The sequence below is a fragment of the Cytobacillus mangrovibacter genome (genome assembly GCF_042865275.1).
GTDB lineage: Bacteria > Bacillota > Bacilli > Bacillales > Cytobacillaceae > Cytobacillus > Cytobacillus mangrovibacter.
In genome coordinates, this window is the sequence record NZ_JBIACJ010000004.1 from 173,015 (window position 1) to 230,685 (window position 57,671).

At 39.7% G+C, this 57,671-nt stretch carries 54 protein-coding genes, 1 tRNA gene, 1 other RNA gene, 1 pseudogene and 1 riboswitch (2 of these 58 running past the window's edge); of the genes and pseudogenes, 46 read left to right on the top strand and 11 right to left on the bottom strand.

Translation table 11 applies throughout. From position 1 onward, the window contains the following. The 3 genes from uvrA to ACFYKT_RS09380 form a co-directional block, all read left to right on the top strand. A protein-coding gene (uvrA, locus tag ACFYKT_RS09370) for an excinuclease ABC subunit UvrA (protein ID WP_389218716.1) crosses the window boundary here: on the top strand, positions 1-1,406 show its 3' portion. 1,474 nt of this gene lie to the left of the window's left edge; the window shows 1,406 of its 2,880 coding nt (coding positions 1,475-2,880); its start codon lies beyond the left edge, outside the window; the stop codon is at positions 1,404-1,406. Positions 1,407-1,543: 137 nt separating this feature from the next. Next, a complete protein-coding gene (locus tag ACFYKT_RS09375; RefSeq protein WP_389218719.1) occupies positions 1,544-2,659 on the top strand; it encodes a DUF4097 family beta strand repeat-containing protein in 1,116 nt (371 codons plus the stop codon). 32 nt (positions 2,660-2,691) lie between these two features. After that, a complete protein-coding gene (locus ACFYKT_RS09380) occupies positions 2,692-3,048 on the top strand; it encodes a phage holin family protein (RefSeq protein WP_389218721.1) in 357 nt (118 codons plus the stop codon). 62 nt (positions 3,049-3,110) lie between these two features. Here ACFYKT_RS09380 and ACFYKT_RS09385 read toward each other — a convergent pair whose 3' ends face one another. Continuing rightward, on the bottom strand, positions 3,111-3,821 hold the full coding sequence (locus ACFYKT_RS09385) for an N-acetylmuramoyl-L-alanine amidase (RefSeq protein WP_389218724.1): 711 nt from the start codon (positions 3,819-3,821) through the stop codon (positions 3,111-3,113). 308 nt (positions 3,822-4,129) lie between these two features. Here ACFYKT_RS09385 and hprK point away from each other — a divergent pair, with 308 nt between their 5' ends. The 20 genes from hprK (at position 4,130) to ACFYKT_RS09485 (ending at position 21,844) form a co-directional block, all read left to right on the top strand. Further along, positions 4,130-5,053, top strand: coding sequence for an HPr(Ser) kinase/phosphatase (gene hprK, locus ACFYKT_RS09390; RefSeq protein ID WP_389218727.1), 924 nt, complete (start codon positions 4,130-4,132; stop codon positions 5,051-5,053). A 135-nt stretch (positions 5,054-5,188) separates the two neighbouring features. Beyond that, positions 5,189-6,007 carry a prolipoprotein diacylglyceryl transferase gene (gene lgt, locus ACFYKT_RS09395; protein ID WP_389218731.1) on the top strand — a complete coding sequence of 273 codons (819 nt, stop codon included), beginning with the start codon at positions 5,189-5,191 and terminating at the stop codon, positions 6,005-6,007. 48 nt (positions 6,008-6,055) lie between these two features. Then, positions 6,056-7,009 (top strand): nucleoside recognition domain-containing protein, encoded by a 954-nt coding sequence (locus ACFYKT_RS09400; protein ID WP_389218734.1) that lies wholly within the window; start codon positions 6,056-6,058, stop codon positions 7,007-7,009. Further along, positions 6,993-7,646 carry a pyrophosphatase PpaX gene (ppaX, locus tag ACFYKT_RS09405; RefSeq protein ID WP_389218737.1) on the top strand — a complete coding sequence of 218 codons (654 nt, stop codon included), beginning with the start codon at positions 6,993-6,995 and terminating at the stop codon, positions 7,644-7,646. The genes ACFYKT_RS09400 and ppaX overlap by 17 nt, the downstream gene beginning before the upstream one ends. Then, positions 7,643-8,179 (top strand): acyltransferase, encoded by a 537-nt coding sequence (locus ACFYKT_RS09410; RefSeq protein ID WP_389218740.1) that lies wholly within the window; start codon positions 7,643-7,645, stop codon positions 8,177-8,179. Before ppaX ends, ACFYKT_RS09410 begins: the two co-directional genes overlap by 4 nt. Before the next feature lie 318 nt (positions 8,180-8,497). Then, the gene (locus ACFYKT_RS09415) at positions 8,498-9,685 is read left to right on the top strand and encodes an ATP phosphoribosyltransferase regulatory subunit (protein WP_389218742.1); all 1,188 of its coding nucleotides are present in this window, start codon (positions 8,498-8,500) and stop codon (positions 9,683-9,685) included. After that, the gene (gene hisG / locus ACFYKT_RS09420) at positions 9,682-10,323 is read left to right on the top strand and encodes an ATP phosphoribosyltransferase (protein WP_389218745.1); all 642 of its coding nucleotides are present in this window, start codon (positions 9,682-9,684) and stop codon (positions 10,321-10,323) included. The genes ACFYKT_RS09415 and hisG overlap by 4 nt, the downstream gene beginning before the upstream one ends. Before the next feature lie 6 nt (positions 10,324-10,329). Next, the gene (hisD, locus tag ACFYKT_RS09425) at positions 10,330-11,604 is read left to right on the top strand and encodes a histidinol dehydrogenase (RefSeq protein ID WP_389218748.1); all 1,275 of its coding nucleotides are present in this window, start codon (positions 10,330-10,332) and stop codon (positions 11,602-11,604) included. A gap of 14 nt (positions 11,605-11,618) precedes the next feature. After that, entirely contained in the window at positions 11,619-12,206 is a 588-nt protein-coding gene (gene hisB, locus ACFYKT_RS09430) for an imidazoleglycerol-phosphate dehydratase HisB (RefSeq protein ID WP_389218750.1), read from the top strand. Next, positions 12,207-12,845 carry an imidazole glycerol phosphate synthase subunit HisH gene (gene hisH / locus ACFYKT_RS09435; protein ID WP_389218753.1) on the top strand — a complete coding sequence of 213 codons (639 nt, stop codon included), beginning with the start codon at positions 12,207-12,209 and terminating at the stop codon, positions 12,843-12,845. It begins immediately after the preceding gene. Continuing rightward, positions 12,842-13,579: a 1-(5-phosphoribosyl)-5-[(5-phosphoribosylamino)methylideneamino]imidazole-4-carboxamide isomerase gene (gene hisA / locus ACFYKT_RS09440; RefSeq protein ID WP_389218755.1), complete on the top strand. Its 738-nt coding sequence runs from the start codon at positions 12,842-12,844 to the stop codon at positions 13,577-13,579. Before hisH ends, hisA begins: the two co-directional genes overlap by 4 nt. Then, a complete protein-coding gene (hisF, locus tag ACFYKT_RS09445; RefSeq protein WP_389218758.1) occupies positions 13,573-14,331 on the top strand; it encodes an imidazole glycerol phosphate synthase subunit HisF in 759 nt (252 codons plus the stop codon). The genes hisA and hisF overlap by 7 nt, the downstream gene beginning before the upstream one ends. Beyond that, positions 14,328-14,933 (top strand): bifunctional phosphoribosyl-AMP cyclohydrolase/phosphoribosyl-ATP diphosphatase HisIE, encoded by a 606-nt coding sequence (gene hisIE, locus ACFYKT_RS09450; RefSeq protein WP_389218761.1) that lies wholly within the window; start codon positions 14,328-14,330, stop codon positions 14,931-14,933. Before hisF ends, hisIE begins: the two co-directional genes overlap by 4 nt. Before the next feature lie 261 nt (positions 14,934-15,194). Then, entirely contained in the window at positions 15,195-16,685 is a 1,491-nt protein-coding gene (locus tag ACFYKT_RS09455) for a tetratricopeptide repeat protein (RefSeq protein WP_389218764.1), read from the top strand. 91 nt (positions 16,686-16,776) lie between these two features. Next, positions 16,777-17,727: a thioredoxin-disulfide reductase gene (trxB, locus tag ACFYKT_RS09460; RefSeq protein WP_389218767.1), complete on the top strand. Its 951-nt coding sequence runs from the start codon at positions 16,777-16,779 to the stop codon at positions 17,725-17,727. A 360-nt stretch (positions 17,728-18,087) separates the two neighbouring features. Beyond that, on the top strand, positions 18,088-18,546 hold the full coding sequence (locus ACFYKT_RS09465) for an 8-oxo-dGTP diphosphatase (protein WP_389218770.1): 459 nt from the start codon (positions 18,088-18,090) through the stop codon (positions 18,544-18,546). A gap of 24 nt (positions 18,547-18,570) precedes the next feature. Beyond that, positions 18,571-19,464 (top strand): RNase adapter RapZ, encoded by an 894-nt coding sequence (rapZ, locus tag ACFYKT_RS09470; protein ID WP_389218773.1) that lies wholly within the window; start codon positions 18,571-18,573, stop codon positions 19,462-19,464. Continuing rightward, entirely contained in the window at positions 19,461-20,441 is a 981-nt protein-coding gene (locus ACFYKT_RS09475) for a gluconeogenesis factor YvcK family protein (RefSeq protein ID WP_389218776.1), read from the top strand. Before rapZ ends, ACFYKT_RS09475 begins: the two co-directional genes overlap by 4 nt. 173 nt (positions 20,442-20,614) lie before the next feature. Next, entirely contained in the window at positions 20,615-21,556 is a 942-nt protein-coding gene (whiA, locus tag ACFYKT_RS09480; protein WP_389218779.1) for a DNA-binding protein WhiA, read from the top strand. A 33-nt stretch (positions 21,557-21,589) separates the two neighbouring features. Beyond that, positions 21,590-21,844, top strand: a complete 255-nt coding sequence (locus ACFYKT_RS09485) for an HPr family phosphocarrier protein (RefSeq protein WP_389218782.1) — start codon at positions 21,590-21,592, stop codon at positions 21,842-21,844. A 140-nt stretch (positions 21,845-21,984) separates the two neighbouring features. On the opposite strand, the gene clpP is transcribed toward ACFYKT_RS09485, so the two are convergent. Further along, complete coding sequence (gene clpP, locus ACFYKT_RS09490) at positions 21,985-22,590, bottom strand: ATP-dependent Clp endopeptidase proteolytic subunit ClpP (protein ID WP_389218785.1); 606 nt, start codon at positions 22,588-22,590, stop codon at positions 21,985-21,987. Between the two features lie 314 nt (positions 22,591-22,904). Here clpP and ACFYKT_RS09495 point away from each other — a divergent pair. The 15 genes from ACFYKT_RS09495 to ssrA all read left to right on the top strand — a co-directional run bounded on the left by ACFYKT_RS09495 (position 22,905) and on the right by ssrA (position 38,172). Next, a tRNA-Arg gene (locus tag ACFYKT_RS09495) sits at positions 22,905-22,976 on the top strand. Between the two features lie 217 nt (positions 22,977-23,193). Next, the gene (locus ACFYKT_RS09500; protein ID WP_389218787.1) at positions 23,194-23,436 is read left to right on the top strand and encodes a hypothetical protein; all 243 of its coding nucleotides are present in this window, start codon (positions 23,194-23,196) and stop codon (positions 23,434-23,436) included. Positions 23,437-23,601: 165 nt separating this feature from the next. After that, positions 23,602-24,933, top strand: coding sequence for an RNA polymerase factor sigma-54 (gene rpoN / locus ACFYKT_RS09505; RefSeq protein ID WP_389218790.1), 1,332 nt, complete (start codon positions 23,602-23,604; stop codon positions 24,931-24,933). A gap of 13 nt (positions 24,934-24,946) precedes the next feature. Continuing rightward, positions 24,947-25,222, top strand: a complete 276-nt coding sequence (locus ACFYKT_RS09510; protein ID WP_389218792.1) for a glutaredoxin family protein — start codon at positions 24,947-24,949, stop codon at positions 25,220-25,222. A 227-nt stretch (positions 25,223-25,449) separates the two neighbouring features. After that, entirely contained in the window at positions 25,450-26,472 is a 1,023-nt protein-coding gene (locus ACFYKT_RS09515; protein ID WP_389218795.1) for a sugar-binding transcriptional regulator, read from the top strand. 42 nt (positions 26,473-26,514) lie between these two features. Continuing rightward, positions 26,515-27,522 carry a type I glyceraldehyde-3-phosphate dehydrogenase gene (gene gap, locus ACFYKT_RS09520; protein ID WP_389218798.1) on the top strand — a complete coding sequence of 336 codons (1,008 nt, stop codon included), beginning with the start codon at positions 26,515-26,517 and terminating at the stop codon, positions 27,520-27,522. Between the two features lie 208 nt (positions 27,523-27,730). Next, the gene (locus ACFYKT_RS09525) at positions 27,731-28,915 is read left to right on the top strand and encodes a phosphoglycerate kinase (RefSeq protein ID WP_389218801.1); all 1,185 of its coding nucleotides are present in this window, start codon (positions 27,731-27,733) and stop codon (positions 28,913-28,915) included. 172 nt (positions 28,916-29,087) lie between these two features. After that, positions 29,088-29,837 (top strand): triose-phosphate isomerase, encoded by a 750-nt coding sequence (gene tpiA, locus ACFYKT_RS09530; RefSeq protein ID WP_389218803.1) that lies wholly within the window; start codon positions 29,088-29,090, stop codon positions 29,835-29,837. Continuing rightward, positions 29,830-31,362 carry a 2,3-bisphosphoglycerate-independent phosphoglycerate mutase gene (gpmI, locus tag ACFYKT_RS09535; RefSeq protein ID WP_389218806.1) on the top strand — a complete coding sequence of 511 codons (1,533 nt, stop codon included), beginning with the start codon at positions 29,830-29,832 and terminating at the stop codon, positions 31,360-31,362. The genes tpiA and gpmI overlap by 8 nt, the downstream gene beginning before the upstream one ends. Before the next feature lie 23 nt (positions 31,363-31,385). After that, complete coding sequence (gene eno / locus ACFYKT_RS09540; RefSeq protein ID WP_389218809.1) at positions 31,386-32,681, top strand: phosphopyruvate hydratase; 1,296 nt, start codon at positions 31,386-31,388, stop codon at positions 32,679-32,681. 126 nt (positions 32,682-32,807) lie between these two features. After that, positions 32,808-33,041, top strand: a complete 234-nt coding sequence (gene secG, locus ACFYKT_RS09545; RefSeq protein WP_053477634.1) for a preprotein translocase subunit SecG — start codon at positions 32,808-32,810, stop codon at positions 33,039-33,041. Positions 33,042-33,410: 369 nt separating this feature from the next. Next, positions 33,411-34,157, top strand: a complete 747-nt coding sequence (locus ACFYKT_RS09550) for an alpha/beta hydrolase (RefSeq protein WP_389218813.1) — start codon at positions 33,411-33,413, stop codon at positions 34,155-34,157. A gap of 32 nt (positions 34,158-34,189) precedes the next feature. Next, positions 34,190-36,523, top strand: coding sequence for a ribonuclease R (gene rnr, locus ACFYKT_RS09555; protein WP_389218815.1), 2,334 nt, complete (start codon positions 34,190-34,192; stop codon positions 36,521-36,523). Positions 36,524-37,088: 565 nt separating this feature from the next. Beyond that, the gene (smpB, locus tag ACFYKT_RS09560; protein ID WP_389218817.1) at positions 37,089-37,556 is read left to right on the top strand and encodes an SsrA-binding protein SmpB; all 468 of its coding nucleotides are present in this window, start codon (positions 37,089-37,091) and stop codon (positions 37,554-37,556) included. A 279-nt stretch (positions 37,557-37,835) separates the two neighbouring features. Next, positions 37,836-38,172, top strand: a transfer-messenger RNA (tmRNA) gene (gene ssrA, locus ACFYKT_RS09565). A 327-nt stretch (positions 38,173-38,499) separates the two neighbouring features. Here the strand turns inward: ssrA and ACFYKT_RS09570 are convergent. The 4 genes and pseudogenes from ACFYKT_RS09570 to ACFYKT_RS09585 all read right to left on the bottom strand — a co-directional run bounded on the left by ACFYKT_RS09570 (position 38,500) and on the right by ACFYKT_RS09585 (position 43,140). Beyond that, positions 38,500-38,907, bottom strand: coding sequence for an LAGLIDADG family homing endonuclease (locus ACFYKT_RS09570; protein ID WP_389218820.1), 408 nt, complete (start codon positions 38,905-38,907; stop codon positions 38,500-38,502). Positions 38,908-39,385: 478 nt separating this feature from the next. Continuing rightward, entirely contained in the window at positions 39,386-40,558 is a 1,173-nt protein-coding gene (locus ACFYKT_RS09575) for a Ger(x)C family spore germination protein (protein ID WP_389218823.1), read from the bottom strand. Further along, positions 40,555-41,643 (bottom strand): spore germination protein, encoded by a 1,089-nt coding sequence (locus tag ACFYKT_RS09580; RefSeq protein ID WP_389218826.1) that lies wholly within the window; start codon positions 41,641-41,643, stop codon positions 40,555-40,557. Before ACFYKT_RS09580 ends, ACFYKT_RS09575 begins: the two co-directional genes overlap by 4 nt. A 19-nt stretch (positions 41,644-41,662) precedes the next feature. Then, positions 41,663-43,140 (bottom strand): annotated as a pseudogene (locus ACFYKT_RS09585) (spore germination protein). 517 nt (positions 43,141-43,657) lie between these two features. Between ACFYKT_RS09585 and efeO the strand changes: the two are divergent. Genes efeO through ACFYKT_RS09600 form a run of 3 tightly spaced genes read left to right on the top strand, consistent with a single transcriptional unit; the run spans position 43,658 to position 47,483 of the window. Beyond that, on the top strand, positions 43,658-44,527 hold the full coding sequence (gene efeO / locus ACFYKT_RS09590) for an iron uptake system protein EfeO (RefSeq protein ID WP_389218829.1): 870 nt from the start codon (positions 43,658-43,660) through the stop codon (positions 44,525-44,527). A 6-nt stretch (positions 44,528-44,533) separates the two neighbouring features. Beyond that, positions 44,534-45,793, top strand: a complete 1,260-nt coding sequence (efeB, locus tag ACFYKT_RS09595) for an iron uptake transporter deferrochelatase/peroxidase subunit (RefSeq protein WP_389218832.1) — start codon at positions 44,534-44,536, stop codon at positions 45,791-45,793. Next, positions 45,768-47,483: an FTR1 family iron permease gene (locus tag ACFYKT_RS09600; protein ID WP_389218835.1), complete on the top strand. Its 1,716-nt coding sequence runs from the start codon at positions 45,768-45,770 to the stop codon at positions 47,481-47,483. The genes efeB and ACFYKT_RS09600 overlap by 26 nt, the downstream gene beginning before the upstream one ends. 131 nt (positions 47,484-47,614) lie before the next feature. Here the strand turns inward: ACFYKT_RS09600 and ACFYKT_RS09605 are convergent, their stop codons facing one another. After that, the gene (locus ACFYKT_RS09605; protein WP_389218838.1) at positions 47,615-48,484 is read right to left on the bottom strand and encodes a cation diffusion facilitator family transporter; all 870 of its coding nucleotides are present in this window, start codon (positions 48,482-48,484) and stop codon (positions 47,615-47,617) included. Positions 48,485-48,970: 486 nt separating this feature from the next. Between ACFYKT_RS09605 and ACFYKT_RS09610 the strand changes: the two genes are divergently transcribed. Then, entirely contained in the window at positions 48,971-49,165 is a 195-nt protein-coding gene (locus tag ACFYKT_RS09610; protein ID WP_389218840.1) for a hypothetical protein, read from the top strand. A 121-nt stretch (positions 49,166-49,286) separates the two neighbouring features. Beyond that, positions 49,287-50,720: a MocR-like pyridoxine biosynthesis transcription factor PdxR gene (gene pdxR / locus ACFYKT_RS09615; protein WP_389218843.1), complete on the top strand. Its 1,434-nt coding sequence runs from the start codon at positions 49,287-49,289 to the stop codon at positions 50,718-50,720. Between the two features lie 336 nt (positions 50,721-51,056). Here pdxR and ACFYKT_RS09620 read toward each other — a convergent pair whose 3' ends face one another. The 4 genes from ACFYKT_RS09620 to ACFYKT_RS09635 are packed head-to-tail and all read right to left on the bottom strand — an operon-like array spanning position 51,057 to position 54,447. Next, entirely contained in the window at positions 51,057-51,752 is a 696-nt protein-coding gene (locus tag ACFYKT_RS09620; protein ID WP_389218846.1) for an ABC transporter ATP-binding protein, read from the bottom strand. Beyond that, complete coding sequence (locus tag ACFYKT_RS09625) at positions 51,749-52,561, bottom strand: ABC transporter permease (RefSeq protein WP_389218849.1); 813 nt, start codon at positions 52,559-52,561, stop codon at positions 51,749-51,751. The genes ACFYKT_RS09620 and ACFYKT_RS09625 overlap by 4 nt, the downstream gene beginning before the upstream one ends. A gap of 33 nt (positions 52,562-52,594) precedes the next feature. Beyond that, complete coding sequence (locus ACFYKT_RS09630; RefSeq protein WP_389219185.1) at positions 52,595-53,173, bottom strand: nitrous oxide reductase accessory protein NosL; 579 nt, start codon at positions 53,171-53,173, stop codon at positions 52,595-52,597. Continuing rightward, positions 53,164-54,447 (bottom strand): right-handed parallel beta-helix repeat-containing protein, encoded by a 1,284-nt coding sequence (locus ACFYKT_RS09635; RefSeq protein WP_389218851.1) that lies wholly within the window; start codon positions 54,445-54,447, stop codon positions 53,164-53,166. The genes ACFYKT_RS09630 and ACFYKT_RS09635 overlap by 10 nt, the downstream gene beginning before the upstream one ends. A 183-nt stretch (positions 54,448-54,630) precedes the next feature. Next, a riboswitch (FMN riboswitch) is annotated at positions 54,631-54,777 on the top strand. Between the two features lie 128 nt (positions 54,778-54,905). On the opposite strand from ACFYKT_RS09635, the gene ribD reads away from it, so the two are divergent. The 3 genes from ribD to ACFYKT_RS09650 all read left to right on the top strand — a co-directional run. Then, complete coding sequence (gene ribD / locus ACFYKT_RS09640) at positions 54,906-56,006, top strand: bifunctional diaminohydroxyphosphoribosylaminopyrimidine deaminase/5-amino-6-(5-phosphoribosylamino)uracil reductase RibD (protein ID WP_389219186.1); 1,101 nt, start codon at positions 54,906-54,908, stop codon at positions 56,004-56,006. Continuing rightward, complete coding sequence (ribE, locus tag ACFYKT_RS09645) at positions 56,006-56,656, top strand: riboflavin synthase (protein WP_389218854.1); 651 nt, start codon at positions 56,006-56,008, stop codon at positions 56,654-56,656. The genes ribD and ribE overlap by 1 nt, the downstream gene beginning before the upstream one ends. A 293-nt stretch (positions 56,657-56,949) precedes the next feature. Then, positions 56,950-57,671 carry the 5' portion of a bifunctional 3,4-dihydroxy-2-butanone-4-phosphate synthase/GTP cyclohydrolase II gene (locus tag ACFYKT_RS09650; protein ID WP_389218856.1) on the top strand. The gene runs 472 nt beyond the window's last position, so the window shows 722 of its 1,194 coding nt (coding positions 1-722); its start codon is at positions 56,950-56,952; the stop codon falls past the right edge of the window.

The window sequence follows — 57,671 nt, forward strand, 5'->3', positions numbered from 1 at the left end:
CTCAGCGGATTCGATTGGCTACCCAGATTGGTTCCAGGTTAACAGGTGTCCTCTATATTTTAGACGAGCCTTCTATTGGATTGCATCAGCGTGATAATGACCGATTAATTGGCACGCTTAAAAATATGCGTGATATTGGAAATACGTTAATTGTCGTTGAGCATGATGAAGATACCATGCTTGCGGCCGATTATTTAATTGATATTGGTCCAGGAGCCGGAGTTCATGGTGGAGAAATTATTTCGGCAGGCACACCAGAAGAAGTAATGGCTGATGAGAATTCCTTAACTGGTCAGTATCTTGCAGGGAAGAAATACATCCCACTACCAGTTGAACGACGCAAACATGATGGGCGATTTATCGAAATTAAGGGGGCAAAGGAAAATAATTTAAAAAATGTGAATGTCAAATTTCCGCTTGGTACTTTTATTTCAGTTACAGGGGTATCGGGCTCAGGGAAAAGCACACTCATTAATGAAATTCTACATAAAGCATTAGCGCAAAAACTTTATCGAGCAAAGAGCAAGCCTGGTGAGCATAAGGAGATTAAGGGCATTGAACATCTGGAGAAGGTTATTGATATCGATCAGTCACCAATTGGAAGGACGCCTCGTTCCAACCCGGCAACCTACACAGGGGTATTCGATGATATTCGCGATGTTTTTTCAACTACAAATGAAGCTAAGGTCCGTGGATATAAAAAGGGGCGTTTCAGCTTTAATGTTAAAGGTGGACGATGTGAAGCATGCCGCGGGGATGGAATTATCAAAATAGAAATGCACTTCTTGCCAGATGTGTATGTGCCATGTGAGGTTTGTCATGGAAAGCGCTACAACAGGGAAACGCTTGAAGTGAAGTACAAGGGGAAAAATATTTCAGATATTCTTGATATGACGGTCGAAGATGCGGTTACATTCTTTGAAAATATTCCAAAGATTAGCCGGAAACTTCAAACCATTTATGATGTGGGCCTTGGCTATATTAAATTAGGTCAACCGGCTACTACCTTATCTGGTGGGGAGGCTCAGCGTGTGAAGCTCGCTTCCGAGCTGCATCGTCGCTCAACAGGCCGTTCCATGTATATTCTTGATGAGCCAACAACTGGACTGCATGTAGATGATATTTCAAGATTGCTCGTCGTTCTTCAGCGTCTCGTTGAAAATGGGGATACTGTTCTTGTTATTGAACATAATCTTGATGTGATCAAGGCAGCCGATTATCTTGTTGACCTTGGCCCAGAAGGTGGAGGGAAAGGTGGAACCATTATTGCAACAGGTACACCAGAGAAAATTGCTGAAACACCTGGATCCTACACCGGAAAATATTTAAAGCCAATTTTAGAACGCGATCGCTTACGAATGAAGAAGCAAATTGAAGAAAAAGAAGCAAGTGTAACAAATGCTTAAGTAAATGACAGAAGCAGTGCTATAAAGGTGCTGTTTCTTTTTTACAATTGTCTGACCATTAAAAAATTTATTTGAATTGTTGAAACCTTATCATTTCTTTTTTCGTATATAAAAGAAAATGGCTGGAGGGGATTTAGATGCAAGAAGAGCGCAAACGCATACTTAAGATGGTTGAAGAGGGGAAGTTGACTGTAGACGAAGCTTTACTATTGATGGAGGGACTTGATCAATCAAACAAGGCTGCCGAGAAAAAGAAGGAAGAGCTTGTACAAGAACTATCCACAACGGTGAAATTTGAAGAAGCCAAAATAGAAGACCCATTCAATTATAAATTCCAGTCTGCAAAGGATAAAATTATTGACTTTGTCGATCAAGCATATAAAAAAATAAAAGATTTTGATCTCGACTTCAATTTTGGAAAATCCATTGAAATTTCACATATCTTCCAACAAGCAGATGTGAGCCTGAAAGATGTAGATATCGATTTAGCCAATGGGGCAGTCAAGCTTCTTCCATGGGAACAAAAGGATGTTCGTATTGAGTGCCATGCAAAAGTTTACCGTGTGGAAACACAGGATGAGGCACGCAGGAAATTCCTAAATGAAGTCACTTTTGGTATTGATGGCCAGAAGCTGCGGTTTGCAACACAGCAAAAGTGGATGAAGGTTGAAGCAACGATTTACATTCCGCAAACTGATTATGAAAATATAAAAATCCGTATGTTTAACGGCTCAATAGAAAGCAGCAACTTAACAGTTGAGAATTATAAAGCCAAAACAGCAAATGGAAAAATTACGATTCAAGATATGAAAGGCAAATATGCCGAAGCAGAAACAGCAAACGGACAAATTCTGGTTCAAAAGAGCAGCGTTAAAGAGCTCGATGCTGAGACATTGAATGGGGCAATATTAATTGATGGTGATTATCAGAAGGTAGATCTGCAATCATTTAATGGAGATGTCTTCTGTTCATTAACAGGAGATACATGTGATTTTGTTGAGGCAAAAGCAGCAACAGGCGGGATTGAATTACAAATCCCTCATCAAGTTCTTGTAGATGGTGAATTGAAAACCAATCTTGGCGGGTTCAATGTGAATTTAGAAGGGATTCAGGTCGTAGAAGAAAAAAGCGATGTGATTCAAAAAGTGATGCGCTTTAAGTCCGTTAATAATTCAGATGATGCCTTGAAAATTATCGCAGAAACAAAGACAGGATCTATTCAAGTTAAGAAGGCGAAAGTAGCTGCTTTCTAAGGCTTACATGAGAAATTGAGGTGTCTGCTTTCATGAGATGGCTTGTAGGTATATTAATAAATGCAATTTTGTTCGTTGCCATTGCGGGCTTTTTTGAGGAATCCTTTTTCGTATCGAGCTTTGGAGCAGCTATTGGAGCGAGCTTTATCCTATCGATATTAAACGTACTTGTTCGCCCAATTTTGATCATTCTGACGCTGCCGGTTACATTGGTGACACTTGGATTATTTTTGTTTGTCATTAATGCCATCACATTACAAATTACAGATAGAATTATGGGTGATTCCTTTGAAATAGCAAGCTTTGGAACGGCGCTGCTTGTAGCGATCATCATGTCCATTGCAAACCTGATCATTCAAAAGGTCGTTCTTGAGCCAGCAAAGGATTAAAAGTTTCATCAAAATAGAGTCAAAGTAAAGAAGCCAGCACATCATTCGTGCTGGCTTCTTTATTATTCAACATAGATAAACGGGGAGTAACCCAGTTTCTTTAAGGCATCTACAAGTTCTTCTGCATTCTTCCTATCCTTGAAGGCACCAACTTGGACTTTGTACGTTCCTGTTTGTGCTGGAGGAGTTGGTGGATTAGGAGGAGTGGCTCCAGCATTTTCCTTTGCCTTTAGGTTGAAATGATCAGCTACCGCTTTAACGATAGCTTCTGCACAAGTTTTGCGGAATGTATCTGACCTTAATAGGTTAGCTTCGGCATGATTGGTCATGAACCCACATTCTGCTAAAACAGCTGGCATATCTGTTTCCCTTAATACATGAAAGTTTGCCTCTTTCACTCCACGGTCCTTTAGACCGGTAGAAATGATCAAGTTTCGATGAATCTTTTGTGCAAGCTCTGTTGTTTTCTTTGGTCTAATCGGATGGACATAGGTTTCAATCCCGCTGGCACTATTCCAGGTTGAACCATAGGCATTTGCGTGAATAGATACATAACAATCAACTTTTAGTTGATTAGCTTTATCTGTCCGTTCTTTTAACGGTACATCACGATCATCTGAGTGTGCGAAATAAACGGCCACATTTTGATAGTTTTCTAGAAGACTCTTCGCATGATTAGCAACAACCCGGTTGAATTCATATTCTCTCATCCCATCTGGGCTCCGCTTTCCGGCAGTTGAATATCCGTGCCCAGCATCCAGTATGATTTTCATCCTGTCACTCCTTTTTATAAAAAAGTTTAATATCCGGTTTTTTAGTTTTATTAATATATTCACGAATTCAAAAACTAACTACACCTATCTTTGTGGACTTCCCTATTAAATAATCAATCATCTTTATCATATGAATAAGACACTGGAAAGGACATGGGTAACAGAGAAAATTGACTTTCCAATTAGGTGGACCTTTCATCAAGCAGTGAAATTTGGTTCTGCGGTAAAAAGTGCTAAAATATAGTGAAACTGCCATAATAGAGTGGAAGCATCTGTTTGTAAATTTCCTGACAAAGGAGGAAATGTAATTGCCAAAGGTATGCACGAAGGATATTGTAGAAAAATTTGGACTAGAACTAATAAGTGGTGAAGAGGGAATAAATCGCCCAATTATAACAAGTGACTTATCAAGACCTGGTATCGAATTGGCAGGGTACTTTAACTATTATCCTGCTGAAAGAATTCAATTGCTCGGTAAAACGGAGCTTACATTTACAGAGAGATTAAATGATAGGGATAGACAAGATCGCTTTGAACGCTTATGTACAGATATCACACCTGCCATCATTATTTCGAGAGGAATGGAGGTACCTCAAGAATTGGTGGAGGCTGCAGAAAGAGAATCAGTCCCTCTATTAAGAACGAAGCAAAAGACAACTCGTTTTTCCAGCTTACTAACAAACTATCTCGAGAGTAAGCTTGCCCCGACAACAGCCGTTCATGGTGTGCTTGTTGATGTGTATGGGGTTGGTGTGCTCATAACTGGTAAAAGCGGGGTTGGTAAAAGTGAAACAGCGCTGGAGCTTGTCAAACGGGGACATCGTTTAGTTGCAGATGATTGTGTAGAAATTAGGCAGGAGGATGAAAACACGCTTGTCGGAACATCCCCAGAACTAATTGAGCATCTGCTTGAGATTCGAGGACTCGGAATTATTAATGTGATGACATTGTTTGGGGCTGGAGCTGTTCGAAGCTTTAAACGAATATCGATCATTATGGATTTAGAGCTATGGGATCAAAACAAACAATATGACAGATTGGGACTTGATGAAGAAAAGATGAAGATCATTGAAATGGATGTTCCAAAGATAACGATCCCTGTTCGTCCAGGCCGAAACCTAGCCGTTATCATCGAAGTGGCTGCAATGAACTTCCGCCTTAAAAGAATGGGTGTAAACGCAGCTGAGCAATTTTCCAACCGTCTTGCCGATGTCATTGAAGATAGCGATTAACTATGTCATGGATCGTTCGTGCCTTTATATGCAATAGAGCGATCAGTATCTTTACATAATTTTATGAAAAGGGTTATTTTAATCCTAATTTTTACGATAAAATAGAAAAATGAAAGATTAAAAGGAGCAGTGATTATGGAATCGACTATTCAACCGCTTAACCCGATCGTCTTTTCCCTCGGGCCAATCTCAGTCCGCTGGTATGGCCTGATCATCGGGATTGGCATCGCCTTAGCCTTAATGATCGTCATGCGAGAAGGGGAAAAAAGAGGCATTAAAAAGGATTTATTCGCTGATTTAATGCTTTGGGCCATTCCCATTGCCATTCTGTCTGCGAGGATTTATTATGTTATTTTCCAATGGGACTTCTATTCCCAGAACCCTGGAGAGATTATTAAAATATGGGAAGGCGGAATCGCCATCCATGGAGCATTGATTGGTTCTGTCATTACCGCCGTTGTCTTCGCGAAAAAGAGAGGCGTTTCTTTCTGGAAGATTGCTGATATTACGGCTCCGGGACTTATTCTAGGTCAAGCAATTGGCCGTTGGGGTAATTTTATGAACCAAGAAGCACATGGAGGAGAAGTGACCCGAGCATTCTTAGAAAACCTTCATCTTCCGGAATTTATTATTAATCAGATGTACATCAATGGCACTTATTACCATCCTACTTTCTTATATGAGTCCATTTGGAATATTATTGGATTCGTTATTCTTATTTTACTAAGAAAAGTTAATTTGCGACGCGGGGAATCTTTCCTTACGTATGTTATCTGGTATTCGGTCGGCCGCTTCTTTGTAGAAGGGATGCGGACAGATAGTCTGATGCTCACGGAGCAGCTAAGAATGGCACAGACTATTTCAATTGCACTAGTCATCGGAGCTGTCATTCTAATCATCTTGAGAAGGATGAAGGGATATGCAGATGCGCGTTATTTAGATGAGAGTGTTTAAACTTTAGAGATAAATGAGAAAATTTAGTTTGTAAAAAGGGGTAGAGACATGTTGGTCGAATCGTCCAAAAGGGGAATAAAGGTTGGCTTAAAGACGACATGGACATTAGGGAAAATTATCTTTCCAGTCACATTAATTGTCGCCCTACTCCAACATACACCCGTGCTTCCATGGGTAATTAAGCTAATCACCCCGCTAATGAATGTCATCGGCTTGTCAGGGGATGCGGCCATTCCGCTTGTATTAGGGAATTTCTTGAATCTATATGCAGCAATAGGGGCGATTCTAACCCTTGATTTGACGGTTAAAGAAGTATTTATCATTGCCGTCATGCTTTCGTTTTCACATAATCTGTTTATTGAATCAAGCGTTGCGATAAAAGTGGGGGTTAGACTCTGGATTGTTGTTGCGGTTCGGCTTGGTTTGGCACTTCTTTCTGCCATTATTATTAATCTTCTCTGGCACGGTGGATCAGAGATGGCTAAATACGGGATGATTCCAGCGAAAGCTGAAGAGATTAATGGCTGGGGCAGTGTTTTGCTAGATGCGCTCCAAAAAGCAGGGCTTGGCATTTTTCAGCTAGCAATCATAGTAATCCCCCTCATGATTGTCATTCAAATCTTAAAGGATTTGAAATGGCTTGATGTTTTTTCAAAATGGATGGCCCCAGTTACAAGGCTTTTGGGAATGAAAGAAAATACTTCAACCACACTTGCTGCTGGCTTATTATTTGGCCTAGCTTATGGTGCTGGGGTCATGATTCAAGCAGTGAAAGAGGATGGCGTGAGCAAAAAGGATGTTACCATTGCCTTTATTTTCTTAGTTGCCTGCCATGCAGTTATTGAAGATACACTGATTTTTGTTCCATTAGGTATTCCGGTTCTGCCGCTCCTTCTTCTCCGCTTGGGAGTAGCTATTTTATTAACACTGATTGTCGCATTTATTTGGAACCGGACTGATATGGAGAAAAGAAAGGAAGCATCATATGAACAAACAAGTTAATACTGTTCTATTTGATTTAGATGGAACGTTAATTGATACAAATGAATTGATTATATCGTCGTTTCTGCATACGCTAGGAAACTATTATCCAGATCGTTTTAAGCGCGAAGACGTGATTCCCTTTCTTGGTCCAACGCTAAAGGAGACGTTTGAGTCGATTGATGCGGAGAAAGTAGATGAAATGATTGCTGTGTATCGAAAGTTTAATCTTAGCCAGCATGATTTGCTCGTAAAAGAATTTGATGGTGTTTTTCAAACGGTTCAACAATTAAAAGAAGCCGGTTTCAAAATAGGTATTGTCACAACAAAAGTATTAATGGTTGTTGAAAAAGGATTGAAGCTGACAAAGCTTGATTCATTATTTGATGTGATTGTGGCATTAGATCATGTCGAAAAGCCAAAGCCTGATCCAGAGCCGATATTAAAGGCGATGGAGCTTCTAGGCTCCAAGCCGGAAGAGACGATCATGGTTGGTGATAACTCTCATGATATTCTCGGCGGGAAAAATGCTGGCACGAAAACAGCTGGCGTTGCATGGAGTGTAAAGGGGAAAGAATTCTTGCTCGGATTTAATCCGGATTATATCCTTGATAATATGACTGATTTACTTGATATTCTTGAGGTAGAGAAAAAATGAGGCGAACGGAGCGATTTCCGGTAGAGGGTGCGAATTCCCTTTGGCATGTCTATAAAACTGTTCCTTTTTGGAAAGTGGTTAAGAACTTTGCTGTTATTCAGCTCGCGCGCTATACCCCATTTTTGGGAATGAAGAACTGGCTGTACCGCACATTCTTACGTATGAAAGTGGGCGATCAGACTTCATTTGCGCTAATGGTCATGCTTGATGTCATGTTCCCAGAAAAAATTAGTGTTGGCCGTAATACGGTGATTGGCTATAACACAACTATTTTGGCGCATGAATACTTAATTAAAGAATATCGGCTGGGGAATGTAGAAATTGGCAGCGAAGTGATGATCGGTGCCAATTCTACGATCCTGCCAGGCATAACAATTGGCGATGGTGCCATCGTTTCAGCGGGGACTCTTGTGCATAAAGATGTACCAGCCGGCGCTTTTGTCGGAGGCAATCCGATGCGCGTTATTTATACAAAAGAAGTCATGGCGGAGCGTTGGGCAAACGACCCCATCTACGGCAAGAAAAAAGAATAAAATGTATCGAACTCTGCTAGTCATGTGCTAGCAGAGTTTTTATTTTGTCCTGAATGTAGCTTAATTTGAAGTTACTGGGCAGGAAATAGGATTTATTGAGCAACTATTCCAGGTTATCGAGCAACTTCTCAATTATATCAAGTAACTATTTCGCTTTATCTAGCAATTCATCAAATCTCAGAGACTTTTCCAAAATAAATCATAAAAACTTTCAGAATTATTTGTTGACGGGATATGTAAGGAGCGTTAAAATACATATATCTTTAATTTACTACCATATTAGCGAACTAAAGTGAAAAGCTATTGAGGTGAATGGATTTGAGCCGCTTATTTATGTTTGAAAAGCCCTTAGGGATGAGAGATACATTACCAGATTTGTATGAAAGAAAATATGCGTCCAGGTCATTAATTCAAGAGGAAATGAAGCGCTGGGGCTATCAGTTTATTGAAACACCGACTCTTGAATACTATGAAACGGTTGGGGCAGCATCAGCGATCCTTGACCAGCAGCTATTCAAGCTCCTTGATCAGCAAGGACACACACTCGTGCTGCGGCCGGATATGACAGCGCCGATTGCACGGGCTGCTGCTTCAAAACTATTAAAAAATGAACTTCCGATTCGACTTGCTTATTCGGCCAATGTCTTCCGGGCACAGCAGAGGGAAGCAGGCCGGCCAGCAGAATTTGAGCAAATTGGAATTGAATATATTGGCGATGACACGATTAGTGCAGATGGAGAATGTATTGCTTTAATGATTCAGTCCTTGCAAGCGGCTGGGTTAGAAAATTTTCGCCTCTCGATCGGTCATATCGGATTTGTTCATACCTTTTTCCTGCAAATTTTAGGAACAGAGGAACGAGTCGAAGCATTAACTAGATTCTTATATGAAAAAAATGATGTTGGCTACCGGGAGCATGTAAATGAGCTACCTTTATCATCAATTGATAAACAGCGATTGCTTGCATTTTTAATGCTTAGAGGAAGAAATGAAGTAATTGAAAAGGCATTCGGCTTACTGGAAAACGATCTAGGAAAAGAAGCGGTCATCGAGCTTCAACAGCTTTGGGAAATGATCAATGATTACGAGCTGGAGGACAAAGTCAGCTTCGATCTCACACTTGTCAGTCATATGAGTTACTATACTGGCATATTGTTTGAAGCGTATGCCGATCATGTTGGCTATCCGATTGGCAATGGCGGACGTTATGATCGTTTGCTGCAAAAATTCGGGAAGCAGGCAGGTGCAACCGGTTTTGCGATTCGACTGGATCGTCTGCTAGAAGCACTAGGTGGAAATGCGGACAAACTTGAGCGTTCCTCCTGTGTTTTATTTAGCCCAGAACGGCGAAAGGAAGCCTTTCAATATGCGCAAGAACAAAGGAAATTAGGTCAAAAAATCGTTTTGCAGGATATTAGCGGGGTTAAGGATATTGACACATGCACAAGCAAATACGATGACATTACCTTTTTAGTCGGCAAAGCGGGGAAGGAGGCTTTCAGATGAGAGATGTACTAACGATTGCAATGCCAAAGGGCAGAATTTTCGATGATGCCGTTGATTTACTTAGGCAGGCAGGCTTTCGATTACCGCCAGAGTTCGATGATTCAAGGAAATTAATTATTGATGTGCCTGAAGAAAGTTTTCGATTTATTTTAGCCAAGCCAATGGATGTCCCTACATATGTTGAACATGGGGTAGCAGACCTTGGGATTGCGGGGAAAGATGTGCTGCTTGAAGAGGAAAGGGATGTTTACGAGCTTCTTGATTTAAAAATTAGTGCATGTTATCTGGCGGTTGCGGGCCTTCCAGATGCAAAAATAAATGAGCTAGCGCCAAAGGTTGCCACTAAATATCCGCATGTGGCGGCCGCTTATTTTAGAGAACAGGGGGAGCAGGTGGAGATTATTAAGCTGAATGGTTCAATTGAGCTTGCCCCACTTATTGGTCTTGCCGATCGAATTGTTGATATTGTTTCCACAGGACGAACGCTTAAAGAAAATGGCTTAATCGAGTATGAACGAATGGTAGAGATTACTTCCAGACTAATTGTTAATCCAGTGAGCTTTCGTCTTAAGGATACGCGTATTAATGAACTAGTTGAGCGATTAAGCGAAATAAAAAGCTATGCCCTTCAGGAGTGATTAGAAATGAGGATTGTAAAAATCAGTGAACAGCCATCGATTAAACGGTCGGTTGATCAAGGAACAGAAGATCAGCGGGCTGCTGTCAAAGCCATTATTGAGAAGGTGCGACAGGATGGAGACCAAGCTTTAAGAGCGTTCACAGAACTATTCGACGGTATCTCTTTGGAAAATTTCGCAGTTTCAGAGATAGAAACAAGAGAAGCTTATGAGTCAATCGATGAGGAAACGTTGGCACTCATAAGGGAGGCTGCAGCAAATATCCGTTCTTTTCATGAAAAACAATTACGTCCTTCCTGGATGACAACGGATGAAAATGGCACGATTCTCGGTCAAAAGGTAACACCACTTGATTCGGTAGGACTATACGTGCCTGGTGGGACAGCTGCCTATCCATCGTCAGTCTTGATGAATGTCATTCCTGCGAAGGTAGCAGGTGTTGAACGAATTGTAATCACCTCTCCGCCAGATAAAAAAACAGGAAAGCTTCCGCCAGCTGTTCTTGTAGCTGCCAAGGAAGCTGGTGCCGAAGAACTTTATAAAATTGGCGGTGCGCAGGCAATTGCTGCCCTTTCCTATGGAACAGAGACAATCGCTCCTGTTGATAAAATTACAGGGCCAGGGAATATGTATGTTGCCTTAGCAAAAAGAGAGGTTTTTGGCGATGTTGATATTGATATGATTGCCGGTCCAAGTGAAATTGCGATTCTAGCCGATGATTCTGCTAAACCAAATGAAGTAGCTGCTGACTTATTATCACAGGCTGAACATGATATTTTATCCTGCAGTGTTCTTGTCACACCTTCGGAAAGCTTAGCTGAGTCTGTGGCAATTGAGATTGAAAAGCAATTGAGTACACTGCCGCGTGAGGCGATTGCAAGACAAGCGATTCATAATTATGGGGCGATTTATGTCACTGATTCGATAGAGGAAGCTGTCCAAACAATCAATCGTCTTGCTCCCGAGCATTTAGAAATTTTAACGAAAAATCCAATGGAGCTTCTCGGTCAAATCAGGCATGCGGGAGCCATCTTTATTGGGCGCTTTAGTCCTGAACCTGTTGGTGATTATTTTGCCGGACCGAATCATGTGCTGCCAACGAACGGAACGGCACGATTCTCGAGTCCGTTAAATGTAGAAGATTTCCAAAAAAAGTCGAGCATTGTTTTTTACAGTGAGAAGGCTTTAAAGGACAATGGCGAAAAAATTGCGGCATTTGCGCGCCTTGAAGGGCTTGAAGCGCATGCGCGTGCGATTGAAACAAGATTAAAGCAACAGTAATGGGGGACCTGAGAATGGCGAGAGTTTCTGAGATTACTAGAAAAACGAATGAGACGAATATCCAGCTATCATTAAATCTTGATGGGGAAGGGCAAAGCAGGCTAGACACGGGCGTTCCTTTCTTAACACATATGCTCGATTTGTTTGCGAAGCATGGGCAGTTTGATCTGACTGTTCAAGCGAATGGGGATATTGAGGTTGACGATCATCATACAACAGAAGACATCGGCATTTGCCTTGGTCATGTGCTGAAGGAAGCACTTGGTGATAAAAAGGGCATTAAGCGTTATGGCAATGCCTTTGTTCCAATGGATGAGGCGCTTGCACAGGTGGTGGTTGATTTAAGCAATCGTCCGCACTTGGAGTTCCGTGCTGAGCTGCTAAGTGAAAAGGTAGGAACATTTGATACAGAGCTCGTCCATGAGTTTCTCTGGAAGCTTGCACTTGAAGCGAGGATGAACCTGCACGTAATCGTTCATTATGGAAAAAACACGCACCATATCATTGAGGCGATTTTTAAAGCACTTGCTCGTGCTTTGGATGAAGCGACAACGATTGATCCGCGAATTAAAGGAGTTCCGTCAACGAAAGGGATGTTATAAATGATCGGTATCATTGATTATGGGATGGGCAATCTGTTCAGTGTGAGTAAAGCACTCGAAAGGCTTGATGTTCCATATTTTATTTCCGAAAAAGCCGATGAACTGATGAAGGCGGATGGGTTAATTTTACCAGGAGTCGGTTCATTTAAAGAGGCAATGGAGCGGTTAAACAGAACTGGTCTTTCAAACATGATGAAGGAATATGTGCAACAAGGGAAACCGCTGCTTGGCATTTGTTTAGGCATGCAGCTTCTATTTAAAGGCAGTGATGAGAACGGGCAGACGAAAGGGTTGCAGCTGCTTCCAGGCTATGTGAAGAAATTTCCGGGAGTAACCGCAGCTGGGGAGCGATATAAGGTGCCGCATATGGGATGGAATCGACTGGAATGGGTGCAGTCTTCGCCGATTTCCTCTACTGTGGGTGAGGATTATGCTTATTTTGTTCACTCCTATTATGTTGACTTAATTGATAAGGATGTTTTACTGGCTAAGTGTATGTATGATGTGGAAGTGCCTGCTATAGTTGGCAAGGAAAATTTATTCGGCATGCAATTTCATCCGGAGAAAAGCAGCAAGCTTGGGATGGAGCTATTACAAAAATTTACGGAACTTGCACGGGAAAGGGTGACCACAGCATGAGCTTTACGATTTATCCAGCCATTGATATGAGAGGCGGCAAATGTGTCCGCTTGCTTCAGGGGGACTATGACCAGGAAACGGTGTACGGTGATTCACCTTTTGAGATGGCAACGCAATTTGCGAGTGAGGGTGCGAGCTGGATTCACATGGTTGATCTTGATGGGGCAAAGGATGGAAAACGAGTGAATGATTCTTTTGTGCTTCAAGCTGCCAATGTGTTGAAGGCAAACATTCAAATCGGCGGCGGCATTCGAACGGAGGCGGATATTGCTCATTATTTAGATAATGGCATTGCTCGTGTCATTCTTGGAAGTGTTGCTGTTTCTAATCATGAATTTGCGATTGAAATGATTCGAAAATATGGGGAGCAAATTGCGATTGGGCTGGACGCGAAAAACGGCTATGTGGCGACTGAAGGCTGGCTGAATACATCTCAGGTAAAGGCTGTTGAGCTTGGCAAGCGTTTTGCTGATGCAGGTGCAGAGACTTTTATTTTCACTGATATTGCCACAGATGGTATGCTTTCTGGACCGAATGTCGAAGCGGTAAGGCAGCTGGCACAGGTAACAGGAAAGAATGTGATTGCCTCCGGTGGAGTAAGTGAACTTTCTGATTTGACTCGTTTGCGGGCATACGTGAATGAAGGTGTAGCAGGAGCTATCGTAGGAAAAGCCATTTATGAAGGGCGTTTTTCCGTTTCCGAAGCAGTAAGCGAGGTGACGGTTTCATGCTAACGAAGCGAATTATTCCATGCCTTGATGTAAAAGAAGGACGGGTTGTGAAAGGCATCCAATTTGTGCAGCTGCGGGATGCTGGCGACCCGGTTGAGCTTGCTCGCTTTTATGATCAGCAAGGTGCGGATGAGCTTGTTTTTCTAGACATATCCGCTTCGGTTGAAGGCAGAAAAACAATGATTGAAGTCGTTAAAGCTGTCGCATCAGAACTGGCCATTCCTTTTACGGTTGGCGGTGGAATCAACTCCTTGGAGGATATGAAGGTGATTTTAAGAGCAGGTGCTGATAAGGTATCTTTAAATACGGCCGCTGTGAAAAATCCTCAGTTAATAACAGAGGGATCGAATTTTTTCGGGTCGCAATGTGTGGTTGTGGCAATTGATGCAAAATACGATGAGGCGCTTGGAACGTGGCGAGTGTATACGCATGGCGGGCGAACGGCTACTGATTTTGAGGTCATTGCTTGGGCACAGCAGGTAGCTGCACTTGGTGCGGGTGAGATTCTTCTTACGAGCATGGATTCTGATGGCGAGAAAAATGGATTTGATACTAAGTTAACGCGAGCAGTGAGTGAGGCTGTCACGATTCCAGTCATTGCATCTGGAGGAGCAGGTCGTGCCGAGCATTTTGCTGAAGCTTTTCAAGAGGGGAAAGCTGATGCTGCTCTTGCTGCATCTATTTTTCATTATAAAGAAACATCTGTTGCTGAAGTGAAGACATTTTTAAAGGGAAAAGGGGTGCTTGTGCGATGAATGTCCGTTTTGATGAAAAGGGTCTTGTCCCAGCGATTGTTCAGGATGCTGTGACGAAAGAAGTGCTGACGCTTGCTTATATGAATCAGGAATCGCTAGAAAAGTCGCTGAGCACTGGTGAAACATGGTTTTTCAGCCGCTCGCGACAAGAGCTCTGGCATAAAGGTGCAACAAGCGGGAACACGCAGAAAATTGTTGGAATGAAGGTGGATTGTGATCAGGACGCGATCGTTGTGCTTGTTGAACCAGCTGGCCCGGCTTGTCACAAAGGTGAGACAAGCTGCTTTGCTGAAAAGCTGAGCGGAAAGTCAGATATTCTGTTCAAGCTGGAACAAGTTATTGCGGATCGAGAGCTGAAGCGCCCGGAAGGAGCATACACAACCTATTTATTTGAAAAAGGGCTCGATAAAATATTGAAAAAAATCGGTGAAGAATCAGCAGAAGTCATTATTGCTGCTAAAAACCGCGATAGTGAAGAACTCAAATGGGAAGCGGCTGACTTAATCTACCATCTGCTAGTTTTATTAAAAGAACAAAACCTTCCGTTTAGCGAAATTCTGAATGTACTAGAACAAAGACATGAACCGAAACCGGCCGAGTAATGGCCGGTTTTTTCGTAATTGCTCGATAAAAAAAGTAAAGGTGGCCCGTAAATTGCGAAAAGTAGCCCGTAAATCGTAAAAGGTGGCCCGCGAATCATAATAAATGGCCCGTAAAATGTAAAAAGGGCTCGATCAATCATGCTGATAGCTAGATATTGAAATAACCAAACGAGATAGTGTTCAAATATTCTCCAAGCCCTTCTCCATGAGGTTGGTCATGTGATATACTACTTGGGTTGATTATGAATGATGGAGGATTTCATGAGCAAAGACTCTAAAGCAAGACAACCAAAAGGAAAATTACTAACATTTAACCCGACTGGCGAGTATTATTTTGCAAAAGGATTAAAAGCTTACCACAAACGGGATTTTTATAAAGCAAAGAAATATTTACAGCGTGCGATGCAGCTTGAGCCTGGTGAACCGATGATTGTTTGTCAATTAGCGATTATTCGCTCTGAAATGGGAGAATATCAACAGGCAAACGTTCTGCTACACTCCATTCTTGAGGAACTTGATAGCGATATGGTGGAATGCCATTACTTTCTTGCGAATAACTATGCCCATTTAGGCTTCTTCAAGGATGCATACCATCATGCCAATTTATATTTGGAGATGGAAGAGGATGGGGAATTTGCCGATGATACGCTAGATTTGCTTGAATTGCTAACGATGGAAGCAGAAGAGCTGGATGAGGAGCTATATGATCAGGATGACCTCATTACGAAACAGGAACAGGCACGTGAATTGCTTGAATCTGGTCATTTCCCGAAAGCGGTGGAAATTCTTAATTCAGTAATCGACGAGTATCCTGAATATTGGTCCGCCTATAATAATTTGGCGCTTGCCTATTTTTACCTTGGAGAGGTTCAAAAGGCTTCTGATATTTTAGAAAAGGTCTTTCTAGAAAACCCGGGGAACTTGCATGCTTTATGCAATAAACTCGTTTTTGCGTTTTACCAGCATGACTTTAATGAAGTAAAAGTGTTAAAGGAAATGTTGAAAAAGATCCAGCCAATCTCGATTGAGCATCAATTTAAGCTGGGAGCAACGTTTGCTTTGACGGGTGAATATCATTCAGCATTTGCCTTGCTTCGTAATTTGCAGAAAAAAGGGTTTGACGGAGATGGTGCGTTTTATTACTGGCTTTCTTATTCAGCGTATCATACAGGCAGGGAAGCTCTAGCACAATCTGCATGGAAAAAAGCGATCGAAAGAAATCCTGAAAAAGAAGGCTCTGAACCGTGGAATACGGATAAGACTACTCTGGATGGTTTTGAAAACCATTCTTCATCCATTCTAAAAAAATTAGATAGTGATTATATTGAAGAGCGGCTCTTTGCCTTATTCTTAATCTCTATGTCCGCTATTAAAGAAGAGATCTTAGACTCACGGGAAGTGAAGCAAAATCAGAAGTTTTCTCATTTAGAACGGGAATATTTATCTTTTGTGCGTAAACAAGAAATTAAGCAACTGCCTGTACATGATACGGCGGTACTTCTTTATCAGCATTATCATCCGATTGGTACGGTAGAAGCTGGCTTGTTTTTAATGTGGTTTTCTGTTTTTGTTGAAATGGCTAATAATAATCAGCCCATTAAAAACAATCAAGCGACCGCTGCGGCTATTGAATATGTTTGGTTAAAATGGAGAGAAGAAAAGATTTCTCAACAGCAGTTAGCAGGGAAATATGGAATTTCCCTCTCCACTTTGCAAAAGTATATAAAAATGGTAAAAAGTTTCCTTTCATGAGCAGATATTTGGACGGATCTGTCTTATTTTTATAGGATAGCAGTAGATGGTCATAATAATGAAAAGTCCCTTTTCTTAGGAGTGAAGTAGCATGACTGAAGAGAAAATTTATGATGTCATTATCGCGGGAGCAGGTCCAGCTGGAATGACGGCTGCTGTTTACACATCTCGTGCCAATTTATCCACATTAATGATCGAACGAGGCGTTCCTGGCGGACAAATGGCAAACACAGAAGAAGTCGAAAATTACCCAGGCTTCGATCATATTCTAGGTCCAGATTTATCAACAAAAATGTTTGAGCATGCGAAGAAATTTGGTGCAGAATATGCATATGGAGATATAAAGGAAATTATTGATGGTGAAGAGTTCAAAACGGTTGTAGCGGGATCTAAGCAATATAAAGCCCGTACAGTCATCATCACAACTGGTGCGGAGTATAAGAAACTTGGTGTACCAGGTGAAAAGGAACTCGGCGGTCGCGGCGTATCTTATTGTGCGGTTTGTGACGGTGCCTTCTTTAAGGGAAAAGAGCTTGTTGTTATTGGCGGGGGAGATTCAGCAGTTGAAGAAGGCGTGTATTTAACTCGTTTTGCTTCAAAAGTTACTATTGTTCACCGTCGTGATGAGCTTCGTGCCCAAGCTATTTTACAGCAGCGCGCATTTGATAATGAGAAAATTGAATTCATCTGGAGTCATACCGTCAAAGAAATTAATGGAAAAGACGGAAAAGTTGGCAGCGTAACACTTGTATCAACTGAATCAGGTGAAGAGCAAGAATTCAAGACGGAGGGCGTATTTGTTTATGTCGGAATGCTTCCATTATCCAAGCCATTTGTAAGCCTTGGTATAACAAATGAAAATGGATATATTGAGACCAACGAAAAAATGGAGACGAAGGTTCCTGGTATCTTTGCTGCTGGTGACATCCGTGAAAAAATGCTTCGTCAAATTGTGACAGCAACTGGTGATGGCAGTATCGCCGCACAAAGTGCTCAACATTTTATTGAAGAATTAAAAGAAAGCTTGAAAGCAAAAGCATAATATAGAAAAGTTGTACCTATATGGTGCAGCTTTTTTCGTTGTGTTCTTCGATAATCGTAATATTTACAAAAAGTCATTCTCTTTTAACTTATCTGTAACAGTTGTGCAATACATTTCGGGTAATATAAGAAATAGAAATTGACCCCCTTTTTAAGATATATTCCTTTGTTAAGCGCAGATAATCTGTGCTTTTTTTTTATCCAAAGAGGAAGTAAAAAATTTCCTGATGCAAATAAATGATTTTCTTTCAATAGCGTATTGGTTTTCCATTGTTTGAATCTTCAATTCGTTGTGAGCGTATAACAAAAATAGTATAATGTAAGGAATAAGCAGACTGGATGGAAGATGAGGTGAAGAAAGTTGCAGCGAGTCACTAACTGTGTATTGTTAAAGGATGAGCAAGTGTTGCTTCTGCAAAAGCCGAGTCGAGGCTGGTGGGTAGCTCCTGGAGGTAAGATGGAGCAGGGAGAATCAGTTAGAGACTCATGTATTCGCGAGTTCAGGGAAGAGACTGGAATCTACTTGCGCAACCCGAATATAAAGGGGATCTTTACCTTTATAATGAAGGAAGGCGACAAGATTCTTTCTGAATGGATGATGTTCACCTTTTTAGCCACAGAGGCTGATGGGATGAATTTAGATGAATCAGAAGAAGGGAAGATTCTCTGGCATCCATTTGAAGAAATTAAGAATCTTCCTATGGCTGCAGGGGATTACCATATTCTAGAATATATGATTCATGGAAAAGGGATAATCTACGGCACTTTCACCTATACGCCAGATTTCCAATTACTTAGTTATCGACTAGATCCGAGCTAATTTGATATACAGGGGGAAAAGAAAATGAGCACAGGCGCAGTGAATGAAACGCAAATGGTCGTGATTACGGGAATGTCAGGTGCAGGGAAAACAGTTGTCATTCAAAGCTTTGAAGATCTAGGATTCTTCTGTGTTGATAATTTGCCGCCAACTCTTTTGCCTAAATTTCTTGAACTGATGAAGGAATCAGGGAATAAGATGAATAAGGTTGCATTAGTAATGGACCTTCGTGGGCGCGAATTTTTTGACCATCTGTTTAAAGCGCTTGATGATCTCTCAGAAACATCGTGGGTAACCCCGCAAATTCTTTTCCTGGATGCAGATGATGCAACTTTAGTCAGAAGATATAAAGAGACAAGACGATTTCATCCGCTTGCCCCTTCAGGACTACCTTTAGAAGGAATTAAGCTGGAACGAGAGCTTCTTGAGGAGTTAAAAGGAAGAGCTCAGCTTATTTATGATACAACCAAATTAAAACCAAGAGAGCTGCGTGAAAAGATTCTTACGGAGTTTTCTGTTAATAAAGCAACATTTTTTACAGTCAATGTGATGTCCTTTGGATTTAAACATGGACTTCCAATTGATGCAGATCTTGTTTTTGATGTGCGCTTTCTACCCAACCCTCATTATATTGAACATATGAGGCCAAAAACAGGTCTGGATGAAGAGGTCTCTACGTATGTGCTTAAGTGGACGGAAACAACTAAGTTTCTTGAAAAGGTAACAGAGCTTCTAAGCTTCATGCTCCCTCATTATAAAAGGGAAGGAAAGGCGCAGCTTGTTATCGCGATTGGATGTACAGGCGGTCAACATCGTTCAGTAGCCTTGGCCGAATATATTGGTGATTACTTCAAGAAGGAATATCATACGCGAATTACACACCGTGATATTGAGGGGAGAAGGGAAAAAGATAAATGAAAAACAGACAGCCAAGAATTGTCATCATCGGAGGAGGTACAGGATTACCAGTTCTATTACGAGGGTTAAAACAATATCCTGTTGATATCACCGCAATTGTGACAGTTGCTGATGATGGAGGTAGTTCCGGAAGACTGAGGAATGATTTGCATATTCCTCCTCCCGGTGATATACGCAATGTTTTGGCAGCTTTGTCTGATGTTGAACCACTGATTGAAGAAATGTTTCAGCATCGTTTTAAGACGTCAAATGAACTTTCTGGGCATTCTCTCGGGAATTTAATTCTGGCCGCGATGACATCGATTACAGGCAACTTTGTTCATGCCATTCAGGAGATGAGCAAAGTATTGAATGTAAGAGGAAAGGTGCTGCCAGCGGCTAACCAAAGTGTTGTTTTGCATGCAGAGATGGAAGACGGTACAGTAGTTTCTGGTGAATCGAAAATTCCATACTCTGGAAAAAAGATTAAAAGGGTATTTTTAACACCAAGCAATATTAAACCCCTTCCTGAAACAATTCTGGCCATAAGGCAAGCAGATTTAATTATCATTGGCCCAGGAAGCTTATATACAAGTATTTTACCAAATCTGCTCGTTCCAAAGCTTGGATTAGAGGTTTGTCGTTCTAAGGCTAAAAAGGTATATATTTGCAACTTAATGACACAGGCAGGCGAAACGTTTGATTACTCTGCGAGTGATCATGTAAAGGCGATCTACGATCATATGAGCTGTGCCTTTATGAACACAATTCTTGTTAATAATGAGGATATCCCTGCCCACATTCAAGAACGGTATAGTGAGGAAATGTCCAAACCAGTTATCTTTGATATCGAGCGTCTTCAAGAATTGGGCTTGGAAGTTATTCATGGCGAAATTGTCAGTTTGAAAGATGGCCGGATACGTCATGATACAAAAGAAGTGGCAGAAATGCTATATTTATTACTTATGGACGAAATGGCAAAAAAACATAAAAAATAATCGATATACAGGTGCTTGCGCTTTTCTATATTGTCTAGCTCCAGCGCCTACCCCCTCGAGGTCATAAGCCAATCTGTCCAGAAGGTTAAAGAACAACCTTCCGGCCAGCTTGTCTTATGCTTGTCGGGGGGGACCAAGGCGCTTGCGCTTTTCTATTAAGGTGGTGAGGAAATATGTCTTTCGCTTCAGAAACGAAGAAGGAGTTAACGAATCTGGAGGTAAAGGATTGCTGTGGGAAAGCGGAATTGTCTGCACTTATACGGATGAATGGCTCGCTTTCTTTTTCCAACAGGAAGTTAATTGTTGATATTCAAACGGAAAATGCAGCGATTGCTAGAAGGATTTATATCCTAATCAAAAAGAATTATAATGTACAGGTAGAGCTTCTCGTTAGAAAGAAGATGAGGCTGAAGAAGAATAATGTATATATTGTTCGACTTTCAGAGAGAGCGAGTGAAATACTGGACGATTTGAAAATTATTAGTGAGGGTTTTGTTCTCACTCATGATATTTCTGAAGCTTTAATCAAGAAGAAGTGTTGTAAGCGCTCTTATCTGCGCGGTGCTTTTCTAGCTGGAGGATCAGTTAACAACCCTGAAACTTCTTCCTATCACTTGGAAATTTCTTCACTTTATAAAGAACATAACGACTCTTTATGTGAATTGATGAATACATTTGGATTAAATAGTAAAACACTTGAGCGCAAAAAAGGATTCATTACCTATTTAAAAGAAGCAGAAAAAATTACGGAATTCTTGGGTGTGGTTGGTGCTCATAGTGCCTTGCTAAAGTTTGAAGACATACGGATTGTTCGTGATATGAGAAATTCCGTTAACCGACTCGTTAATTGTGAAACAGCGAACTTAAATAAAACGATTGGTGCTGCAATACGCCAAGTAGAAAATATACGGTTTATCGATGAAACGGTCGGCTTGCATATTTTACCTGATAAACTTAGGGAGATTGCAGAGCTGCGTGTCGCCTATCAGGATGTCACTTTAAAAGAGCTTGGTGAAATGGTTTCTGGGGGAAACATTAGTAAATCAGGGATTAATCATCGTTTAAGAAAAATAGATGAGATTGCTGAAAAGCTACGAATAGGGGAAACGATTTAAGGTTGATCATTTTATAAGGGAGGAAAGGAAGAAATGGTTGAGAAACAGATAGAAGTGAAATTAAAAACGGGATTACAGGCGCGGCCGGCAGCATTATTTGTTCAAGAAGCAAACCGGTTTGCATCAGACGTTTTTCTTGAAAAAGATGGTAAGAAAGTAAATGCAAAAAGCATCATGGGATTAATGAGCCTTGCAGTTAGCTCTGGTTCAGTAATTACATTAATGGTCGACGGCAGAGATGAGACAGAAGCGCTTGAAGAACTGTCCAACTATATTCAGCAAGAATAGGAAACAAGGGGACGTTTCTCTTGTTTCTTTTTTTTGCTAAATGAACAGAGGAACGGAAGAACCGTCCCTCTGTTTTTTAGTGCTCGATAAACAAAAAAACACATGGGGTTCGATTAAGAAATCCCATGTGTTCTATATTTTTACTTCTCTTTTTTGTCTTCTGCAGGATTACGAGTAATAATTTTATCGACTAATCCGTATTCTAATGCTTTTTCGGCAGTCATGAAATTATCGCGATCTGTATCTCTTGCAATGACTTCAAGCGGTTGGCCTGTGCGTTCAGAAAGAATCGTATTTAGCTTATCACGAAGGAATAGAATTCGTTTAGCTGCAATTTCGATTTCCGTTGCTTGCCCTTGAGCTCCACCTAGTGGTTGATGAATCATCACTTCACTGTTTGGAAGAACATAGCGCTTGCCTTTTTCACCAGCTGCAAGCAAGAATGCACCCATTGAAGCGGCCATACCTGTACAAATTGTTGAAACATCTGCTTTAATGTACTGCATTGTGTCATAGATTGCCATACCAGCAGTAATGCTTCCACCTGGGCTGTTAATATATAATGTAATATCTTTCTCAGGGTTTTCAGCTTCTAAGAATAATAATTGTGCTACAATCGAGTTGGCCACATTATCATCGATCGCACTGCCAAGCATGATAATACGGTCTTTTAAAAGACGGGAGTAGATATCGTACGCGCGCTCTCCACGGTTTGTTTGTTCAATAACTGTAGGGATTAAGTTCATCTCTTTATTCCTCCTTTAATTAAGTAAGGGTTGACATACAAAATCGATACTTGAGCTCTTCCTTTTGAAAAGGGTTTTCTAAGAAACATGTATGTAATATTATGATACACTGATGGTCAATAAAGGTCAAACAATACACTTACATTTGCCTGATTATTTATTCGACAATAAATGAGCTCTACGCACTTGGTTTCCATTACTCCATCATACCCGCTCCACCAGTTTTTAAACAAAAGATCCCTTGCAATGTTGAAAAAAATCGCATATAATTTATATTTGTAACACAAATGCTTATCATTGGTAATTTTTCTAATGCCCTCGTGGTGCAACGGATAGCACGTAAGATTCCGGTTCTTAAAATGGGGGTTCGATTCCCTCCGAGGGCGCTACTTATAGTTTGAAAAAATCAAAGTGTTTCCACGTTTCTTTCGTGGAAACACTTTTTTTATGTTTATTTTTAGGAGAGGGGTAAGCGATAATTGAAGATATCCTGATTTTTTTAAGGTTTTGAATGTAGAATGTAACTTATGTGTGGATTATTAAAATATTACTAGATTTACCTGTTATCAAAAAAAACTCAATATGTAAAAGGAGGAGGATCAAATGTTAAATCAAACGCCGATCTGGTTAAGAGTATTTGTTGTTATTCTCTTGATCTTATCAACCTACTTTTTAATTAATGGAAATAGTAAGTTGATGTTTGTGACCTCTCAACTTTTGCTCTTTACAGCTTCAGTAACAAAAGTCTATTTTGGCTCAAAAACTAAAGATAAAAATTACAACTTCTACTTAGTTATGACAGTGATTTTTGGCCTTTCATTTATAACGGGGATCTTTTTCCTATAAGCAAGCTGATTTATTTAGAAAGCTGCGACCCATAGGCTATCCCCTTTTATTACTTCTGTTTCTCACTTTTTTGTTTCAAACAGTTCCACTAGAAACCTCATGACAATATTTTTCCATACAACATTCCTTCACGTTATTGTAAAATGAACACGAGGGGGGATGAAGATGAACTTACAAGCAGGGTTATGGCAGCAGCAGACTATGAAGCTAGCGATGACGCAAGAGCTGACACAGGCCATTGCTTTATTGCAATATAATGCACAGGAGCTTTCTGCATTCCTAGAGAATAAAGCATTGGAAAACCCCTTATTGCAGATAGAGCCTGGCAATGTGCAAGCCATGGACCCACGGAAGGACCGAGTGAAGCCGACTCGTAAAAAAGTGGATAAAGATAAGCAAAATTGGATAGAACAGATTGGTGAAACAGTCGCCTTTCTTGATGAATATTTAAAATCTCAGTTAGACTTTAATCATTTAAATTCTGATAGAAAAAGAGTATTTGATTATTTGATTGAGTGCATAGATGAAAACGGTTACATGCGTACTGAATTAAGTGAAGTTGCTGCGTATTTTCAAATTTCGGAAGAAGAAGCTTTTGAGAGTTTGAAGCTTCTGCAGGAATTGGAGCCTGCTGGGATCGGTGCCCGTAATTTGCAGGAATGTCTCCTTCTGCAACTAAAGAGGGATGAGAAAAGAAACCAGCTTGCTGAAGAAATTATCGAAAAGTACTTTAACGCTTTTGCCGAGAAAAAGTGGAAGGACATTTCGAAGAATCTAGATATTCAGATGAGTGAGATTCAAGAGGTTTTTGATCGGGTGCAACAATTAAATCCAAGGCCAGCTGCCTCTTTTCAACATGAAAAATCAGCTTACATAGTGCCAGATGTGATTGTTCAGTGGGATGGTTCCTCATTCTCGGTAAGTGTATTTGATGAAGCACTTCCGAAAATTAGTTTTAATGAAGCATACTATCAAAAGTTCTCCTCTAATCATGATAAACAGGTAAGCCGCTTTATTCAGGAAAATCAGCAGGATTACCAATGGATCATGAGAAGTATCGAGCAGCGAAAAGAAACATTAACGAAGGTTTCTTTGAAAATTGTAGAAAAACAGCAGGACTTTTTCATGAATGGACCGACCCAATTGCGGCCAATGACGATGAAGGAGATCGCAGATGAACTTGAGATTCACGAATCGACTGTCAGCCGAGCTGTAAGGGAGAAATACGCGCAAACCCCTTTTGGCACGTTTGAATTAAGATCGTTCTTCTCGAGTACAATCAAAACGACATCAGATGAGAATACCTCGTCCAAACAAGTAAAGACGATTATTAGTCAATTGGTAGAGGGCGAAAATAAACAGAAGCCACTATCTGATCAAGAAATTGTTCATTTGTTAAAAGAGCAGGAGGGCATGGTCGTTTCCAGAAGAACGATTGCCAAATATCGGGATCAGCTTGGCATCCAGTCCTCTTCAAAGAGAAAACGGTATGATTGAAAGGAGAATAATTGTGGATAAAAGTACACTTGTGCTTTATACTCGCAGCCGCTGTCCATTATGTGATAAAGCCAAAAAGATTGTTCTTGAGCTGCAAGAAGAGTGGGATTTTATTTTTCAAGAGATGGATATCGATTCGAGTGACGAACTAACTGAAAAATACGGAATTATGATTCCAGTTGTTGAGATTGATGGAGAAGAAATTCAATATGGACAAATTGATCATCTGACCATTAGTGAAGCGTTTTCAGAAAAAAGTAAATCTTTATCGCAGATTAACGGGCAGTAAATTCCCATAAAATAAATGGGAATAACTGCCCGTAAAGGCCCGATAAGTGAAACTAACCTTCAGTGTGGAAAAGCACCCCACTGAAGGAAGTTTCACTTTATAATTGAATTCAATGATTACTCCTGTTAAAATGAAAGTATAGCAGGAGTGATTTTTTTTGCTTCAATCGGGACATAATATGTCTACGAGGGACAAAAAACGTCCAATATCAATGAAGGGGAAAATCAATGTACTCATTAATTGATGTTCAAAAGAGATTATTACCTGATTTATTAGCCGTTATGCAAAAACGCTATCATATTCTTCATTACATTGGTTTAATGGAACCGGTAGGAAGAAGGAACTTAAGTTTAAGTCTTAGCTTAACGGAAAGAGTATTGAGAAGCGAAGTGGAATTTCTTAAAGACCAGAACCTACTTACGACTTCAACTTCTGGAATGAGCCTAACGAATGATGGCAAAGAATTACTTGAGAAATTAGCAAGTGTGATCCGCGATATTTCGGGAATTAACGAAATGGAGGAGAGCCTTCAGCGTAAACTTGGCATTCAGAAGGTTATTATCGTTTCTGGTAATAGTGATGAGTCTCCATGGGTAAAAACGGAACTTGGCAGAGCCGCTGCCAATTGGATGAAATCAAGCCTAACAGGAGAAAATATTATTGCTGTAACAGGCGGTTCAACCATTGCGGCTGTGGCAGATAGATTGACCCCTGTAGATACAGAGAAAAGCTGTCTTTTTGTTCCAGCTAGAGGTGGAATAGGCGAAGAGGTTAAAAACCAGGCAAATTTAATCTGTGCAACGATGGCAGAGCGTACTCGTTCTAAATACCGCGTTCTTTATGTACCTGACCAGGTTAGTCGGGACATGTATGAGTCCATCATTAAGGAACCTGAAATTAGTGAGGTTCTCCAATTAATTAAGTCTGCAAGCATGGTCTTACACGGAATTGGAGACGCTATTACAATGGCTGAGCGCCGAAAAACGAGCAGTGAAGCATTGAAGGAAATCCAAGGTGCAAAAGCTGAAGGTGAAGCTTTCGGCTACTATTTCAATGATAATGGCGAGGTTGTTTATAAAGTCCAAACGATTGGTCTGCAGCTTCAAGACCTATCAAATATCCCATGTGTCATCGCTGTTGCAGGCGGGGAAACAAAGGCTAAAGCAATTGCTGCATATATGAAACAAGCACCGCGATCAACAGTCTTCGTAACAGATGAAGGTGCTGCGAAACGTTTGCTAGAAGGATAATTCCTGATAAAAATATATATCCTATTAAGGGAGGAAATAAAAATGGCAGTTAAAGTTGGTATTAATGGATTTGGAAGAATTGGTCGTGTTGTATTTCGTGCAGCACTTAAGAACCCTAATATAGAAGTTGTTGCAGTTAATGATTTAACGGATGCAAATATGCTTGCCCATCTTTTAAAATATGATTCCGTACATGGAACATTGAATGAGGAAGTATCTGTAGATGGCGATTATCTTGTTGTAGGTGGACATAAAGTAAAGGTTATTGCTGAACGTGATCCTGCACAGCTTGGCTGGGGAGATTTAGGTGTAGATGTTGTCGTTGAATCAACAGGACGCTTCACAAAACGTGAGGATGCAGCGAAACATTTAGAAGCAGGTGCGAAAAAGGTTGTTATTTCTGCGCCAGCATCAAATGAAGATATTACGGTTGTTATGGGTGTAAACCATGAAAACTATGACCCAGCAAACCACCATGTTATCTCAAATGCATCATGTACAACAAACTGTTTAGCACCGTTTGCTAAAGTATTAAATGATCAATTTGGCATCAAGCGTGGAATGATGACAACAATCCACTCTTACACAAATGATCAGCAAATCCTTGATTTGCCGCATAAAGACTATCGTCGTGCTCGTGCTGCTGCTGAGAATATTATTCCAACAACAACAGGTGCTGCAAAAGCAGTTTCCCTTGTATTACCTGAACTAAAAGGTAAATTAAACGGTGGAGCAGTACGTGTACCTACACCAAACGTTTCTTTAGTTGACCTAGTTGCTGAACTTGAAAAAGAAGTAACGGCTGAAGAAGTGAATGCAGCATTTAAAGCAGCTGCAGAAGGTGAATTAAAAGGAATCTTAGCATATAGTGAAGAGCCGCTTGTATCTGGTGACTATAACGGCAGCCCAAGCTCATCTACCATTGATGCTCTTTCTACAATGGTAATGGAAGGCAGTATGGTCAAAGTTATTTCTTGGTATGATAATGAAACAGGCTACTCACATCGTGTTGTGGATCTAATCGATTACATCGCTCAAAAGGGGCTATAATAGTCACTCAAAAATAGATTGATTTCTCATTGTAAGATAATCGTGGAAAGTTTGATTCATATTGGAAATTAAATGTGCAAACGTCTATAATGATATAGGGTAAAAGGGGAGCGGGGAACAAACCCCTCTCCTTTTTATATGTTTAGTTTTCGCAATCAAATTTTGCTTTCGTACTACTTATTTGTAAAAATGTGGGGGTTATTTTGCGATGAACAAAAAGAGCATAAAAGATGTAGAGCTACAAGGGAAGCGAGTATTTTGCCGGGTTGATTTCAATGTTCCTATGCAGGATGGTCAAGTAACAGATGAAACGCGAATCCGCGCAGCACTGCCGACTATTCAATATTTAATGGAGAATGGTGCTAAAGTCATTCTAGCTAGTCATCTTGGACGTCCAAAGGGCAAGACAGTTGAAGAATTACGCTTGACTCCTGTTGCAGCTCGTTTATCAGAGTTGCTTGGAAAAGATGTAAAAAAAGCCGATGAGGCCTATGGTGATGCGGTGAAAGCAATGATTGAAACGATGAATGAGGGAGACGTTATACTCTTAGAAAACGTTCGTTTCTATGCAGGTGAAGAGAAGAATGATCCTGAGTTAGCAAAGTCGTTTGCTGAATTAGCTGATCTTTATGTGAACGATGCGTTCGGTGCAGCACATCGTGCTCATGCTTCAACGGAAGGGATTGCCCATCATCTTCCAGCTGTTTCAGGTCTTTTAATGGAAAAGGAGCTAGAGGTTCTTGGCAAAGCCCTTTCCAATCCGGAACGCCCATTCACAGCCATTATTGGTGGGGCAAAAGTAAAGGATAAAATTGGTGTAATCGAAAATCTTCTTGAGAAAGTGGATAACTTAATTATTGGCGGCGGCTTAGCTTATACATTTGTGAAAGCAAATGGCCATGAAATAGGAAAGTCACTTTTGGAAGAAGATAAAATAGAGTTAGCAAAAACATTTATGAAAAAAGCAGAAGAAAAGGGCGTTAACTTCTATATGCCAGTCGATGCTGTCATAGCAGATGACTTTTCTGTGGAAGCAAATACAAAAACGGTAGCAATCGAAGAGATACCAGCAGACTGGCAAGCACTTGATATCGGTCCGAAAACAGCTGAGATTTACAGTGATGTGATCCAAAATTCGAAGCTTGTTATTTGGAATGGACCGATGGGTGTGTTTGAATGGGATCCATTCGCAGGTGGTACTAGAGCGGTTGCTGAAGCTTTAGCCGAAGCAAATGATGCCTATTCGATCATCGGTGGAGGAGACTCTGCAGCAGCTGTTGAAAAATTCTATCTTGCTGACCGCATGAGCCATATTTCTACTGGTGGCGGTGCTTCACTTGAATTTATGGAAGGAAAGGCTCTTCCAGGCGTTGTCGCTTTAAACGATAAATAGAAAAACGTAAGCGCCTTGCTCAGGGGCGACAAGCTTAAGACAGGCCATCAAAAAGGTTGTTCTTTAACCTTATTGATGGAATGGCTTAAGACCTCGAGCCCCTAGGCGCTGAAGCTGGACAAAGAAAAGCGTAGCAATTTTACACAAAATAAGCAGGAAAGGATGTGCGAGCATGCGTAAACCGATTATTGCTGGAAACTGGAAAATGCATAAAACACTTTCGGAGGCGACTGCCTTTTTAGAAGAAATAAAGGGGTCAATTCCAGATGCTAACAAGGTTGAGACGGTTGTATGTGCCCCGGCATTGTTTTTGGAGCGCTTAGTAAGCTTTAATGTAGGAATTGGTGCTCAAAACATGCATTTTGAGGAAAGTGGTGCTTTTACAGGAGAAATCAGCCCTGTGGCTTTAGCAGATATTGGCGTAAAATATGTCATTCTCGGCCATTCTGAGCGTCGTGAAATGTTTAATGAAACAGATGAAGCAGTAAACAAAAAAACATTGGCTGCCTTCAAACATAATCTGACTCCAATCGTATGTTGTGGAGAGACGCTAGAGCAACGTGAGAATGGCGAAACGATGGCCTTTGTTGGCTCGCAAATTGAAAAAGCACTGCAAGGCTTAACTAAAGAACAAGTAAAACAAACGGTTATTGCTTACGAACCAATTTGGGCAATAGGAACAGGGAAATCCTCTACTGCAGAAGATGCGAACGAAGTATGTGCGCATATTCGCCAAGTGGTGAAAGAACAATTTACTCAAGAAGCATCTGATGCTGTTCGAATTCAATATGGCGGCAGTGTGAAGCCAGGAAACATTAAAGAGTATATGTCACAGCCAGATATTGATGGTGCTTTAGTAGGAGGAGCAAGCTTAGAGGCTCAATCCTTCCTGCAATTATTGGGGGCAGGGCAGTATGAGTAAATCGCCTGTTGCATTAATCATCTTAGATGGCTTTGGGCTGAGAAGCGAGGAGAAAGGGAATGCTGTTTCTCAAGCGAAGAAGCCAAATTACGAACGATTTTGGAATACGTACCCACATGCCACATTAACGGCTAGTGGTGAGGCGGTTGGTTTGCCTGAAGGACAAATGGGTAATTCAGAGGTCGGTCATTTGAATATTGGTGCCGGTCGTATCGTTTACCAAAGCTTAACAAGAGTGAATGTAGCCATTCGAGAAGGTAAGTTTGAAAAGAATGAGACCTTTTTAAATGCGATTAATCATGTAAAGAAACAAGGGACGAATTTGCATTTAATGGGTCTGCTTTCAGACGGTGGCGTACATAGCCATATTAATCACTTATACGCCTTGTTGCATCTTGCTGCGGAAGAGGGCATTGAAAATGTCTATGTTCATGGATTTTTAGATGGCAGGGATGTTGGTCCGCAAACAGCGGAAGGCTATATAAAGGCAGCAGAAGAAAAAATGAAGGAATACGGTGTTGGAGAATTCGCAACGATTTCTGGCCGTTATTACTCGATGGACCGTGATAAGCGTTGGGAACGTGTAGAAAAATCTTATCGTTCTATGGTTTATGGTGAAGGTCCAACGTATTCAAATGCGATCGATTTAGTCGAGGATAATTATCGACATGGGATTTTTGATGAGTTCGTCATTCCATCGGTGATTACAAGAGAGAATGGTGAACCTGTTGCAACGATTCAAGACAATGATGCCGTCATTTTCTATAATTTCCGACCAGACCGTGCGATTCAAATTTCGAACACTTTTACAAATAAAGATTTCCGTTCGTTCGAAAGAGGTCCGAAACATCCAGATCATCTATTCTTTGTTTGCTTGACGCATTTTAGTGAAACGGTTGATGGTTATGTGGCATTTGAACCAAGCAACTTGGATAATACACTTGGAGAGGTATTATCACAAAATGGCTTAAAGCAGCTGAGAATTGCTGAAACAGAGAAATATCCGCATGTGACCTTTTTTATGAGTGGTGGGCGTGAAGCGGAATTTCCAGGTGAAAAGCGAATTTTGATTAATTCACCAAAAGTCGCTACATATGATTTAAAGCCTGAAATGAGTGCATACGAAGTGACAGATGCATTATTGAAGGAAATTGAAGAGGATAGGCAGGATGCCATCATCTTAAACTTCGCGAATCCTGATATGGTTGGCCATTCAGGTATGCTTGAACCGACGATTAAGGCAGTAGAAACGGTTGATGAATGCCTCGGTAAAATTGTTGACTTGATTTTAGAAAAGGGCGGGAAAGCCATCATTACGGCTGATCATGGGAATGCAGATGAGGTCGTTACCCTTGAAGGCAGTCCGATGACAGCTCATACGACAAATCCTGTACCAGTAATCATTACACAACAAGGTGCGACTCTTCGTGAAGATGGAATTCTTGGAGATCTTGCACCAACGATGTTAGATTTATTAAAGCTTGAAAAACCGGAAGAAATGACAGGTACATCTTTAATTAAATAATGATCTTAAAGGAGAGAATTAATATGCCATTTATCCAACATGTATACGCTCGTGAAGTTTTAGATTCCCGCGGTAACCCAACAGTAGAAGTAGAGGTTTTAACAGAATCAGGATTCTTCGGTCGTGCAATTGTTCCTTCTGGCGCATCTACTGGCGAACATGAAGCAGTAGAGCTTCGTGATGGTGACAAGTCCCGCTATCTTGGAAAAGGTGTTCAGAAAGCAGTAGATAATGTAAATGATATTATTGCTGAAGCTGTAATCGGTATGGATGTAACAGATCAAGTGGGCATCGACCGTACAATGATCGAGTTAGATGGAACAGAAAACAAAGGCAAGCTTGGTGCAAACGCTATTCTAGGGGTATCTATGGCTGCTGCACATGCTGCTGCTGAGTCAGTTGGACTTCCATTGTATCGTTACCTTGGCGGGTTCAACGCGAAGCAACTGCCAACACCAATGATGAACATCATCAATGGTGGATCACATGCAGATAACAATGTGGACTTCCAGGAATTCATGATTATGCCTGTTGGCGCACCTACTTTTAAAGAAGCAATCCGTATGGGTGCAGAAGTATTCCATTCATTAAAGAAAGTGTTATCTGGAAAAGGCTTAAACACTGCTGTTGGTGATGAAGGTGGATTCGCTCCAAACCTTGGTTCAAATCGTGAAGCTTTAGAAGTAATCATTGAAGCGATCTCTAACGCTGGATATGAAGCAGGCAAAGATATTTACCTGGCAATGGACGTAGCTTCTTCTGAATTCTACAACAAAGAAACAGGCAAATATGATCTTTCAGGCGAAGGCCGTACAGGCTTAACTTCTGAAGATATGGTTAACTTCTATGAAGAACTTGTTAACGAGTTCCCAATCATCTCAATTGAAGATGGTCTAGATGAAAACGACTGGGCTGGTCATAAGCTATTAACTGAGCGCATCGGCGGCAAAGTGCAGCTTGTTGGAGACGACCTATTCGTTACTAATACGAAAAAATTAGCACAAGGTATTGAGCAAGGCGTAGGCAACTCAATCCTTATCAAAGTAAACCAAATCGGTACATTAACAGAAACATTTGATGCAATCGAAATGGCTAAGCGTGCAGGCTACACAGCTGTTGTTTCCCACCGTTCAGGTGAAACAGAAGACGCAACAATCGCTGACATCGCTGTCGCAACAAACGCAGGCCAAATCAAAACAGGTTCTATGTCACGTACAGACCGTATTGCGAAGTACAACCAATTACTTCGCATTGAAGACGAGCTTGGTGAATTAGCTGTGTATGATGGTTTGAAGAGTTTTTACAATTTGAAGAAGTAATCTAACTGGGGGGCGGCCGTTTGGTCGCCCTTTCTGATAGCCAAATGTGTAATTCTATTGCCAATAAAACACAAATATGATAAATTTAAAATACTGTTATTGTGCGTTTTCAGGAGGTGGGCTTTCATGCATGCACTATTAATCACGCTATTGGTTATTGTATCTGTCGGACTAATTGTTGTTGTACTTCTGCAATCAGGTAAAAGTGCTGGTCTATCCGGTGCCATTTCTGGAGGAGCAGAACAGCTTTTTGGAAAACAAAAAGCACGCGGGTTGGATCTTATTCTTCACCGCATTACAATTGTTCTAGCCGTCCTATTCTTTATTTTAACTATTGGAGTATCTTATTTCGCGTTATAATCATTTGCCTGGCCTTCATTAGGTCAGGTTTTTTCATTTAAGCTTTTTCTAAAAGATTGTTGTTTTTAGAAAAATTTTCTGTTTACCAAAAAGACTAGTTGATTGGAGCGGAAGGTGCGAGACTCCTGCGGGAGGAGTGGGACAGGTGAGACCCCACAGGAGCGTTAGCGACGAGGAGGCTCAGCGCCCACCCCGCGGAAAGCGAGCATCCTGTAGCGCAAATCAACTTCTACCCAATCATGTTAAAAGCAACAAAGTTTGCGAAAAGAGCCTTCATTTATACATATCACCCAATCAATTGTTAAAAATAGTAGTATTTATCATTAATCAAACGTTTGATTAAAAGAAATTAAAAGGAGCATTAAATAGATGAAAATTGTTGCACCTAAGCCGTTTACCTTTGGAAATGGAAAGAGAGCAGTGCTGCTGCTGCATGGGTTTACTGGAAATACTGCGGATGTCAGGATGATGGGCCGATTTCTAGAAGGGAAAGGATATACTTGTCATGCCCCACAATATAAAGGTCATGGTGTACCGCCAGAAGAGCTTGTACATACGGGGCCAGAGGACTGGTGGAAAGATGTAATGGCTGGTTACGAGTTTTTGAAAAATAAGGGACATAATGAAATTGCTGTGGCAGGACTTTCCTTAGGTGGCGTATTTTCTTTAAAATTAGGTTACACTGTACCTATCAAGGGAATTATCCCGATGTGTGCGCCTATGCATATTAAAAGTGAAGAGGTTATGTATGAAGGAATTTTGCAATATGCAAGGGAATATAAGAGACTGGAAGGGAAAGCTGAAGAGCAAATTGAAGTAGAGATGGCTGACTTTCAGAAAACGCCAATGAACACATTAAAGGCGCTGCAAGAATTGATTGCAGATGTGCGCAACCATGTCGATATGATTTATTCGCCTACTTTCATCGTACAGGCGCGTGAGGATCATATGATCAATACGGAAAGTGCGAATATTATCTATAACGAAGTAGAATCGGAACTGAAGGAATTGAAATGGTTTGAGGAATCTGGTCATGTGATTACTCTTGATAAAGAGCGGGATCAGCTTCATGAAGATGTTTATCAGTTTTTAGAAAAGTTAGATTGGGAAGAATAGAAGAAATACCTTTGTTAAGGAGGGGAAATAGAATGGAAAATAATATTCAACAACTAATGGAAAAGCTTCTGTACTATATGAAAGATGAGGCATACAAGCCACTCACTGTTCAAGAAATGGAGCAGGCATTTGGCATTGAAGATTCATCTGAATTTAAGAACTTTGTTAAGGCGCTCGTAATGATGGAAGAAAAGGGGCTTGTTGTACGAACAAGGAGCAACCGCTACGGCCTGCCAGAGAAAATGAATCTCATACGCGGTAAGCTGACAGGGCATGCAAAGGGATTTGCCTTCGTTATTCCAGATGAGCCGGGACTGGATGATATTTTTATCCCGCCAAATGAAACGAATAATGCGATGCACGGGGATATTGTTCTAGCCCGAGTTAGTTCAGAGAGTTCTGGACAAAGAAGAGAAGGGACAATTGTCCGTGTTCTTGAGCGAGGAATTACGCAGATTGTTGGAACGTATACAGAAAGCAAGCATTTTGGTTTCGTTCTTCCTGATGATAAAAAGTTTACTAGTGATGTCTTTATTCCAAAAGCTGCATCACTTGGAGCGGTGGAGGGACATAAAGTTGTTGTCAAGCTGACGACCTATCCAGAAGGAAGAAAAAGTGCAGAAGGAGAAGTTATCCAAATTCTAGGTCATAAAAATGACCCAGGTGTAGATATTCTTTCTATTATTCATAAGCATGGCCTTCCGATGGAATTTCCGGATGAAGTGCTGGAACAAGCAACAAATACACCAGAGACGATTGATCCTAGCGACCTAGAAAACCGCCGTGATCTAAGAGATCAAATGATTGTTACGATTGATGGTGCAGATGCTAAAGACTTGGATGATGCGGTAACCGTTACAAAGTTGGGAAATGGGAACTTTAAGCTTGGTGTACATATTGCAGATGTCACCCATTATGTCCGTGAAGATTCTGCTATTGACCGTGAAGCTGAAGAACGCGGAACAAGCATCTATTTAGTTGATCGTGTGATTCCGATGATCCCACATCGTCTTTCTAATGGAATTTGTTCATTGAACCCAAAAGTGGATAGACTTACATTGTCATGTGAAATGGAAATTACTCCTGGTGGCGAAGTTGTCTCACATGAAATTTTTCAAAGTGTGATTAAGACAACCGAGCGAATGACTTATTCTGATGTGAATAAAATTCTTGAAGATCAAGATGAGGAACTTCTGAAACGCTATGAGCCGCTTGTACCAATGTTTCAGTTAATGGAAGAGCTGGCGCAAATCTTGCGGACTAAACGGATGAAGCGTGGCGCCATTGATTTTGATTTTAAAGAAGCGAAAGTCATGGTTGATGACGAAGGAAAACCGAATGATGTGGTTATTCGTGAACGATCAGTTGCTGAGAAGTTAATTGAGGAATTTATGCTTGCAGCCAATGAAACAGTTGCAGAGCATTTCCATTGGATGGAAGTGCCGTTCATTTATCGTATTCATGAAGATCCGAAAGAGGATAAGCTAAGAAGATTCTTTGAGTTCATTATTAACTTTGGCTATATCGTCAGAGGGTCAGCTAACTCTGTTCACCCTCGTGCCTTGCAGGAAATTATTGAAGAGGTGCAAGGAAAACCTGAAGAGATGGTAGTCTCTACGGTTATGCTTCGCTCCATGCAGCAGGCGAAATATGACCCTGAAAGCTTAGGGCACTTTGGACTATCAACAGAATTCTATACACATTTCACTTCACCGATTCGTCGTTATCCGGATTTGATTGTCCATAGATTGATTCGTACTTACTTAATTGAAGGGAAGCTAGATCAATCAACAAGAGAAAAATGGAATGCTCAACTTCCTGACATAGCTCAGCATTCTTCGAATATGGAGCGACGAGCTGTTGAAGCCGAACGAGAAACAGATGAGTTGAAAAAGGCTGAATACATGGAAGATAAAATTGGCCAGGAATATGAAGGCATTATCAGCTCTGTGACGAACTTTGGGATGTTTGTTGAGCTCCCAAATACAATTGAAGGTCTTATTCATGTGAGCTATATGACTGACGATTATTACCGGTATGATGAACGCCATTTAGCAATGATCGGTGAACGTACGGGTAATATATTCCGAATCGGAGACGAAATAACTGTTAGGGTTGTGAAAGTAAATAAGGATGAGCGATCAATAGATTTTGAAATTGTCGGCATGAAGGGAACACGCAGGCAAGATACAAAAGATAAGCCGAAAATCTTTAGAACAGGCAGCAGTGAGCGAAAGCCTCGTAAAGGAAAGTCTGAACAAGGCCGTGACAAAAATAAATCCGCTGACGCTAAGAAAAAGCCAAAAAAGGCGAAAAAACATTATGAAAATGCACCAAAAGCAAAGCGGAAAAATAAAAAACGTTAAATGAGTCAGGTTTTGGCCAAATCCAGTTAATGGATTTGGCCAAATGTTTAGATGGATAAGGAAAGCAGAGTCGCTGAAGTGAAAAAGGAGCCTATATCTGGCAATAGTAGTAAGCAGGGATCGCTATAATAAGGATTAGACCTCATTTATGGGAAATTTATGTAATAAAGAGTACCAAAGTGAAGTTTAGAGCTCTAGAATGGATTAATTTGGAAATTGCGGGTACTAAAGTGAAAATAGGAACTCAAATCTGGATATAAAAGTAAAATCAGGTCACTAAAGTATAGAATTCTATTATGGTATAAGAGAATTGTAGGAAAAAATATTTATGAGCATCCGGTAAATATTGATTTGCCTCATTTCACTGTGCTGATCAATGCTTCATATATAAAGGCCTGCTCAATTAATCGAACCGAGTTTTTTATACAAAGGGCACTTATAGTCTTATGTAAGCAGGCTCTTCATTGAGTGGCTTCACTATTTTTGGTACAATATAGAAAACTGCATTCTATCTGGCAGCCCCCAAAATGAACTGACAGATTAGAAGAAGTAAGGGGGAAATGAAATGCCAAAAGGCACCGGTAAAATGATCGCGCAAAACAAAAAGGCCTATCATGATTTCTCTATCGAAGAAACATATGAAGCGGGAATCGTCCTTCAGGGAACAGAGATAAAATCGATTCGGCAAGGCAAAGTCAATTTAAAGGAATCCTACGCAAGGATTGATAAAGGTGAAGTCTTTCTGATCGGAATGCATATCAGTCCGTATGAGCAGGGAAACCGTTATAATCATGATCCCCTCCGCGAGAGAAAACTGCTTCTCCACAATAAAGAAATCAGCAAGCTCATCGGAGAAACGAAAGAAATCGGTTATTCCCTTGTCCCATTAAAGCTTTATTTAAAAAATGGCTATGCAAAAGTATTAATCGGTTTAGCAAAAGGGAAAAAGAAATACGATAAACGTGAGGATTTGAAAAAGAAAGAAGCCAAACGTGAAGTCGAGCGTGCATTTAGAGAAAGACAGAAAATGTAATTCCAAAAGCTTACAATTGAAATTTCCACTAGGTATGCTATAATAAAACTTGTCACAGTAAGTGACACAATCTTTAGCTCAGGCTACTTGAGCATTCCGGATGTCGTCAGCGTGCAGAATATAATTTTGACGCTATAACTACATCATTGGAAAAAAAGCGGCAAGAAGGTCAAGGAAACGATTGAGGAAGCACCGGAGCGTACGTAGTTTGTACGTGAGGATGCTGACGATTGAAGTTGACGCCGAGATTCGCCGCCGATTTTTTTACAATGGGGACGCTACGGATTCGACAGGGATAGTTCGAGCTTAGGTTGCGAGTCGAGGGGATCGGCCTCGTTAAAACGTCAAAGCCTATAACTGGCAAACAACAAAACAACTTCGCTTTAGCTGCTTAATAGCGCTTAGCGGTTCGTCCCTCCATTGCCCATGTGGTAGGGTAACGGACTCACTCTAAGTGGGCTACGCCGGATTCCACCGTCTGAGGAAGAAGGAAGAGAACAACCAGACTAGCTGACCGGACGCCTGTCGATAGGCAGAAGGGTTCAGTGAAATGCGAATATGTCGACTACACTCGTAGAAGCTTAAGTGCCGATGTTTCTGGACGTGGGTTCGATTAGTAATTAGTCGCCTTATGTGGCAACACATAAGTGAAAATTCGGCTTTATCGGTGAAACCTAAGTCACGTATACACGTGGTAAGGCAATGCCGAGCGGTATGTGGAGCAATCCAACAGCCGTGTATCGACTTATAGGCTGCCATCAGATGGTAGTACTAGGATGCGGAATCCTACTTGAACATTCAGGTAAATATATATTTCGCATAATACGCCGAAGGGCCTGTAAGATACAGGTTCAAGATATAGTCAGTGCCATGACGAAAGCATGGAAGTGCACGTCCCACCGTCTCCACCAAATACATATTTGGTGGTTTTTTATTTGTCTTTTTATATTTGAAAAAAGTGCTCTTCAAATAAAAGTTTTTTACTCAGCAATTCTGGACTATACTTTCCATTGCGTGGAGTAACCCTTTCATAGTTTTCTAGTATCCACAAAGCGCGATTCCTCTTTTTGTTTACTCTTAAATAGGGCCAAACATCGTTAAGGGTTCTCAAGACATCTTCCTTTTTCCTTACATTTAATGTATATGAATCCTTATGTCGATCAGGATTATAATTTTTTTTCCTGCTTATGCCTCCACTAGTTAATGATTGAATATAAATTAATAGCTCTATATCAGTTGAAGCAATAGTTATACATGGTCTGCGATGTTCATTGATATGCAATCTAGTTAAGGTAATTGACCCTTCTCCATCTATTATTCCTGCAATATATGAAGCTTCCCAATCCCTCATAAAAATCCCTCCACACAAGATTAGAGCATACGTTCTGTTAGTTTAATTTTAAACTAATTTTATGTAATTTTCAAAGTTATTTTGCTTGAATTTAGGTATGAAGCAATGCTTTTGAATCAAATTCTATCATGGGAAAATATACTTCTAGCTATCATTATTTTCAGTATTAGTAGCAGGAGGCATTCAAGTGGCTGGTTGTGGGAAATACAGAGGCTGCGTTTGGAAGGGTTATGGTTGAAATGAATACTTACTTATGCTTTAAAATATATGGTGAGTTTTGGCTTTGACAATTGAAATTTAATAAAGCAAGCTTGAAAAATAATTAGTATATACTTGGTTTTGAACCTGTTCACTCTTTTCATGGAGTTCATACTTAAAAATTCGTTTATGATTGCATAAAGTAGGGGTTAGACATCAATCAATATCAATGGGACGGGCCTCCTGCACAAAGCAACTCGAGACCAGTCCCCGTTATTTCTTAATACACCTTTGTTCCATAGTCAGTTATTTCTAAATTTATGTTATATGTTATAGGCAACTCAGCAAAAAGTTCATCCCAATTATCTTTAACACTGTCCCACACTTTAGGATATTTGATGCTTAGTTCTTTTCCGCATCCTATAACATCAACTTTGAATTCCTTTTGTGTCTTACTAAGCGTACTCTCTATTGCCTTGCCTATTTCATTTCGAATTATCAATTTTGCCTTTTTTAAAAATTTATCACTACTACTTTGCTGGTCAAACCAATCCTCTGAAATTCTGCCCTTTGATTTTAATTTGATTTCAAATGAAATATCATCACCTTTAACAACAGGGATAATTCTACTTTTCAACTCTTTAATCTCATAACTTATAACTTTCCCTTCCTCATCTTGGGATTTGAGCACCCCCCCTTTTGCTTCACCCGAGATTAAATTGATTCCTACTACTTCATCTTCATTTAAGGAGCCAACTAATTTATTTGTTTTTCCTTTAATAACAGCAGCACCTGAGTACTTTCTATTACCATTCATTGCATATATGTTCTGCAGCAAATAGCTAAAGCCTGAAAACATTTTTCCTTCAACTTTTGCAAGCGTGACAGGTGAGATAATTTTATTGGTACGGTAAACATTATCACTTATATCGATGAGCTGAAAAGCTGGAACGACATCTATAGATGCAGATTCCAAAGTTTGATATGCTGGTACACTACTTATCAATAGCAAACAGCTTGGTCTCATTTCATTATCCCGTAAAAAATAATCAAGGATTTCTTCTAAACTGGTTTCTTTCAGCAGTTTCCCATTAATCACAATCACTTTAGTATGATGAAGCATAATAGGGTCACCTTTTTTCAGTGCAATCTCCCTTAACATTTGATGATTTAAATCTCCTATTACCGTCGTATTTTCGAACCTTGCTTGATTACTTCCTTGATTCTGTGCATCTGATGGATGTATCAAATATTGATAAGTTACCGATAAAATATTTTCTTTGGAGTATGTATCTCTATTTTCATCTAATTGATTAGCTGGTATTTGTTCATCTCCTGGGTCGATTGCGACTCCGACATTTAGAGCTAATTCTTCAATCTCCTTACTGCTCCAGCAGCCAGGCAGGAATAATATAATAACGAAAAAGAGGACCACGAACTGTAGAAATTTCATTTCGATCCACCCTTCCATTTTGAAAGCAAAAATAAAGGTAAAGGTAAAAATACAAAAAGTACGATAGCAACTTCCCCCAAGAAATCTCCCAAACTAAAAACCTGTTCAATATTCTTAGGAATAATTGACCCTAAATAGATGATAGGCAGTAAAGCAAACAAAAATTTTCGAATATTAACATTGAAAACCTGGCTTAACCCTAATGAAGCAGCAAAATACGTAATACAAAAGGTAGAAAAAATCTGCATAGTCCAAATAACAAGCAAAAGTGATTCAAATCTTTCTAAAAAAAGTCCTGGCATTTCATAACTTCGAATAAGTGCTAATGATGGCCAAGTTTTGTGGACTACCCCATCTACCGATAATGAACCAATTACCATCGTTACGATTCCTAAGTAAAATACTAATGGAATAATGACTCCTAATGCCATAACCTTTACACCCTTTTGGGGTTCTTTCATAAATGCCAGGATGACTAAAACGATTTCCACCCCTATGAAGGAAAGGGCAGTTGTCTTCACTCCTCTTAAGACAGGTACGATTCCATGTCCCATCACAGGCTGAAGATTTTTTATTTCAAATATCTTAAAGCTCATTAAAATAACAATGATGAAAAAAAGGATGGTAATCGGCAATATGATTTCAAACATGCGCCCAACTGCCTGAATGCCTCCAGAACTAAGATATAGCCCAATCCATAGAAACGGCATGATGGTAGCCCAATTTGGGGTCCCTTCCAAAAGGTAAAAACTAACAACTTCGGACAGCGTTCGTATTTCAAAAGAAGACAAGGTTATGAAGTAAAAAGCCAATATTATACTAAGAAAGCCCCCTATCCACTTACCTAATAGAGTTCGTGAATATTGAAAAAATGTTTTATTCGGGAAAGTTTGACTCAACTTAACCATAAAGTAGCCAATAATGATGGCTATAATTCCTCCCAGAGCAACACTAATCCATGCGTCAGGGGTTTTTACTTCTTCAGTAGCAGTCCTAGGAAGAGATAAGATCCCTGCAGCCAGGATGAAATTAATGATAATTACAGCTGCCTGATAGTTTGAAATGGTTGATTCACGTCTATTCATAGATTAATCACTCTTTCAATTATCCTCTCCGTTTTGGGTTATTGCTTTGTAATAGTGAGGGTCTCCATTTCATATTAAAAAGCGGGAGTCGAAGAATAGAGTCTTTTAGATCGCGCTTTTTCAAGGGTATTAATGGGCTTAAATAAGGTGTACCAAAACTCTCCAGTCGTGTTAAATGAGTACAAACCAGTAAGAAAAAGAGAATCACCCCATAAAGACCATAAACGGATGCAAATAGCATGGCAATAAATCTTAACATTCGAATTGCTATACCTGCACTATATTGTGGAATAGCAAAAGATGATATGGCTGTTAACGCTACAACGATAACCATCATGGGGCTTACTATACCTGCGCTGACAGCAGCTTCTCCAATAATTAGTCCCCCCACTATTCCTATTGCAGGACCAATTGGTTTCGGAAGTCGGAGACCAGCTTCTCTTAATATTTCTATTGCTATTTCCATCATAAGTGCTTCTATAAATGCAGGATAAGGAACACCTTCTCGTGTGCTAGCCATGGTTATTGCTAATTTTGTTGGAATTAATCCGGGATGAAAAGAAATAAAATAAATGATATGTAGAGTGCAGGACCGAACAACGAAATAAATGCCGAGAAGTACCTAAGGACTCTGATCAAACTTCCTGGAATCCACCTTTCATAGTAATCATCAGGAGATTGAAGAAGCATAGGTAAGGTCACTGGCGCCATTAGAACAAACGGCGTTCCATCAAGAATAATAGCCACTCGGCCCTCCACAAGAGAAACCATGACACGATCTGGTCTTTCTGTGCTTTGTAGTTGCGGAAATGGGCTTAAATAATTATCTTCGATTAATTGTTCGACATAACCTGATTCAGGCGGGTAGTCAATATCAATGCTTTTTACTCTTTTTATAGCTTCTGCAACCAATTCTGTGTTGGTTATTCCTTTAATATAAGCAACTACTATGTCCTTTTTTACAGTTGAACCTAAACTTATTTTTTCAAATGTCAAATTTTCGTTTGCACAGAGATTTCTAAGGATAGCAGTGTTATCATTCAAGGATTCAGTAAATCCAATCCTTGGTCCTCTGACCAGCACCTCTGAGATTGGTTCTTCCAGATTCCTTGATTTTTCCTTTTTCAAGCCAAGGATCATGGCAGATTGTTCATTATCAATAATAAGAACTACACTTCCGTTAAGAATATCCGTTATAATCTTTTCTAATTGATTCTCAATCGTAAGATCGCTTACTGAAAGGGAATACTTTCTTAAGTATTCTATTGTTGACGCTTCAGCTTGCAAAAGATTTAACTCGTTTTTTGTTATAGGTTCCATTAACGATCGAAGTACATATTTATCCGTCATTTCCTTATCTACAAGGCCAGGCACATAAAATAATGCTGCGTTCAATTCTGTATTTTTTAATTTAAATTCACGGTAAATCGCATCCGTGTTCTGACCAAGCCTTAGTCTTAATGACTCGATATCCATTTCAAAATCACCGGTTAACATTTGCTGATTCTGTAATGATTTAATTGACTGGTCTTTTAAATCTTTTTTCCGGGTTCTCACTGACTATCATCCCTAATTTTACGAAGTATCTTATCAAACTTAAAAATAGCAAGCGGAACAACGAATAAAACTGCGGCTTGGAAAATGCTTATCCACCCAGGAAAGAATTTAATAATTTGGCTTATGATGAAACACCTCCGTCACAGTGTTTTAGTTATTTTGTTTCATTTCATTGTTATTATTCATTTGTAAACAGGAAAAGGATGAAACCAGTGTGATTTCATCCTTTTTATGTGTGCATACCGTTTTTAATATGATGCTTCCAAATCCCTCATAAAAAACCCCTCCATACAAGTACTCTAAACAAATCAAACACCGCTCATAAAACAGTTTACTAACTGAATAAATAGATTAACTCTAAAAGGACAATTTTTCCTAAAAAAACTCTTGTAATCGATTATGATAATCATTATCATTATTATTGGAATATAAAACTATTACGGAAGTGGGCCCAAATATGAAAAAGACATCATTATTGTCAGTATTAGTAGCAGGAGGCATACTATTGACTGGGTGTGGGAATACCGAGGAAGCGAAAAAAGAGGACAAACCCGCAATAGCGCAAACAGAATCAGCAGCACAAGAGGTTGATTTATCTACAGAACTATCAGCCTATCAACAATTTGCTTTAGAGCAAATGGACCAATTTCTACTAGAAACAGAAGAATTCGTCAACCTATTTAAGGCTGGAGATATTGAAGGGGCGAAAGCAGCCTATGCACCAGCACGTATGTATTTTGAACGCTCAGAGCCAATTGCAGAAAGCTTTGGGGATCTTGATCCTCGTATTGACGGTCGTCTGGCGGATATTCAGGAAGAGGGTAAAGGCGAGGAAGAGTGGTCGGGCTACCATAAGCTTGAACATGCACTGTGGGTAGAAAATACAACGAAGGGTTTTGAAGCTGTAGCAGATCAACTTCTTGCCGATGCGAAAGAATTACATGCACTTGTGCAAACAGTAGAAGTGACACCTGATTTAATGATTACGGGGGCTGTTGATTTATTAAATGAAGTATCGACATCTAAAATTACAGGTGAAGAAGAAATTTACTCACATACGGACCTTTATGATTTTAAAGCAAATATTGAAGGTGCAGAAAAAATCTTTGAAATTTTACGTTCAAAATTAGAAGCGAAGGATCAAGCACTAGTAACAACACTTGATGAGAAATTCAAAGCGGTGGATGATTTATTGGCGCTGCATGCCACAGCTGATGGTGGCTATATATCTTATGAGGAATTAACAGAAGACAACACGAAAGCACTTGCAGCAGCAGTTAATCAACTTGGAGAACCATTAAGCCAAATGGGTATCATTTTGGAGTGAGTATAAATGATAGTGACAAACGATAAAAAAAGGATGAATAAAAAAGTCTCTAGACGTGATATGTTAAAGCTGACAGGCATAGGAGCAGCTGGTGTAGCAATTGGTGCCTCTAGCTTAGGGGGTGTTATGAAGGTAATGGGCTATAATGTATTTGAGCCTGTTGCAGACAGCACGACAGCAAGCAATAAAGTTGATTTCTATGGCAAGCATCAATCAGGCGTTACTACTCCGGTGCAAACAAATATTTATTTTGCTTCTTTGGATGTTTTATTTACCTCTAAAAATGATCTGCAAGAGTTGTTCAAACAATGGACACCTCTTGTTGTACGTTTAATGAATGGTGAATTAATAGCCGATTTAACAACGAATACTAGAATTCCAACAGGCGATACAGGTGAAGCAGTGGGACTGGATGCTTCAAATTTAACGATTACAATCGGGGTAGGACCATCTTTGTTTGATAAGCTTGGAATTCAGCATTTGAAACCTGAAGAATTAAAGGACTTGCCACATTTCCCGAAAGATCAGCTGCAAGAGGAATTTACAGGTGGCGATTTATGTATTCAAGCTTGTGCAGATGATCCTCAGGTAGCATTCCATGCCGTACGTAATTTAGTACGTGCAGCCTCTGGTAAGGTACAGATTAAATGGTCACAGGCAGGCTTTAACTCGTTTCCGTCTGGTGGAGGAACACCACTTAATTTATTTGCGTTCAAGGATGGTACGGTGAATCCTGCGATTACAGATGAGAAGGATTTAAATCAAGTTGTCTGGGTAGATAAAGGATGGCTCAAGGGTGGCACGTATTTAGTTGCACGCAAAATTCAAATGCATTTGGAAACATGGGATCGTACATCTTTAAAGGATCAGGAAGCAACATTTGGACGCTATCGGGATAGTGGGGCTCCATTTGGGAAAACGAAGGAATTTGATGATTTTGATGTCGAGGCGAAGGACAGTAAGGGTGAATATATTATGCCAGATACGTCACATGTGCATTTGGCACGTAAATCGGGTGCACGTATTTTACGTCGCTCCTATTCTTATGCATCAGGTGTAATGTCGAATACTGGGGCACATGACGCAGGGCTTATATTCATCTCTTTTCAAAAAGATCCAGCTCAATTTACGACTGTTCAAACTAGTTTAGGGCGATTGGATAAAATGAATGAGTACGTTACCCATCGAGGCAGTGCTGTGTTTGCTTGCTTCCCTGGTGTACAAAAGGGGAGCTATTTAGGTGAAGCACTTTTTAACGCGCTGTAGTATTTTGATCTGCTTAATCCTGATACTTGCTATACCAGTGCTGGCCGAGCAATCTTACAGTCACTTATATATTTCTATCAGTGATGCGCTAATGAATACGAAGCAGGATAAAGATGCCGAGGCCGAGCTTGCACTTGAACAGTTTGCCAAGGATTGGGATTCCGTCACATCTGAGCAAATGGAAGCCAAGGCTAAAGTTGATGATATTCTTGATAAAGCAAGGGAAGCTTTGTCCAAGGAAGATCGATTGCAAGCTCTTTCCGCTTTGTCAAACGCATTACGAACACTAGAGAAGCTAGAAAATCCAGTAGATGAAGCAGCACAGAGAGCGGAGTTTGGGACGAAATTTAAGCCTAGCATGAAAGCCTTTGAAGATGCTCTAGCAAGTGGTGACATTGCTGCAATTGATGCTGCCTATAAGGATTTCAATATAAAGTGGAATAAAATTGAACGTCCAGTGCGAGAGCAGAGTATGGCCATGTATGGCCAAATTGAAACGCAAATGGCTTTTATTCGGATAACACTTGCTTCAGAAGAGCCTGATATAGGATTAATGGAATCACAATATGCAGATTTAAAACAGACGATTGAAGATTTCGTAGCAGGTAATGATACGGCGAAGGTCATCGAGGGAGAATATTCATTATCGACATTGATTGACTATATTGATGAAGCAAATGATTTTATTGATGCAGGTGACTATAAAGCAGCCTCTGATAAAATTAAAGAGTTTATTAAAATATGGCCAAGTGTTGAGATAGATATTTCAACACGTAATGGCAGTCTGTATACAAAGATAGAAAGTGATATGCCGATTCTTGTAAGTGATTTATTAAAATCCAAGGTTGATGTCCAAGTTATTAGTAGTAAGCTAGATACTTTCCGAACAGAGATAGAGCTGATAAATGGCAGTACTGATTATACGATGTGGGATTCAGCGCTTATTTTATTGCGTGAAGGTTTAGAGGCGTTGCTCATAATATTAGCATTAGTGTCATTTTTAGATAAATCAGGACAAAAGACAATGCGTAAATGGATTTATCTAGGTGCATTGGTGGGGGTACTTGTATCGGCACTTGCTGCTATTTTAATGTCAACCATTTTCAACTCAGCAATGGTTGATTCGAATCGAGAGCTCATGGAAGGATATGTTGGTTTATTAGCGGCTGCGATGATGATCGGAGTAGGAATATGGCTTCATAGTAAATCGAGTGTGTCGAGCTGGAATCGCTATATTACTAAACAAATAGGCAATGCTATTTCAAAGGGCTCTGTGTTTGCGATGGCAGCCATTAGCTTCCTATCCGTATTTCGTGAAGGAGCAGAAACCATTGTTTTTTATGCAGGAATTGCTCCTAAAATGGAGACTTCTAAATTTGTGCTAGGAATCGTAGTAGCAGTTCTTATATTAATTATCTTTGCCATTGTGTTATTTAAAGCAAGTGGAAAAATTCCCATTCATAAGTTCTTTGCAGTGGCAACAGTATTGATTTACGTACTTGCCTTTAAAATTATTGGAGTGAGTCTGCATACACTGCAGCTAAGGGAAACAGTCTCAACAACAATTGTAGATGGCTTGCCTGTAGTCAGCATCATTGGTTTCTATCCAACGGTTGAAACAATGTTGGGACAGGCTGTTTTACTTGTACTAGTTGTGGCGACGATTATCTATAAAAAGAAACAAAGATAACTATATAATTAAACAGATAGTTCAAAAAGAAAGGTGAAAATACAATCATATTTTTAAAATATAAAAGCTATGTGAAAACTTATATTCACATAGCTTTTATTTGTCTTATTATGTTTGGAAAAGATCTTCAATCAATTCGGCTCTACATGAACATGTACATCATATACCCCATATTCGTTCATCATGACTTTTTCAACATGGGTAGCAATATCATGTGCTTTTTTTATATCTAGCGTGGAATTAACAAGAATAACAACATCTATTACCTCATTATTCCCATAGTTTCTTCCCTTAATTTCTTTTATTCCTTTCACGCCATCCACTTTTTGGATTACATCCTGATAAAGTTGAATTTTTCCTTCATCAAATCCGTCTGAAAGTTCATGTGAAGCTTGTTTGAAGATGTCCCAGGCTGTTTTACAAATTAATAAGCCAACAATAATAGCAGTTACCGTATCAAGCCAGGGCATTTTTAATTGAGAGCCGAGTATACCTACGGCTGTCCCAATACTCACCCATGCGTCTGAAAGATTATCTTTTGCGGCTGCCATAACGGCTTTACTATTAATTTTCTTAGCCAATCTATTGTTGTAAAGATACACAACATACATGATTAGTGCAGAAAAAATACCTACATAAGCCGCCATAATATCTGGTGTTTCTTTTTCTCCTTGAAAAATGGAGGTAGTCGCATCAATCAGCACTTCCAGGCCGACTGCAACCATAATAAAAGAAGCAACCATTGATGCGATCGTTTCACTTTTCCAATGTCCATACCGATGATCTTTATCAGGTGGTCTTTGAGATAACTTAAGTCCAATAAGTACGGCAATTGATGCAATGATATCGGTTGTATTGTTAAGCCCATCTGCCTTCAAGGCAGCAGAGCCACTGCTATATGCAATAACTAATTTAATGATCGAAAGACATATGTAAGCGAGAATACTAATGATTGCCCCGCGTTCTCCTAATTTTAGATCCTTATATTTTTGTTCTTCCATTTTTCTTTGCCCCCCATTAACCCTTGACCATGATACAACTTTAAATATGGGTGGGTCTAGAGCAATCTTTTTGCACTATTTTATATAAGTAAGTAAGAGGCAAGTAAGTTGCGTTTGGGAAAAATCCTGTAGTAATTTCTTCTAGTTAGCGGACAGTGAAACCGTTATTTTTATTTAATTGCCCTAATTTATAGGCTGAGCGGACACTGAGTACGTTATTTACGAAAATAAACATGGAAATCACTATATTTTAACAAATTAGCGGAACGTATGTCCGTAAATAATAGAATTACCCTATTTTGTCACAAATAAAGAAACTGGTGTCCCAAAGCCGCAAAAGTAGGGTGACAATAGTTATGTTTTTAGATTAATTAATAAAGTGGATGGTGAAAATTCTTCAAAAGTGGATGGGCAATTTCTTTTGGATTTATTTTATACTGATTACTTAAAGTAGTTAAATCACTTTTTATAAAATAGAGGTGGACGATGAAAATACTAATTGCCTTTGTCTTTATTATTTTGATAATCGCTTTGGCAGGAACTTTAATGGTAACGAGGAAGACGGAAGAAAAATATGGGGATACGGTGAAGAAAAATACAACCAATTTAACGTTAATATATGCTGCGGTTATCTTTCTGTCTATCATTGCTCTTGGTGTGTATATTAGCTTCTTCGTTTAATGGAGGCAGCTTTAAATATATATTTGGTCAGGAGAATTCAATAAGGTATCTACTTATCGTTATAATAGATATAAATAACGAAAATAAGATTACAATTTTGAATTCAAAGGGATGTCATGAAATGGACTGGAATCTTGATCGAAAGGCTAAGAAGCCCATTTATAAGCAAATGGCCGAGTATATAGAAAATGGAATTGCTGAGGGAATGTTTCCGCCAGATAAACCTCTTCCATCAGAAAGATACTTAGCTAAAGAGCTAAATGTAAATAGGAGTACAGTTGTAGCTGCATATGATGAGCTTGAATCAAATGGTCTTGTTCAACGAAATCGTGGAAGTGGTACCATGATAAGTAAGGATATATGGGGGATCACTAAAAAACGTATACCGAGTTGGAATAGGTATATTGAAGCTGGTTCATTTTTACCCAATCTGCCACTTACTCAAAGAATACGTAAAGAGATGGAAGAGCAGAAACTAATCAATCTGGCCAGTGGTGAATTATCGGAGGATCTCTTTCCGATAAGTGCCTTAAGGGAGATTACCTCTACTCGCTCGTTTATCGGTCGATTAGGTTATGATCATCCACAGGGGAATGCCATATTAAGGACTACCATTGCAAAGCATGTGAAGGAATTCCGAAATATTGAAGCAAATCCATCTTCTATTCTAGTTACCTCTGGAGCGCAACAGGCCTTGCATTTAGTTGTTCAATGCTTGTTAAAGCCTGGGGATGCAGTGCTAATACAGGATCCATCTTATCATTACAATCTTCCAATATTTAAAACAGCAGGTATAAAAACGTATTATTTACCGGTCAATGACGATGGGATAGACCCTGATGAGATACTCGCATTACATAAAAAACATCGAATCCGAATGATCTTTCTAAACCCTGCTTTTCAAAATCCAACAGGCTCATTACTAAAAGAAAGTCAGCAGAAAGCTATCTTGGAAATATCCTCTGAACATGGCATTCCTGTTGTGGAGGACGATCCGTATAGTTTAACGTCTTTTAACGGAGAAAAGGTTTCAACATTAAAGTCGATGGATAAGCACGGGAATGTCCTATACATTAGTTCTTTATCAAAGGTTGTTGCCTCGGGTCTTAGAATTGGTTGGATTATCGGTCCGAGATCGGTCATAGAGAGATTATCTGATGCCAAACAACAAATTGATTTTGGACATGCCAGCTTTACCCAATGGATTGCAAATGACTTTTTAGAATCAGCGCATTTTCATTCTCATATTCAAAAATTAGTGCAGGAATTAGAGAAACGGCGCAATCAAATTGTGGCAAGCTTAAAGTGTCATTTAAAAGATCAAGTGGAATTTACGGTTCCTCAAGGGGGGATCCATATTTGGTGTCAATTGAAAAGAGATGTAGATGAAATGAAGTTATTAGAAAACTCCATTCAGCGAGGGGTAATCTATGTCCCTGGGGCTACGATGGGATCGCAAAAAGGTTATGTACGATTTACTTTTGCTAGAGAGAATGAAAAGGGCATTGATGAAGGAATCAAGCGGTTTGCGAGTGCACTAAACGCTACCATATAAAAGAGGACAAAATGGGAGATTCATATTCTTGAAGTCCTTTATGATAGAAGAGATATTGAACATTTACTTTCATATAAAGTGAGGTAATTCTATGTACATTATTTTACTTATCATGCTTATTATGGCATGTATGGTCTTATTTATTTGTGGTTATTATGCTTCAGCTATTAGGCTAAAGTTAGGAAAAAGTATTCTGCTATCCATACCATTTATTATAGCAATTTTTATGATCAATATTGTTATCGCTTTGGTCGAACTCTCTCAGTCACCAAATTGGCAGTGAATTTTTACTGCCTTGCTAAAACAGGAAAATAAACACTTCCAATTTGGTGTAATCTAACATCTATGCAGTTGCATTAAGCGAGTAATATTGTCTTGCATGGAATGACTAGAATTTAATACCTCAATGATTTTTCCTTGTTTCATAAATATAATATCTGTACCTATTTCTGCTGCAACATCCATCATATGAGTAGAGAAAAGAATAATTGTTCCATTTTGTCGGAGGTTTTTCAGAATTTCAATAAATCTATCCACCCAATAGGGATCAAGACCATTGGTAGGTTCATCCATAATTAACAAAGGTGGATCGGAAAGAATGGATTGACCAAAAAGAAGCCTTTGTTTCATGCCTTTTGATAAGCTCTTTACTAATGTCGAACTTTGCTCGGTTAATCCAATTATATTCATTACTTCTGCCACTCTTTCTTTGGAGATGCGGCGAATGGAGGCATAGAACATAAGGAACTCCCTTACAGAGAGCGTCCCCTGTGCATGATAATCATCTGGCATATAACCTATTTGACCTAAATATTCTTTTGGTTTAAGTGCTAGATTCGTTTCTCCAAAAGTAACGCTTCCTTGTTTGAGTAAAGAAATTCCTGCAATAATATTAATCATTGTGCTCTTTCCAGCGCCATTTCCTCCACATAGGACGACACAACTTCCAGGAGTTGCAGTGAAAGAGCATTTATGAAGGGCTATCTTTCCTTTAAACTCTTTACTGATCCCATCTACAATTAATTGTTTCATATTTGTTTCCTCCGGTTTAACACAAACGTAGAAGTCAATATACACACTGCGGATAAAACAGCTAGATAAATGATTAACATGATTAAAGAAAAGGGAGATTCCCAAAACTTAACCATTCCGTCGTAAGGCTGTCCAAAAACTGCACCGCCATCTAGTGTAATAACATAGATAACTCTTAGAAATTCAGCTGGATTTAGAAATAATGATATTTTCATTATTGGAGTGACCCATGTATATGGAAGCAAACTCAAAAGATTTATCCAGGCAATGGGCCAAACCATGATGAGGAAAAACCATATGCCAACGGATAGTGATAAAGATTGCCATCTTGTTGAAACAAGCGATCCGACGGTAAAACCGATTAAAAGAAAAATGTACATTAACAATGCAGAAAACAAATAAAGAAAGATAGCCCATTGAAAAGTAATTCCGCCTCCGGTAAGCAAGGCTATTAAAATGCTTACCCCAAAGCTGAAGGTGAAAACTGATATTTGTGATACAAACTGTCCTACGATTTTCCCTAACACATATGCCAATGTATGGAATGGATAGGTACTTAGAAGCCGCCATTGTCCATTTTCCATCTCTGCTGAAATGGAAAATGACCCGGCTAATAACATAAACATAGGAATAATATATAACGCTACATTCATAACAGTACCTGTCATATTTGTATATAATGTCAATGAAGGTACGCTTTTTTGTAATAAAAATAATAATGTTAGTACAGCAATCCATAAAATACTGAATGAGTAATAAGATCGCTGCCTGATTGTAGTATAAATCTCTGAATAACAAAAATTACCCATTACGACCATCCTTCAATTTTGTTAAGCAAATATTTAGTGAGATGTAGTTTCTTCTTTCTCTGCATGATCACTTTCTGATTCCATATCTCCCATATCCTCCATATCTTCTCCATGTCCTTCATCACTATGTCCGTGCTCTTTCATCATTTCAGGATTCATAGCCCATTTATGTTCTGCTATATCTTTAGAGTTGAGAAGTTCTCCTTTGTTGTGGCTTATAAATTCTTCAGCCGCCGATTTATCTTTAAAGGAAATCATATTATAGGCCATAGGGGTTTTTACATCCTTGTTGTAAACATAGAAGGCATCTTCAGTAAGTATCCATTCTTCATTGTTGTAATCCCTAACAAAGGAGGCTTCAACTTCTTTATCTTGATTTTCTTCCATCCATCCGTACATGCATCCGATATCATCAAATACATAGGATTGTCCATTGCTAAGAACGATCTGCGTAGCAAATTGGTTATCCATCACAGTCATATTACAGATTGCGCATTTATCGGTTTCTTCATTGATTGCTCTCGGCTCCACTCCTTTTTTTCCACACCCTAGTAGTAAGCCTCCTGTTACAAAGGTTAAAAATATTAATATCATTAATTTCTTCATGAAAATCTCCTCCATTTTTGAATGAAATATAGGTTGAAAATTGTAAAGAAAACACCCAAGAACCAAAGGGATATTTGCTTATCTTCCTTTTGATGACTATTAATAATTCCTGAATTCATAGAAGGGTGATAATCCATTAATAAGGTTTCTGTAGGGCTATTAAACACTTGTTTCAATAAAGTGATGCCAGGATGTTGAAAAAATAGCTGATACTCGGGTACCCATTGGATTAGCGTTAGAAAATAAGGATCTGCCGCATGTGGTATTTCACTAATTGAGTCTCCGTTTATATCAAGCTTAAGTGATGTGTCCCAATAATTATGCTCGATAAGATTATCTGCACTTTCAATTGCTTGTGCATCATTGACATTGCCATTAAAGATATTTTCAGATAATCGGTTATTAAAAGCCCTTTTCATTTGAATGCCAATTGTATTTGACTCAAATGTATTATTATTAAATTGAGCACCCGATGTTTCTTCTATAAAGGAACCAATTCTATTAGAAGTAAACATATTATCCGTTACAATGGTGTTATTAGTCTGGTAGAGCAGTAGTCCTTGTGAATTGACATTTTGATTATTAAAGGAAAATTCATTGTCTTTTATGAATGTTTCCTTTGCCTGCATCACCATTGCACCAGCAAAATTATGCTGGGAATGATTTTTTTCTACCAATACATAGTCTGAAAACATTAGATGAATACCATAACGTGCATTTTGGATGAAGTTATTCGTTATCTCATTACTGTTGCTCTGCTCTAAGTAAATGCCGTCCAATACATTATTGATTTGCAATGACGTTATAACATTATTGCTAGATGCCCAAAGGTCGATACTATTATGTTTACGATTGCCAGTGAGCGTACTTTTTTCAATTCGGATTTGATTTGCTTCATTTAACTGAATGCCTATTTGTTCCGTATTAATAATTAAATTTGTCAGAACATGATTTCTTCCTGTTACATAGATTGCTGGAGATCCTTCATCATTTTTGTTACATTGTTCAATCGTTATATTGCTTAATTGGACATGTTCACCTTTAATCGTTAAAACAGGTGCATTCTTACAGGATTGAATTGTAGCTTTATGTTCTCCTATTAAGGTTACTGGTTTTGTTATAGTAATATTTTCTGTGTAAGAACCAGGTGAAACGATTAAAGTATCTCCATCGTCAGCAGCATCGATCATTTCTTGTAAAGATGGTTTATCTGCTTTAGCACTAATTGGCAAAGTTAATAGAGTGAGTACTAAAAGTAGAAGTACGTTTTGGTACTTCATTGAAAATCTCCTTTCCATCAGAAGTAATTCGGTTTGCTTATCTAATGTAGCGGAAGAAAGTGAATGAAAAGTGAAGTTATTTTGAACTCTTTTTGAAAGAGTTGCAAAATTTAAACCATTATTTAAACCCTATTACTCTTGTAGTATATTATTTAATCTGCTATGCTTTTTTTAATTGAATAGGATTTCCTTCGGGGTCGGGTGCAAGTCCCAACCGGCGGTGATGAGGTTGTACCTCTTAGTCCGTGACCCGTTTTCATATATATGAAAACGGTGGATTTGGTGAAATTCCAAAGCCGACAGTAAAAGTCTGGATGGGAGAAGGAAGATTTAATTGTTCAAAAAAGCTCTTTTTTGACATTTATTTGTGTTGCTTTTTTTCTCCCTTACTACTATTAGTAAGGGATTTTGTGTTTAAATGGAGAATTTATTATGAAAGGGGCTACCTTTTTTTCAAAATGAATGATTGTGAATATATGAACGTATCCATCTCATTAGCTCGCGCAACATTGGGACAGACAAGTCCGAACCCAAGTGTTGGTGCGGTGGTAGTGAAAGATGGAAGATTAGTAGGGACAGGTGTGCACATGAAAGCCGGTACTCCCCATGCAGAAGTTCATGCAATTAAAGCGGCTGGAAGCGCTGCCAAGGGTGCTGACATGTATGTGACACTTGAGCCATGCAGTCACCATGGGAAGACACCTCCGTGTGCGGATCTCATTATTGAAGCAGGTATTAAAAAGGTTTTCGTTGCAACGCTAGACCCAAATCCGCTTGTGGCAGGTAAAGGCATTGACAAGCTTACAAGTGCTGGAATTGAGGTCGAAGTAGGCTTGTGTAAGGAAGAAGCGCTGCAGCTGAACGAAAAGTTTTTTCACTTTATCCAAACAAACACTCCATTTGTAACCATTAAAGCAGGCATTTCATTAGATGGAAAGATAGCAGCTAAATCAGGTGATAGTAAGTGGATAACCTCCCCTGAATCACGACAAGATGTACATCAGCTCCGTCATGAGCATGATGGAATATTAGTAGGAATTAACACAATCCTACAAGATAATCCTCTTTTAACCACCAGAAGACCCCGAGGTGGAATAAATCCCATTCGAATTGTATTAGACACGGAATTGAAAATTCCAGTGTCAGCAAATGTTATTCAAGATTGCTCTGCTCAGACAATCATTTTTACAGGCAGTCAGTTTAATGCAACTAAGAAAAGAGAACTTGAGAGCCAAGGCGTAACGATTATTTCACAAAATAGCGCTGAAATTTCGCTAAAGGAAGTTCTGCATACGCTAGGAGAACGCGACATCCTGTCCGTTTTAGTAGAGGGCGGTTCAGAAATCCATGCTTCATTTATTGAAGAAGAAGCTTTCCAGCAAATTATTACGTATATGGCGCCGAAAATCATAGGTGGCAGAGAGGCTATTCCTTTTATTGGCGGAGCAGGTCCTGAGCTTGTGAAGTTAGGGAAACAGCTTCGCTTTACTGCGGTAGAAAAGGTAGGTCCAGATATTAAAATCACTGCAAAACCTCTCATAGAGGAGGAAACCGAATAATGTTTACTGGAATCATTGAAGAGATCGGAACGATTCAAAACATCCAAACGAAAGGAAATACACTCGTTCTTGCGATTCAAGGAAAGAAAGTGCTAGAAGACTTAAATCTAGGAGATAGCATTGCCGTGAACGGTGTCTGCTTAACGGTAACAGAATACAATCATACGTCCTTTTTTGTAGATGTTATGCCTGAAACCTTTCAAAGTACAGCTTTATCCGGTCTGCAGAGAGGCTCACTCGTGAATCTTGAACGGGCGATGAGCTCAAATGGCCGTTTTGGAGGCCACTTTGTAACTGGGCATGTTGATACGGTCGGACAAATTCTCAAGCGAGAGCCAAAAGAAAATGCCATCTATATTGACATTCACTTTTCTAAAGAATTCAGCCATCTAACCTTATATAAAGGATCAATCACGCTTGATGGAACATCATTAACGATCTTTGGCATCAGCAAGGATCAAGTAACCGTGTCGATTATTCCTCATACAGCAAAAGAAACGGTACTCGGTCACAAAAAGATTGGCGATAAGGTGAATATCGAGTTCGATATCATCGGCAAATATTTATATTCCTTCCTTCAGAAAAATGAACAGCAAAAACAAGAAAGCAGTATTTCTACTGATTTTCTTAAGAATAACGGATTTATGTAGAAATTAAGCAAGGCTCTTTTATAAATTGTGTAAATGAAAACCGTTGACAAATAAGGTTGGTTGATTGGAGCGGCAGGTGCGAGACTCCTGCGGGAAGTGTGGGACAGGTGAGACCCCGCAGGAGTGTTGTGAGCGACGAGGAGGCTCAACGCCCACCCCGCGGAAAGCGAGCATCCTGGAGCGGAAATCAACCTCTACGAATTCATGTTTAAGGCAATGTTTGCAAAAACAGCCTTAAGTAAAGACACGATACTTACATTCTTATGAACCAGCAGAAAGGTGGCAACAAATTCATGTTCCATAAAATAGAAGAAGCAATTGAAGATTTAAAGACAGGAAAGGTCATTATCGTTTGTGATGATGATGATCGTGAGAATGAAGGAGATTTTGTTGGCCTGGGCGAATTTGCGACGCCAGAAATGATTAATTTCATGGCAAAAGAAGGAAGGGGCCTAATTTGTGTTCCGATTACTGAGTCGATAGCGGAAAGACTGGAACTTCAACCAATGGTAGAAGTCAATACAGACAGTCATGAAACAGCCTTTACCGTTAGTATTGATCATGTGGATACAACAACAGGAATAAGTGCGTTTGAGCGTGCATTAACTGTTCAAAAATTACTGGAAGAAGAATCGCTTCCAAGTGATTTTAGAAAGCCAGGACATATTTTCCCACTTATCGCCAAAGAAGGCGGTGTTCTTCGCCGGGCTGGCCATACCGAAGCAGCGATTGATTTGGCAAGACTTGCTGATTCGAAATTAGCAGGCGTCATTTGTGAAATCATGAAAGATGATGGAACGATGGCACGTGTAGATGATTTAAAAGAGGTTGCGGACAAATTCGATTTAAAGATGATTACGGTGAAAGATCTTATTGAGTATCGACTTGAGCATGATTCGCTTGTTGAACGAGAGGTTGAAATCCAGCTCCCAACAGAGTTTGGTGACTTTCGGGCAGTCGGATTTACGAGTAAAAGTGATGGCAAGGAGCATGTTGCTCTTGTAAAAGGAGATAT

Bases quoted from the DNA above. Each gene is read 5' to 3' on its own strand.
- ACFYKT_RS09375 (WP_389218719.1), top strand. From the start codon at position 1,544: ATGCAAGAAGAGCGCAAACGCATACTTAAGATGGTTGAAGAGGGGAAG.
- ACFYKT_RS09380 (WP_389218721.1), top strand. From the start codon at position 2,692: ATGAGATGGCTTGTAGGTATATTAATAAATGCAATTTTGTTCGTTGCC.
- ACFYKT_RS09385 (WP_389218724.1), bottom strand. From the start codon at position 3,821: ATGAAAATCATACTGGATGCTGGGCACGGATATTCAACTGCCGGAAAG.
- lgt (WP_389218731.1), top strand. From the start codon at position 5,189: ATGGAATCGACTATTCAACCGCTTAACCCGATCGTCTTTTCCCTCGGG.
- ACFYKT_RS09400 (WP_389218734.1), top strand. From the start codon at position 6,056: ATGTTGGTCGAATCGTCCAAAAGGGGAATAAAGGTTGGCTTAAAGACG.
- ppaX (WP_389218737.1), top strand. From the start codon at position 6,993: ATGAACAAACAAGTTAATACTGTTCTATTTGATTTAGATGGAACGTTA.
- ACFYKT_RS09410 (WP_389218740.1), top strand. From the start codon at position 7,643: ATGAGGCGAACGGAGCGATTTCCGGTAGAGGGTGCGAATTCCCTTTGG.
- hisG (WP_389218745.1), top strand. From the start codon at position 9,682: ATGAGAGATGTACTAACGATTGCAATGCCAAAGGGCAGAATTTTCGAT.
- hisD (WP_389218748.1), top strand. From the start codon at position 10,330: ATGAGGATTGTAAAAATCAGTGAACAGCCATCGATTAAACGGTCGGTT.
- hisB (WP_389218750.1), top strand. From the start codon at position 11,619: ATGGCGAGAGTTTCTGAGATTACTAGAAAAACGAATGAGACGAATATC.
- hisH (WP_389218753.1), top strand. From the start codon at position 12,207: ATGATCGGTATCATTGATTATGGGATGGGCAATCTGTTCAGTGTGAGT.
- hisA (WP_389218755.1), top strand. From the start codon at position 12,842: ATGAGCTTTACGATTTATCCAGCCATTGATATGAGAGGCGGCAAATGT.
- hisF (WP_389218758.1), top strand. From the start codon at position 13,573: ATGCTAACGAAGCGAATTATTCCATGCCTTGATGTAAAAGAAGGACGG.
- hisIE (WP_389218761.1), top strand. From the start codon at position 14,328: ATGAATGTCCGTTTTGATGAAAAGGGTCTTGTCCCAGCGATTGTTCAG.
- ACFYKT_RS09455 (WP_389218764.1), top strand. From the start codon at position 15,195: ATGAGCAAAGACTCTAAAGCAAGACAACCAAAAGGAAAATTACTAACA.
- trxB (WP_389218767.1), top strand. From the start codon at position 16,777: ATGACTGAAGAGAAAATTTATGATGTCATTATCGCGGGAGCAGGTCCA.
- rapZ (WP_389218773.1), top strand. From the start codon at position 18,571: ATGAGCACAGGCGCAGTGAATGAAACGCAAATGGTCGTGATTACGGGA.
- ACFYKT_RS09475 (WP_389218776.1), top strand. From the start codon at position 19,461: ATGAAAAACAGACAGCCAAGAATTGTCATCATCGGAGGAGGTACAGGA.
- whiA (WP_389218779.1), top strand. From the start codon at position 20,615: ATGTCTTTCGCTTCAGAAACGAAGAAGGAGTTAACGAATCTGGAGGTA.
- ACFYKT_RS09485 (WP_389218782.1), top strand. From the start codon at position 21,590: ATGGTTGAGAAACAGATAGAAGTGAAATTAAAAACGGGATTACAGGCG.
- clpP (WP_389218785.1), bottom strand. From the start codon at position 22,590: ATGAACTTAATCCCTACAGTTATTGAACAAACAAACCGTGGAGAGCGC.
- ACFYKT_RS09500 (WP_389218787.1), top strand. From the start codon at position 23,194: ATGTTAAATCAAACGCCGATCTGGTTAAGAGTATTTGTTGTTATTCTC.
- rpoN (WP_389218790.1), top strand. From the start codon at position 23,602: ATGAACTTACAAGCAGGGTTATGGCAGCAGCAGACTATGAAGCTAGCG.
- ACFYKT_RS09515 (WP_389218795.1), top strand. From the start codon at position 25,450: ATGTACTCATTAATTGATGTTCAAAAGAGATTATTACCTGATTTATTA.
- gap (WP_389218798.1), top strand. From the start codon at position 26,515: ATGGCAGTTAAAGTTGGTATTAATGGATTTGGAAGAATTGGTCGTGTT.
- ACFYKT_RS09525 (WP_389218801.1), top strand. From the start codon at position 27,731: ATGAACAAAAAGAGCATAAAAGATGTAGAGCTACAAGGGAAGCGAGTA.
- tpiA (WP_389218803.1), top strand. From the start codon at position 29,088: ATGCGTAAACCGATTATTGCTGGAAACTGGAAAATGCATAAAACACTT.
- gpmI (WP_389218806.1), top strand. From the start codon at position 29,830: ATGAGTAAATCGCCTGTTGCATTAATCATCTTAGATGGCTTTGGGCTG.
- eno (WP_389218809.1), top strand. From the start codon at position 31,386: ATGCCATTTATCCAACATGTATACGCTCGTGAAGTTTTAGATTCCCGC.
- secG (WP_053477634.1), top strand. From the start codon at position 32,808: ATGCATGCACTATTAATCACGCTATTGGTTATTGTATCTGTCGGACTA.
- ACFYKT_RS09550 (WP_389218813.1), top strand. From the start codon at position 33,411: ATGAAAATTGTTGCACCTAAGCCGTTTACCTTTGGAAATGGAAAGAGA.
- rnr (WP_389218815.1), top strand. From the start codon at position 34,190: ATGGAAAATAATATTCAACAACTAATGGAAAAGCTTCTGTACTATATG.
- smpB (WP_389218817.1), top strand. From the start codon at position 37,089: ATGCCAAAAGGCACCGGTAAAATGATCGCGCAAAACAAAAAGGCCTAT.
- ACFYKT_RS09570 (WP_389218820.1), bottom strand. From the start codon at position 38,907: ATGAGGGATTGGGAAGCTTCATATATTGCAGGAATAATAGATGGAGAA.
- ACFYKT_RS09575 (WP_389218823.1), bottom strand. From the start codon at position 40,558: ATGAAATTTCTACAGTTCGTGGTCCTCTTTTTCGTTATTATATTATTC.
- ACFYKT_RS09580 (WP_389218826.1), bottom strand. From the start codon at position 41,643: ATGAATAGACGTGAATCAACCATTTCAAACTATCAGGCAGCTGTAATT.
- efeO (WP_389218829.1), top strand. From the start codon at position 43,658: ATGAAAAAGACATCATTATTGTCAGTATTAGTAGCAGGAGGCATACTA.
- efeB (WP_389218832.1), top strand. From the start codon at position 44,534: ATGATAGTGACAAACGATAAAAAAAGGATGAATAAAAAAGTCTCTAGA.
- ACFYKT_RS09605 (WP_389218838.1), bottom strand. From the start codon at position 48,484: ATGGAAGAACAAAAATATAAGGATCTAAAATTAGGAGAACGCGGGGCA.
- ACFYKT_RS09610 (WP_389218840.1), top strand. From the start codon at position 48,971: ATGAAAATACTAATTGCCTTTGTCTTTATTATTTTGATAATCGCTTTG.
- pdxR (WP_389218843.1), top strand. From the start codon at position 49,287: ATGGACTGGAATCTTGATCGAAAGGCTAAGAAGCCCATTTATAAGCAA.
- ACFYKT_RS09620 (WP_389218846.1), bottom strand. From the start codon at position 51,752: ATGAAACAATTAATTGTAGATGGGATCAGTAAAGAGTTTAAAGGAAAG.
- ACFYKT_RS09625 (WP_389218849.1), bottom strand. From the start codon at position 52,561: ATGGGTAATTTTTGTTATTCAGAGATTTATACTACAATCAGGCAGCGA.
- ACFYKT_RS09635 (WP_389218851.1), bottom strand. From the start codon at position 54,447: ATGAAGTACCAAAACGTACTTCTACTTTTAGTACTCACTCTATTAACT.
- ribD (WP_389219186.1), top strand. From the start codon at position 54,906: ATGAATGATTGTGAATATATGAACGTATCCATCTCATTAGCTCGCGCA.
- ribE (WP_389218854.1), top strand. From the start codon at position 56,006: ATGTTTACTGGAATCATTGAAGAGATCGGAACGATTCAAAACATCCAA.